We start from the raw sequence: 56,873 nt of genomic DNA on the forward strand, positions 1-56,873 counted from the left end.
TGGCTCCACGGCTTCCGCCGCCTACGGATCCGCTGGGAACGCCGCGACGACATCCACGAAGCCTTCCTCGCCCTCGCCACCTGCCTCATCACGCTCAGGCACGTACAACGCCTTTGTTAGGACCACTAAGGCCTGCTACCGCGCGTCTGCTAGGCGTCCTGCTGCGGCTCGGCGATCATCGCGGTGCCCACCCGCCGGAAGCCGAGTTGCCCGTAGAGCCGGGCCACGTCCTCGTCGCCGGCACTCAGGAACACCAGGTCCACGCCGCTCTCCAGGGCGTCCGCGACCAGGTGCCAGGTCACCGCGGCGCCGAGCCCCTGGCGGCGGGCGTTGGGCAGCGTCCCGACGCCGACCACTTCGGTCACCGCGCCGCGCGGCTGGTGGCTGCCGACCGCCAGCGGGCCCTTCGCGCCGTACGCCGCGAAGGTGACGGTGCGCCCGGTGCGCAGGCGTTCGCCGACGTACCGCAGTTGCTCGGGCCGGTGCCCGGGAGCGGCGGCGTCGCGCAGTTCGGGGCCGCCGAGGCCGACCGCGGTGCCCGGCTCGGAGAACGCCACCGCGGGGACGCTGTGCACCACGGCCAGGTCGAGCGCGTCGTGCGCGACGCGGCGCACCTCGACCTCGGTGGCGGGCTCCGGGCGCTCGGCGGCGCGGAACTCCTCGGTGTCCAGCACCATCAGCGGGTGCGCGTGCACGTGGAGGCCGGACCGGGCGGCGGCGTCGCGCAGCCCGGGGGTGGTCTCGTGCACCCACTCGAAGGCTTCCGGCAGGCCCAGTTCGCGCTGCCGCAGGCGGACCGCCGCGACGTCGCCGAGGGTGGGCTGGGCCGGGTGCCCGGGCGTGGGCCGGGCGTAGAAGGGCCAGCCGTCGCCGTCCTGCAGGAACAGCGTCAGGGAACCGAAGTCCTCGGGCGGGACGGCGCCGCGCGGGGCGGCGTCGTAGTAGGCCTCGAGGCGGTCCAGCAGGTCGCGGGCGGCCGCGCTCGTCTCCGTCATCTCGGTCATCACCTGCCATCCAACCGGAAGCCCGGCGGGCCTTCCACCGGAAAGTCCCGGACGCGCGGTGCGGGCGGGTGCGGCGGCTGTGCCGTACCCGCCCGCGACCGGGTCAGCGGCCGCCGTGGACCGGGACGACCGCGCCGGTGACGAACGCCGAGGCGTCGGAGAGCAGCCACATCACCGCGTCGGCGACCTCCTCGGCGGTGCCGGCGCGGCCCATCGGGATCGACGAGGCCTTCTCGGCAAGCCGGTTCGGGCGGCCGGCGCCGGCGTGCAGGCCGGTCTCGATGAGGCCGGGGGCGACGGCGTTGACGCGGACGCCCTCGGCGGCGACCTCGTGCGCGAGGCCGAGCGTGAGGGTGTCGACGGCGGCCTTGGTCGCGGCGTAGTGCACCCACTCCCCCGCGCTGCCCAACTGCGCGGCGCGCGAGGAGATGTTGACGATCAGCCCGCCCTTGCCGCCGTGCCGGGTGGACATGCGGCGGACCGCCTCGCGGGCGCACAGCATCGCGCCGACGACATTGACGTCGACGGTGCGCTGCACGGTGGCCGCGTCCAGTTCGTCGAAGCGGCCGTGCGCGCCGACCACGCCCGCGTTGTTGACCAGCCCGGCGACGGGGCCGCCGAGTGCGGCCTCGGCGGCGTCGAAGAGCCGCAGTACGTCGGCTTCCACGGAGACGTCGCCGGGCAGGGCCGCGGCCCGGCCGCCGGCCGCCTCGATGTCCGCGACCACCGCGGCGGCGCCGTCCGCGTCGCCCGCGTAGTTCACCGCGACCGCCCAGCCGTCCGCCGCGGCGGCGCGGGCGACCGCCGCACCGATGCCCTTGCTTGCCCCGGTCACGACGAGGGTTCCCCGGTCTGCCATGCGACTGCTCCCGTTGCTCGGTATTTGCGGGTGTTTGTCGTCCCGATCCAATCACCGGGTGCCTGGCAACCGGGGTGGTGGTGCCGGTAACGTCCTTGCACTCCGTACGGCATACCGCTGCGTATGGCCCGGCCCCGGCCGGCCCGTCCGGTCTCTGCCAGTCATCCGAGCGCCCGGAGACCAGCCCCGGACGCGCGACACGAGAAGGGTCCGGTGCACCCATGCCCCCGACTTCGGGGCGGCGCCTGCGGTCCGCGACCGTCGCGGCGACGATGACCCTCAGCCTGGCCAGTGCGCTGACCGGCTGCGGCGGCGGTTCGAAGAAGGCCGAGTGGGCGGAGATCTGCGTCCACCGCCAGAACCAGGTCCGGGCCTCGGACAGCGAGTGCGTCGTCGACCGGTCCGGTGCGCACGCCTGGTACTACATCCCGCGCAAGAACGGGAACTCCGTGCCGTCGATGAGCGGTTCGATCAGCCTGGTCAAGGGCGGCACGTTCGACCGCCCGCGCAAGGGCACGATCACGCGCGGCGGGTTCGGCACCATCAAGCAGGACAGCTCCAGCAGCGGAGGCGGCGGCGTCACGGGCGGCTGAGCACCGCTGCCCGCACCCGCCTCCGGCACCTGCCGACTCCCCCTCGCCCGATCCTCCCTTTCCCCCGTCCGGAGCCACCGCCCATGCAGCGCCTGCCCATCGCCCCCCGCCCCGACTGGCGCGACGTCATCGAGTCGCAGGGGATGCTGTACTCGGCGACCCGCCTGGACGACGGCGGCGAGGTGCCGTACTGGTTCGAAGAGGCTTACTACAGCTTCTCGGTGGACGAAGTGCTGCACCTGGAGGAGGTCACCCGGGAGCTGCACGAGATGTGCGTGGCCGCGGCCCGGCACATCCTGGACCGGGGCAGCCTGGAGGCGTTCGGCCTGCCGGAGGAGGCGCGCGACTACCTGCGGCTCACCTTCGACGAGGAACACCCGAGCCTGTACGGGCGGTTCGACCTGGCGTGGGGCGGCACCGGCGGTGCGCTGCCGCAGGTCAAGATGCTGGAGTACAACGCCGATACGCCGACCACGCTCATCGAGGCGTCGATGATCCAGTGGTTCTGGCTGCAGGACCGGTTCCCGGATCGCGACCAGTGGAACAGCCTGCACGAGCGCCTGGTCCGGGCGTGGGCCGCGATGAAGCCCCGGCTCCGCTCCGACCTGGTCCACTTCGCGCACTTCGGCGGCACCGACTTCGACGAGGAGTGGCTGACCGCGTCCTACATACGCGACACCGCCGACGAGGCCGGGCTGACCACGGTCGGTCTGGAGGTCGCCGATGTGGGCTGGGACGACGGAGCCCTGCGCTTCGTCGACTTGGACGAGCGGGCCATCGACACGATGTTCATGCTCTACCCGTGGGAGGACATGCTCATCGAGCCGTTCGGTGCGCACGTCCTCGACCACCCCCGCACCTGCACCTTCCTGGAACCCGCCTGGAAGGTCGTCCTTTCCAACAAGGCCCTGCTGGCCACGCTGTGGGAGCTCTACCCGGGCCACCCCAACCTGCTCCCCGCGTACCTGGATTCGCCCCGCGACATGACGTCGTACGTCGCCAAACCGCTGCACGGCCGCGAGGGCGACTCGGTGCGCATCGTCACGCCGGACTCCGAATACATCCACCCCACCGTCGAGTACGACGGCTCCGAGGGCTGGTGCTACCAGGAATACGCCCCGCTCCCGAACCTGGACGGCAACCAGGTCGTCCTCGGCTCCTGGATCGTCGACGGCAAACCGGCCGGCCTCGGCGTCCGCGAATCGGACGGCCCCGTCACGGACTTCTACGCCCGCTTCGTCCCGCACCTGGTCGACACCCCGGCCCCCGACGAGGCCGACCGTCAGCGCTGGCTCGAGGAGGACTGACCCCCGTCCCGGCCGCGGGCGCGAAGGGCGGACGGGGTCGTGGACTGCCAGCGGAGCATGGCGCGGCGCAGGGTGCGGGCGTCGGTGTAGCCGAGTTTGGCGGCGACGTCGCGGAGTGGCAGGTCGGTGTCGCGGAGCAGGGCGAGGGCCTGGCGTTCGCGGGCGGCTTCGACTTCGGCGCGCCAGGAGGTGCCGAGGGCGGCGAGCCGGCGTTGCAGAGTGCGGCCGCTGGTGCCGAGGCGCTGCGCGACGCGGTCCAGGGACACCTCGTCGTCGCGGAACGCGGCTTCCAGGGCGGCGGTGAAGCGGTCGTGGCCGGTCGGGACGGTGCGGGTGGCGGCGAGGGTGCGGTCGGCGTGGTCGCGCAGCACGCGGTCGAGGCCGGGCTGGCTGCCGGGGAGGGTGCGGACGACGTCGTCGAGGAGGAGCGTGACGGTGTTGGCCTCGGCGCCGAACTCGATGTTGCGGGTGCCGAAGTGCTCGGCGTGCCGGCGTATTCGGGTCGGGGCGCGGTGGGTGAGGGTGAGTTTGAGCGGGACGAGCGGTGCCCGGGAGGCCTCGCGGGCGCGGCGCAGGAATATGGCCAGGGCCATGAGGTCGAACGCCTCGGCGACATCCGGTGTGTCGACGGTGACGGATTGGCGGATCGTGTAGAGGCTGCCGTTCTCGCTGCCCTGGATGCGGGTGTCGGCGTCGCCGACGAGGTGGAGGTAGTCGACGGCGGTGGCGATCGTGGTGCGCAGGTCGGGGCCGCAGGTGGCGAGGTAGTCCCAGAGCCCGAACGCTCCGACGGGGGCGGCGTCCGCGGCGCGCAGGGCGACGTGGGGCCCGGATGCGTCGACGATGAGCTGCTCGCACAGGGCGACCACCGATGCCATGGGCACGCGGATGAGGTCGTCGCCCAGGTCGCGGGGGGCGAGGCCGGGAAGGGCGTCGAACCGCGGCGAGTCGCTGCCCGATTGGCGTACGAGCGTGCGGAAGTGCCGCGCGCAGTGGGCCGATGCCGTCCATGTGTGCACGGTCGGCGATCTTAAGGGCTGATTCGCGCCACTGCTCGGGTTTTCGGCCGCGCCGGCCGGCGCGGCCGCGGGGCGGTGCGTACGGGCAGCGCCACCGCTGCGCCGGCGGTCAGGCCGACGGTGGCGACCGATGCTGCGGCGAGTCCTGCGGCGATCTCGGGGTCCGTGCGCAGCAGGTACGGCAGGGCCACCATCCAGACCGGGGTGAGCAGAACGTAGATGCCGGCGAGTGCGGCGGTCGTGGTGGCGACGTCGTAGGCCGGGTGCCGGTGCCGGGTCGCGGTGCGGGCCCGGGTGATCCCGGCTGCGGCGGCTCCTGCCAGTGCGCCGAGGGCGGCGCCGAGCGGCACCTGCTCGGCCAGGTGGAAGTCGATGGCGATGGCGCCCGGGCTGCGCCACCAGTACTCCGCCTCGAGGCGGCCGACCACGAGGAAGGCCGCGGTCATGATGGCGCTTGCGGCGACGAAGGCTGCTTCGAGCCGCCGCCGCACTGCGGTGGCCGCGCGCGTCCGTCCGTCGGCGTCCATCGCCCCAGGAAACCGGGTGCGCGGCCTCAGGACAACGGGTTGGGGCGGAGTGGCAGTGCCGCGGGCGCGGTTTTCCGCCACTACGCGGGAAACCGGGCCTGTCTCTCCTCGGGGCGCGGTGCCCCGGGCTCAGGCCTGGTCGTCGACCAGGCCCAACCGGTGGGCCAGGGCGGCCGCTTCGCCGCGGTTGGCGACCTCCATCTTGGCCAGGATGTTCGACACGTGGACGCTTGCCGTCTTGACGCTGATGAACAGTTCCTCGGCGATGCGCCGGTTGCTGTGGCCTTGGGCGAGGCGGGCCAGGACCTCGCGTTCGCGCGGGGTCAGGGATGCCGCAACGCCGTTGCCGGTCCCGGGGCCGACGGGCGAGGCGTCGGCAGCGTGCGGTGCGGACTCGTCGGCTGCGGCTTTCGCGGCGAGGTCGACGCCGAGGCGCCGGGCGAGGAGTTCGGCTGCGTCGCGCAGCGGGACCGCGCCGAGGCCGGCGGCGGTGGCGTGTGCGGCTGCGAGGGCCTCGGCGGCCTCCGGGCGGCGGCCCGCGGACGCGTACGCGGCGGCCAGGTCGAGCTTGGCGCGGGCCTGGTAGTACGGCTTGGTGGTCCGCGACCAGGCGGCGTCGGCCTGCTGCCAGCGGGTGACGGGGTCGGGAATTCCGGTGGCGTCGTCGAGCAGCGCGGCGGTGGTCGCGGCGTAGGCGGCGTCCAGCGGGCAGTCGATGGCCATGCTTGCCGCGAGGTCGCGGATCACCTGGACCGCGGACGCGGAGCCGTCCGGTGCCTCGTCCGGGCCGGCGGCGGTGCCGCCGAGTTCCGCTTCGGTGCGGGCAGCGTCCGCGGCCAGCGGCCAGCCGTAGCGCTGGTGGCCGACCAGGATGCCCTCTTCGGCCTGGGTGCGGGCGAGTTCGCGGGCCAGGGCGAGGTTGCCGGCCTCGCGCGCGGCGGCGATCTCGAGGCCGCGGTGCGGGATGCGGCCTTGCGGTTCGAGGTAGCTCTCGGAGTCCGTGACGTGCCCGCGGGCGCGGTGCTTGGCGGCGGCTTCGGTGTCGCCGCGGTAGGCGGCCAGCTGCGCGAGGATGCGTTCGAGGTGGGACGTGATGCGCATGCCCGGGTTGAGCGCGCTGGCGTCGGAGGCGACCTGGTCGGCCTCCGCCCAGCGGCCCAGCGAGAGAAGGCTCTCGGCGAGGTTCCCCGAGGTGAACCCGGTGAGATGGCGCTGGCCGCGCTTCTTGGCGATCTCCAGGGCGCGGACCGCGACCTCGACGGAGTCCTCGTGCCGGCCCAGGCCTTCGAGGAGCGAGGCGTGGTTGGCCAGGACGTGCACGATCAGGTCGGGGCTGTCGACGTCCTCGGCGAGCCGGATCGAGTCCCGGCCGGTCGCCTCGGCCTCGTCGACGTCGCCGCTGTTGAGCAGGAACCAGGCGAGGGTCTTGGAGACGTCCGCCTCGGCGGCCCGGTCGCCGGATGCGCGGGCGATCTCCAGCGCGTCGCGTGCGTCGCCCACCGCGTCGGCGACGTGGCCGTCGAGCAGCCGGGCGCGGGCGATCTGGATGCGTACCGAGGCGTGCTCGGCGGACACCGGGACGCGGGCCAGGAGCGCTTCGGCCTTGCGGAGTTCGGCGAAGCCGTCGGCCCGTGCGTGGTTGCGCAGCAGCAGGGCGCGGGCGTGCCAGAGCATCGCGGCGCGGCGGGGTTCGGCGTCCGCGTCGACGATGTCGAGGGCTTGGCGCAGCAGGGCGAGGCCGCGGTCGGCACTGCTGTGGTAGCGGGCCGCGGCGGCGGCTTCCTCGAGGATGTCCAGCTGTGTGGTGCCGCTCAGTTCCGCGGGGTCGGGTAGGCGTTCCCACATGTCCAGGGCGCCGTCGAGGAGGCGCAGCTGCTCGCCGAAGGCGTAGCGGTCGCCGGCTTGGCGGGCGGCGGCGAGGAGGGCGGGCAGGGCGCGGGCCGGGTTCTCCGCGGCCCACCAGTGCGCGGCGGCGCGGGCCACGGCCTCTTCGGTGCCGACGAGGTCCGGGAAGTCCTCCAGGATCTGGGCGAACGCGGCGTGTCCGCGCATCCGTTCGCCGGGCAGCAGGTCGTCGGTGGCGGCCTCGCGGACCAGGGCGTGCCGGAAGGTGTAGCCGTCGCCGTCGCGGGCGGGGGCCAGGACGTAGGCGCCGATGGCGGCGCGCAGTGCGGTGTCGAGAGTGTCGGCGTCGATGCGGGCGTGCCGGGCGGCGACCTCGGCGAGGAGCCGGTGCGGGACGGTGGCGCCGCCGATGGCGGCGAGCCGGACGACGCGCTGGGCGCTGTCGGGGAGTTGCTCGATGCGGATCAGGAGCAGGTCGCGCAGCGAGTCGGAGAGCCGGGTCAGTCGCCCGTCGCGGACGCTGCCGGCGAGCTCCTCGACGAAGAACGCGTTGCCTTCGGAGCGGCGGTGGACCTGCTCGGCGAGTTCGGCGGACGGTTCGCTGCCGAGGATGCCGCGCAGCTGGTCGGCGACCTGGCCGCGGGTCAGGCGGGCGAGGTCGGCGCGGCGTACGGTGCGGACCCGTTCGAGTTCGGCGAGCAGCGGCCGCAGGGGGTGGCGGCGGTCGATGGCGTCGGCGCGGTAGGTGGCGACGAGGAGGACGCGGGCGCGGCGCAGGGTCCGGACCCAGTACGCGAGCAGCTCGCGGGTGGCCGAGTCCGCCCAGTGCAGGTCCTCGACCGCGATCACGAGGGTGCGGTCGGCGCTGAGCACCTCCAGGAGGTGCAGGGTGAGGTCGTAGAGCCGGACCCGGTCGGCGCCGTCGCCGTCGCCCGCGGGCCGGCCGCCGGGGACGAGTGCGGGCGCCAGGCGGGCGAGGTCGGCCTCGCGCCCGGCGGCGGCCTGGGCGAGGCGGTCGCCGAGGGCGCTGTCGAGCATCCGCAGCGCCCCGGCGATGGGGGCGAACGGCAGGGAGTCGGCGCCGAGCTCGATGCAGCCGCCGACTGCGGTCACCGCGCCGCGGCGGTCGGCCGCGGCGAGGAACTCCTCGAGGAGCCGGGTCTTGCCCACCCCGGCCTCACCGGCCAGCAGGACCACCGCGGGGGTGCCGCCGTCCGCGGTACGCAGCGCCTCGTCGAGGAGGGCGAGTTCGGGCGCGCGTCCGACGAAGACGGGGCTGACCGGGTTGAGCGACATGTCGGCGAGCATGCCATGCGCTGCATCAAACGGGGCAAGCCACCCCGACACACATCCGCTCCGCGCGGACCGCGGACGCGAGACGAGGCAACCACCGCCATCCCGAGCGCGGGAGACGCAGAACCGCAGCCCGCAGGGGAACGGGAGTTCGCCGGAACGGGGCGGCATGAAGACGGGCCTGTGGGGAGGAGGACTCAAAGCACGGCGGGCAACAGACGCGGGGACGGAGGCTCGACGGGACAGGGGTGGGCGCTTGGCGGGGAGCGGGCGGGGGCCCGGCGAAACGGCGAGGCGCAGGACCACGGGACGGCAAAGCCACGAAACTGCGCAGCCCCGACGCGGCGGGGTCGAGGGCCCGGGCTGGCGGCTGGCGGCTGGCGGCTGGCGGCTGGCGGCTGGCGGCTGGCGGCTGGCGGCTGGCGGCAACGTTCTCCCCAGCACCGCAGGCGCGGCAAGGAACGCGTGGACCAGCGGGCCAACGCAGCACGCGGGGGGCGGGCGACGCAGCGAGGCCACCCGGAAGCGCGGAGCCACGAGGCGGCGAGGCGGCGAAGGGAGCCCTCTCCCCTCCCCCTCCTCAAATAGGACGTTGGATTACCCACTCCCCCGTTGTGTCTTGTGAAGGCAATCCCCCCGCGATAGGAACAGGCATCGTGATCATGCAGGTCTCCGGGGCGAGTTGGGGGCAATCGATGGATGCTGTGGGCGAGGCGTACCGCGAGCTGCTCGATGCAGCAGCCGGGCTGGATGCCGACTGGGCGGCCAAGGTGCCGGACGGGCAGGCACGGCTGGAGGGCTACCACTGGGCGATGTCGCTGCTGTCGATCGCGCAGGACGTGTTCGTGAGCGCGGATGCCGCGCGGCCGCGGTTCGTCGACATCGTCGGGCCGTACCGCAAGTTCTACGGCGACAACCCGGACGCCTTCTACCAGTTCGCTCCGCTGGATCCGGCGCGCGGCTACCGGGTGACCGGGCGGCGCGGGGATGCCGTGTACCTGTCGCTGACCGTGTACGGGACGGCGCTGGACAGCACCGGGGACCGGATCGTCGACACGGACCGGATCGTCGGCCTGGTCAACGACCGCGACCTCGCCTTCGACGCGGACGGCAGGTTCGAGATCGTGCTCGCCCCCGCGCGGCCCGCCGGGTACACGGGTGCGTTCGTGGAGCTCGTCCCGGAGACGGTGTGCGCGATCACCCGCGACTACCTGACCGACGCGGTCGAGGGGCGGCGGGTCGAGTGGCGCATCGAACCGCTGGGCGCGGACGCGGGGTTCGCCGCCGCGCCGACCGGGCACCGGCTGGACGCGGAGGACCAGGCCGAGCGGTTCCGGGCCGCGGCGCGGTGGGTCCGGCGGCACGGGCAGATGTTCCCGTCCACCGCGCACACCCCCAACACCGTGGCCGAGCCGTACCCGGTGCCGACCGTGACGCGCGGCTGGGCGGCGGGCGATGCCTGCTACGCGTCCGGGGCGTTCGCCCTGGACAAGGGCCAGGCACTGGTGGTGCGCGGCCGTTCACCCGAATGCGTGTTCTGGAACGTCTGCTTGTGGAACGGCTTCCTCACCACGTTCAACTACGAATACCGCGACACCGAGCCGGTCTCCCTCAACGGTGCGCAGGTCCGGTATGAGCCGGACGGCTCCTGGACGGTGGTGATCGCCCACGAGAACCCGGGCCGCCCCGAGTGGCCGAACTGGATCTCCACGGCCGGGCACGGCTCCGGGATCCTGTGGTTCCGCTGGTTCCTGGCCGAGGCCCTGCCCGAGCGCCCGACGGTCGAACTCGTCGAACTTGCCGAACTGGCCGACCCGGCCGGGGTGTAGGAGCCGAATCGACCTCGTGCGGCGTGCAACCACGGCTCGGACATAAGCGTCGGAATGGATGCGGGCAGGGTGGCACGGGGTACCGATCGCCTTGGTCCGCCCGGGTGAACGCCGAGATGCGCCATCCCGGGACCGGCCGTGATCCTGGATGCCTGCCCGCGCCCGCGCGGCATGCGTCCTCCGACCGACTCGAGCAGGAGACCCATGGCAGTCCAGCGAATAGCCCGACGCTCCGACCGCTCCTCCGATGTCGGCGACGATGACGGTGCAGGCGGGTACGACGCCTCCTCCGCGTCCGGCCCCGACAGCGCTCCGGGTCCCGGGGCGCGCGGCCTGCGCAGGCCGGTGCGGCGCCTGCTGCTGTCCGCCTCGCTGGCCGGCGCGCTGCTGATGGCGCTGGCTCCGGCGTCCGAGGCGGCCGCGCCGAAGAAGGCGTCGAACCCGTGCCCGCGCGGCTACGTCCGCATCGTGTGCGTGGACCTGAACAACCAGCAGCTGTGGATGCAGGACAAGAACGGCAAGCGCACGTTCGGCCCCGTTCCGATCCGCAGCGGCCGCAAGGGCTACCCGACCCGCACCGGGCTGAAGAAGATCTACGTCAAGCGGGTCAAGGACTGGTCGTACCTCTACAACGTGTCGATGCCGTACTCGCAGTACTTCGACGGCGGCCAGGCGTTCCACGCGTACGCGGGCAACATCTACAGCCAGCCGGGCTCGCACGGCTGCGTGAACATGCGGTACTCCGATGCGAAGCGCCTGTACTCGCTCACCAAGACGGGCGACCGCGCGTACATCTGGGGCAAGCGCCGCTGACCAGGCGTCCCCCGGATGCACCCCGAGGGCGGGGGCGGGCTGCAGTTGCGGCCGGCCTCCGCCCTCGGCGTGTCAGCGGGCGGGGCCGGCGCCGTCCCCCGCGCCGGCGCCGGAGTCGGTGTCGAAGACGACGGAGCTGCTGATGCCGCGCGCGAAGCGGTAGAACGCGCGCACCTCGGGCCGCATCGGTTTGCGCGTGGTGGCCAGTCCGATGCTGCGGTGCAGCGGTGGGTCGAAGGACCGCATGCGGACCACCGCGTCGAATTTGGCGAGGAGTTCGCGGTACCAGAGCATCGAGCCGAGCCCGCCGGCCACCGCGGTGAGCCAGGCGGCGCGCTCGTCGGTCTCCAGGACGACCGCCGGCTGCACGCCTTCGGCCGCGAAGAACTCGTCGTAGTCGGTGCGCCGGGCGCTGCCGCGGCCGGGCACGATCAGCCGCAGGCCGTGCAGGAGGTGCCGGGGCAGCGGGTCGGGCAGGTCGACGTCCGGCGGCGAGACCAGGACGACCTCGTACGGCCGGATCAGGTCGATCTCGAGGTCGGGCGGGACGGGCAGGTCGGTGAGCCCGACGTCGATGTCGCCGTTGCGCAGTGCCTCGTGGACGGGTTCGCGGCCGCCGTAGGTGACCACGTCGACGGTGATGCCGGGCAGGTGCCGGGCGAACCGCGGGGACAGTGCGCTGATCATCTGGATGGCGAGGGCGGGGCTGGTGCCGAGCCGCACCGGGCGCGATGCGGCCGCCGCGGCGGCGGCAGCTGCGCGGCCGCGGCCTTCGCCGATCGCCGCGACGCCGGCCAGCACGCGGTGCGCGAGCAGCACCACGCTCTCGCCTTCGGGGGTGAGCCGGGCGCGCCCCTGCGCGCGGACGAGTAATTGGACCTTGAGTTCGCGCTCCAACGACTGGACTGCACGGGTGATGGCCGGCTGGGCGGTGAACAGTGCCTCTGCGGCTGCCGAGATGCTGCCGTGCTCCACGATCGCGATGAGGTAGCGCAACTGCTGGAGAGTCACGCGCGAGAACTTAGCGAGGCGAAGCGGAGGAAGGGATGCCGGTCCGGGACAAAAGTTGGTAACGGGAGCGGTCGTGCGGGGGCGCCGAGTGGCGCGGCCGGGCGCGGCGGTCCTGCGGGCAGGGCTATGCCGGAGCGGGGCGGGCGGGTACGCTGCCTCGAAAACCGTTCAATGAACGCTTTTCGAGAAAGCGCGAGGGTCCGCCTTGAGCACGTCCGGCAGCACCGCACCCGACACGTCCTGGCTCACGCTGCCCGCGGGGTTCCGCTGGCCTGCCGGGTTCCTGTTCGGCGCCTCCACGGCCCCGCATCAGGTCGAGGGCAACAACACGTCCAGCGACATGTGGGCGTTCGAGCGCGCCGCCGGGCCCGGCCATCCGCTGCTCAAGGAGCGCAGCGGCGACGCGGTGGACAGCTACCACCGCTGGCCGGAGGACATGGACCTGCTGGCCGGACTCGGCTTCTCCGCCTACCGGTTCGGCATCGAGTGGGCGCGCATCGAGCCGGAGCAGGGGCACGTCTCGCGCGCGGCCGTCGCGCACTACCGGGCCATGGTCCGCGGCGCGCTCGACCGGGGCCTGACCCCGGTGGTGACGCTGCACCACTTCACCTCGCCGCTGTGGTTCACCGCCCGCGGGGGCTGGACCGCCCCGGACGCCCCCGAGTTGTTCGCGGCGTACGCGACCACCGCGGCGGAGATCCTCGGCGAGGGCGTGGAGTACGTGGCGACCCTCAACGAGCCGAACATGATCGCGGTGATGCAGGGGTTCCTGCAGGCGGCCGCGTCCGGCGCCGCGGACCCGTCCGGCAGCGGCAGCGGCACCGACCTCGCCGCCGCGGCCGCCGCGGCCGCCGACCCGGAGGTGCCCGACCGGCACATCCCCGGGCAGGAGCACGGCGCCGTCGCGCACGGCCTCCCGGCCCCGGACCCGGCCGTGACCGAGGCCCTCATCCGCGCGCACCGCGCCGCCCGGGCCGCGCTCAAGGCCGCCGACCCGCGCCTGAAGGTCGGCTGGACGGTGGCCAATCAGGTCTACCAGGCGGAGCCTGGTGCCGAGGCCGCCGCTGCCGCGTACTCCGGGCCCCGCGAGGACGTGTTCCTGGCGGCCGCCCGTGAGGACGACTGGGTCGGCGTGCAGGCGTACACCCGGACCCGGATCGGCCCGGACGGCCCGCTGCCGGCCCCGGCCGACGCCGAGCGGACGCTCACCGGCTGGGAGTTCTACCCGCCCTCGGTCGGCCACGCGATCCGGCACACCGCGGGCATCGTGGGCCCGGACGTCCCGATCCTGGTCACCGAGAACGGCATCGCGACCGCGGACGACACCCGCCGCGTCGCGTACACCTCGGGCGCGCTGGCGGCGGTGGCCGAGGCGGTCGCGGACGGCATCGACGTGCGCGGCTACCTGCACTGGTCCGCCCTGGACAACTACGAGTGGGGCTCCTACCGGCCGACGTTCGGGCTGATCGCGGTGGACCGCGAGACGTTCGAGCGCACCCCCAAGGAGTCCGCCCGCCTGCTCGGCGCACTGGCCGCCGCGGCCCGCACCGCCCCGACCGACGCGCCGGACGCCCCGGCAGGCTGATCCGGGCGGGCCGGTTAGGGTGCCTCCCATGGCGAAACGGGGTCCCTACGAAAAGGGCGAGGCGAAGCGCCGCGAGGTGCTGCTCGCGGCGCTGGAGATCTTCGCGACCGAGGGCTACCGGGGCACGTCGCTGCGGAAGGTCGCGGCGCGGTGCGATCTGAGCCTGGCCGGCCTGATGCACTACTTCGCGTCCAAGGAGGACATGCTCACGCAGGTCCTCCGGATGCGCGACGAGGCGGCGAACACGCCCCGGACGGCGGAGCACTCAGTCCAGGACCACCTCGCGACGATCCGCAACAACTCGTCGACGCCGGGCCTGGTCGAGTTGTTCGTCTCGATGGCCGCGGCGGCCGGCGACCCGGAGCACCCGGCCCACGCGTTCTACGCCGAGCGCTACCCGGTCGTGCGCGAGCACGCTGCCCGGCTGCTGCAGACCGCCATGGACGAGGGCCGCATGTCGACCGCGGTGCCCGCGGACCGGGCGGCGGTGATGCTGCTGTCGGTGGCGGACGGCGTGCAGTTGCAGTGGCTCGTCGACCGCTCGATCGACATGGAGCAGCCGATCGTGGACGCCCTGGCCCTGCTCGGCTACCGGGCCGGCGAGGCCAATTAGTCCCGGAACTCGCGGCGGCACCAGAAGGACGGCTCCAGGCCCAGGCTCTTGAGCCAGGTCAGCTCGCCCCGGGTGACGATGTCCGTGCCCTGCGCGGCCAGCAGCGCGAGCACATCGTCGTCCGGGGTGCCGCCCAAGGCACCTAGTACAACCGGCACTTGGGCGGCGGCGACGGTCATGGCGTACTCGTACTCGCCGTCGTTGAGGTCCTGGCCGTCGATGACCAGGTCCCCGGCGTCGGTCAGCCGCGCGTCCACGTAGAGCTTGCGGGCGGCGTACATGCTCACGGTGCGGTTCCGGCTCATCGGCTGCCTCGCTCGTCGCGGTCCGGCCTCGTCAGGCGGTGTCCTGCGCAGGCTACCGCCGGACCGCGGCCCGCGGTCAGCGCACGACGGTCGGTGCCGGGCGGACGAAGGGGCGGTCGTGTGGCGGGAGTTCGACGAGTGGGCCGCCCGCGCGCAGGATCACGTCGAGGATCCGGTCCAGGTCGCAGGCGTAACCGCCGGACGCCCACGCGGCGTTGGCCTCGACGACCGCCCAGCCGAAGCCGTCGAGCCTGCCGACGTCGACGACGACCGCACTCGGCAGCGCCGCCGCCTGCGCGGCCAGCATGTGCGCAGCGAAGGCCAGGACCTCGTCCTGCTCCGCGCAGTCCTCGATCGGGGCGATGGCCAAGTCCCCGTCCACCGCGTAACGGCTCGCCGCCCGCACCTCGCCGTCGAGGACGAACAGCCGGTATTCGCTGCGGAAGGCCACCGCGTCGGAGATCAGCACCGCGGTGTCCGGGTCGGCGGCGTCCGGTCCCGGCAGCTGCGTGCCGTCCCGGTAGACGCGCGCCGCGAAGGACTTGTCGTTGGGCGGCTTCACGAACGCCGGGCGGCGCAGTTCCCAGGCCTCGGCCAGCGTGGCCGCGGTGATCCGCCGCCCGGTGAGGTCCTCGGGCAGCCGTGCGAGCCAGTCCTCGGGCGCCTCCAGCAGTCCCAGCGCCAGGTCCGCGGCGACCGCGTCGGCGAACAGCGGCCCGGCGTACACGTGCGCGCGCAGACCGGGCGTCCCGGCCAGGTCGGCGGGCACCGTCCACCCGGTCAGGCGCTCGGCCCGCAGCCCGCGCCGGTGTGCGGCGCTCACCAGTCGGCGGTCCGTGTCGGTGCTGCGCGGCGCGAGGACGAGTACGCGCGGGTCGGGGGCGGTGGCTTGCGTGGTCATGCACGGAGCATGCCGTACCGGCCCGGGACTGCGGCAACACTTTTGCGGGGCCCGCCCCGGGCGGCCGGGGGCCCGGGCGGCAGCTAGGCTGATCTTCGTGCTCCCCCTGGTCCATGCGATTCGCTACGTCACCCCGCTGCGCGAGGGCGGCTCTTTGCCCGGCATCGTCGAGGCCGACGATCTGGGCACGTACGTCGTCAAGTTCCGCGGCGCCGGGCAAGGTCCCAAGGTGCTCGTGGCCGAGGTCATCGTCGGCGAACTCGCCCGGCGGCTCGGGATGAGCGTGCCCGACCTGGTCCGGGTCGAGCTCGACCCGGTCATCGGCCGCAGCGAGCCCGACGAGGAGGTGCAGGACCTCCTGCGCGCCTCCGGCGGGCTCAACCTGGGCATGGACTTCCTGCCGGGCTCGGTCGGCTTCGACCCGGTGGCGTGGCAGCCCGATCCGGAGACCGCGGCGCGGGTGCTGTGGCTCGACGCGTTCACCAGCAACGTGGACCGGACGTGGCGCAACCCGAACCTGCTGGTGTGGCACGACCGGTTGTGGCTCATCGACCACGGCGCCGCGCTGTGGTTCCACCACGCCTGGTCGGCCGCCAAGGCCGCCGCGTCGCGGCCGTACGACGCCTCCGACCACGTCCTCGCCCCCACTGCGGCCGGCCATCTGCGGGACGCCGACAAGGCGCTCGCCCCGCAGGTCACCCGCGGGCTGCTCACCGAGGTGACCGGTCTGGTGCCGGACGCCTGGCTCGACCCGACCGACGCCGAGCGCACCCTCGGCCTGGACACGCCGGACGCGCTGCGTACCGCGTACGTCGACCTCCTGCTCGACCGCCTCGCCCAGCGCGAGGCCTGGCTTCCGGCGGACGCCGTATGACCACCGCCCCGCGCCCCCGCGAATTCTTCGAGTACGCCCTGATCCGCGTGATCCCGCGGGTGGACCGCGGCGAGTGCATCAATGCCGGAGTCGTGCTCTACAGCCAGGCGTTCGACTTCCTCGGCGCCCGCACCCACCTGGACGTCCCGCGCCTGTGCGCGCTGGACCCGAGCGCGGACTCGGTCCAGACGCGCGCGGCGCTGGCCGCGTGGGAGCTGGTCTGCGCCGGTGCGCCGGCCGCCGGTCCGGCGGGTGTCGAGCCGCTCGGCCGCCGGTTCCGCTGGCTCACCGCGCCGCGCAGCGCGGTCGTCCAGCCCGGCCCGGTGCACGGCGGCCTCACCGCGAATCCGGCCGCTGACCTGGACCGGCTGTTCGATCTGCTGGTGCTGTAGCGGGGATGCCGCGGGCTAGTTGTCCGTGACGAGGAGGACCGCGGTCACGATGGCCAGCACGCTCCAGCCGAACCACATCCACGGGATGCCGTCGTACACGGCGGTGTAGAGCGAGGCGATCGCGAGGTAGACCGCCGTGCAGGCGATGAAGCCGCGGCTGGTCGAGCTCGGGGTGACACCGGACATAGGGCCCTCCCCTGGGCGGCGGCGTCCTGCCAAGGGGTCCGGGACAGGGCCCCTGACTTGCAGGTTAGCGCGCCGCGGCGGGCCGCGGGCCGGTTCCGCGCAGGCGGGGCGCGCGGCTATCCGGGGGTGTGCGCCGGGGACGCGGCCGGGGAGGGCATCCGGACGTAGCCGTGGCCGGTGCAGCCCAGGCGCGGGTTCTCGATCAGCCGCAGGCGGGCGATGTTCTCGACGGTTTCGGCGTCGACGGGGGTGTAGACGCTGATGCGCGTCTCGGGGACGTCCAGGTGCATGTGGGTCACCGAGGTCCGCAGTTCGCCGACTTCGGGGTGGTACATGCGCTTGACGTAGGTGTCGGTGACGAGGATGTCCTGCCGGGCCCACAGCGCGGCGAAGCGCGGGCTGGCGTTGCAAAGGCGTTCGACGAAGGCCGTCCACGCCGGTTCGCCGATGTGCCGGCCGTACGCGGGGCGCAGGGCGGCGACCATCCGCGGCATCTCCAACTCCGGTTCCACGAAAGGCGAGCAGCAGTCGGGGCGGGTGAAGACGTTCCAGAGCACGTTGCATTCGCCGGGGCCGGCGGCCGCGACGCCGGGGAACATCGCGGCGTAGGTGAAGTTCCAGGCCAGCACGTCCCAGCGGGCGTTGTAGACGGCCGCGGGCAGCGGGTCCATGTGGTCGAGGATCGTCTGGACCTCGGGGCGCACCATGTCGCCGCCGTCGGGCAGGGCGACGGACGGGATGCCGGCCAGCCGGTAGAGGTGCTCGCGTTCGGCGACGTCGAGCCGGAGGGTGCGGGCGACGGCGTCCAGGACCTGGGCGCTGGCCTTGATCGGACGGCCCTGTTCGAGCCAGGTGTACCAGGTGACGCCGACCCCGGCGAGCTGCGCGACTTCCTCGCGGCGCAGGCCGGGGGTGCGCCTGCGGGTGCCGGACGGCAGGCCGACGTCGCGGGGCGTGATGCGTTCGCGGCGGCTGCGCAGGAAGGCCGACAGTTCGCCGCGGCGGACGGTCTGCCGGGAGCGCGGGGCGGACGGCTCGCCCGGGACGGGCACGTCGTCCGGGCGCACGACCTGGTCCGGCGGCCGGTACACCTCCGCCCGGTTCCGGGTCCGCTCCGCCAGCACCTCGACCTCGCTCATGCGCTCCATCCTCCCTGGCCGGACCGACGCGCGGCATGCCTGTGCCGGGTGCTGCCACTACCGGGATAACCGGGCTCCTGTTACGGGTACCGGCTGCGGGCGACGGTGGTGCGCATGACCGAAACGACCATCCCCCGCCCTGCCGCGCCCGCTTCCGGGCCGCCCTCCCCCGGCCGCCCCGGGCTGCTGCTCGCCGCGGTGCTCATCGGCCAGTTCATGGCCCTGCTCGACGTCTCCGTGGTGAACGTGGCCGGCCCGACGCTGCGGGCCGACCTCGACGCCTCCGGCGGCGCGCTGCAACTCGTCGTCGCGGGCTACACGATCGTGTACGCGGCGCTCATCGTGACCGGTTCGCGCCTCGGCGGCATGTTCGGCTACCGGCGGCTGTTCATGACCGGGCTGGCGGTGTTCACCGCCGCGTCGCTGGCCTGCGGACTCGCGCCGGACACCGGTTTCCTCATCGCGGCGCGCGGCATTCAGGGCGCGGGGGCGGCGCTGATGGTGCCTCAGGTGCTCTCCGTGATCCAGCGGCAGTTCCAGGGTCCGGCCCGGGCCAAGGCGCTGGGCACCTATGCCGCCACGATCGCGGGCGGTGCGGTCGCCGGGCAGATCCTCGGCGGTGTGCTGGTCGGCGCGGACCTGTTCGGGCTGTCCTGGCGACCGGTGTTCCTGGTGAACGTGCCGGTCGGCATCGCCCTGCTGGCCTGGGTGCCGCGGCTGATGCCGGACGACCGCGCCGATGTGGCGCGCAGCCTGGACCTGCGCGGTCTGCTGGTGGTGTCGCCGGCGATCGTGCTCCTGGTCGTCCCGCTGGTGCTCGGCCATGAGAACGGGTGGCCGGTGTGGGGCTGGGTCAGCATGGCGGCAGCCGTGGTGCTTTTCGCGGTATTCGTGCGGGTCGAACGCGATGTCGCAGGCAAGGGCGGGGCGCCGCTTGTGCCGGGTCGGCTGCTCCGTACGCCGGGGGTGTCCGCGGCGGCCGTGACGATGACGCTGATCATGGCGTCGTACGCGGGTTTCCTGTTCACCGTGGCGCTGTATCTGCAGGGCGGGCTGGGGTATTCGGCGCTGCACGCGGGTGCGGTGTTCGTGCCGGGTGCCGCGGCGTTCGCCGCGGTAAGCCTCAACTGGCAGAAGCTTCCTGCGCGTTACCACGCGGTCCTGCCTGCGGCGGCGCTGGTGCCGGTGGCCTTGGCCTACACCGGCCTGGCCTGGGCGCAGCACGAGCGCGCCGGGCAGGTCGCGCTGATGGCCGGGTTCGCGGCGGTCGGCGGGACGCTGGGGGCCGCGTTCAGCCCGGTGATGGCGCTGGGGCTGCGGCGGGTGGCGCCCGGTGATGCGCCGGACGCGAGCGGGGTGCTGGCCACGGTCACGCAGTTCGGGCAGGTGCTCGGGGTCGCAGTCTTCGGGACGGTGTACCTCGAGCGCTTGGACGCGGGGGCGGGTGCGGCCGCGTGGACGACCGGTCTGGGGCTGGCCGGCACGGCCTTGGCGGCGGCGCTGAGCGCGCTGCTGCTGCGCCGCGCATGAGCGGCCCGGGTGGTGGGCGGAGGCGGACGGCACGGATGAACGGCGTATGTGAACGGCCCCCGTGCGCCGCCGAAATTGCGGCCACCGTGCAGGTCAGGGGTCCGTAACAGTCCGCGGACCGGTGTCGACTCCCCCGCCCCGGTGTGCCGACAATCGGGCAGGCAATCGCGCGTTGAGGGGGCAACGGTGATGCGTGTCCAGGGAGTTCGGCTCGGGGTGGCGGCAGTCGCCGCGGTGCTGGTGCTGGTGTCGGCCGGGTGCACCGGGAGCGGCGGAGGGGGCGGGGGGCCGACCGGGGCCCCGACCAACGACATCGCCCGGGTGCTCGGCGGCGACACCGCGAAGCCCGATCCCGGCGGCGGCACACCCGCGGAGCCGCCGTCCTCTGCGCCGCCCGCCGAGGACATCCCGCGGGGCAGCGAGGCCATCGAGCTCGCGCACGGGCTGCCGCTGGCGCCTGCCGACTGGGGGCCCAAGTACCAGCGGCAGGACGGGTACGAGGACGCCTCGCTCACGCGGAGGACGCTCGGTGCGGACTGCAAGGCCTTCGAGGACGGCGACGAGCCGGGCGCGATCGCGGCGATGACCCGCTACACGCACGTGCCGGACACCGCGGGCGGTACGCAGATCTACGCGGTGTCCGGCGCGACCGCATACGACAGCGTGGCGCGGGCCGAGGCGGCCATGGAGTCCACCCGGGCGGACGCGGAGCGCTGCCCGGCCCGCACGCTCGGCAGTGGCGAACGGCTCACCAGCCTGAGCGCCACCGACCTCGAGGTACCGGATGCCGACGAGCTGATCGTCGTCGAGGCCACTTGGGTGGACGCCCGAGGCGACCGCAGCGCGCCGTACGTCCTGGTCTACGCCCGGCTCGGATCGGTCCTGGTCGCCACGCTTGCGGTCGACCTGGCGGCGAAGAGCGCGGAGACCACGCAGGATCTCGCGTTCCACGGCGCCGCGACGATGCTGGTGAATCTGAAGGCCCGCCTCTAACCGAGCGCGGGGCGGCCGCCGGAGCCCAGTCGGGTGCCGTCGAGCCGCTTGGCGAACAGGGTCGTCGACTGCAGCATGCCGGACGCGTCCTGGGCGAAGTCGGGGATCACGCCGCAGTGCGTCCAGCCTGCCGAGGCGTACATCTTCTCGGCGGGGCTGCCGGTCTCGGTGTCGAGGATGAGCACGGCGAGGCCGCGGCGGCGCGCCTCGGTCTCGGCTGTCTCCAGGAGGCGGCGGCCGAGGCCGCCGCCGCGCGTTCCGGGGTGCACCATGAGCTTCGCGATCTCGCCGCGGTGCCGGCCGTTGGGCATCTGGCCGCCGTGGTGGAGCTGGATGGTGCCGACGATGCGCTCGTCGGCGTCGCGGGCCACCCACATCGAGGCGGTGGTGGCCAGCACGATGTGGCGTCCGCGCCACCACTCCTCGGCGGCCGCGGGGTCCAGGGGTGCCAGGAACCCGACCGAGGCGCCGGCGTCGACGGTGGCCGCGAGGAGTGCGGCGAGTGCGGGGGCGGCGTCCGCGAGTTCCTCGGCGGCGAGGGGGCTGATGCGGCAGTCCTGAAGGGCGGGGCGGGTCACGGACGGTCCTCCTCGGCACGAGCGATGTCCGCCGCCATCCCACCATTGCGCGGGCGGGCGTGATCATCCGGGCCCGGGGAAGGGGCCCGCGCGCTACCCCGTCTCGCGGCCGTCCGGGCACGCTCCGGGTTCCGGTCCGGGCTCCGGGCCCGTGCCGTTCATCGCTCCCGGCAGGGAGACCTCGCGGCCGACCGGCCAGGCCGTGGCGGTGTCGTGCACGTTGGCCGGGGCGACACGCCCGGAATGGTCGGCGCGCGGCCCGCCGCGGTAGTCGTCGGGGGCGGCGGTGGGCGGGCAGCCGTCCGGGAAGTCCGGGGCGAAGTAGCCGGTGATCCGCGGGTCCTTGCGGCGGTAGGTGTGCGTGTACACGCCCCGCCCGGGGCCTGCGTCGGCGCCTTCGCGCACCGCGTTGCCGCCCTTGGTGGTGACCGTCGTGGGGGTGAACGCGACGACGATCTCGGCCTGCCCGCCGTCGCGCCAGTTCATCCACGCACCGAGGCTGGGGTACGCGGACCACTGCCCGCGGACCTTGGCCCAGGCGCTGAAGGCGTCGATGCTGTGGGTGCGCGGCACGATGCCGGCCAGGCCTGCGTCGTCGTACATGCACCAGGCGAAGACGACTGCCCATGGCACTCCGTCGCGTCCGAACTGCCGCCCCCAGCGGGTCCTGTTGGCAGTGCCCGGGGTGGCGGCCGGGGCCTCGTAGTCGCCGTCGGGGACCCACAGGACGTGCGCGACCAGACGCTCCCAGGAGGGCCGGATCGCGCGGGGCAGGGTGCGGCCCTGGCTGAGCAGCGGCACCGGGTGGTGGCCGGGGACCGCGGCGGGCGGCGCGGCGGCCCAGGCCTGCAGGCCGGCCTTGTCGCCGGCGAAGACGTTGGTGTCGAGCGGGTGGTCGGTGTACTGGTGGAAGCGCCAGGCGGCCTGGATGCGGGGCTCCCCCGCGGCGGTCTCGTAGTCGGCGATCCACAGGAAGTCGCCGCACTCGTCGTCGGTGCGGAACCACCAGTCGCGGTTCGCGTAGAGGCCGACCTTGTGGCCCGGGTAGCGCGCCTTGACCGCGGCCAGCCAGGCGTTCTTACGGGCGGTGCACAGCGAGTCCGAGACCCCTTGGCCGTACGGCTCGTAGTCGAGCGCGATGAGCTCGTGCGCCGGGATGTCGCCGACCGTGGCGCAGAAGTGCGCGACCTCGTCGTCCACGTCGTTCTCGGCGTGGAAGAAGTGGTAGTAGCCGAGGACCAGTCCGCGGCGCCGGGCGTCGGCCTGCTTGGCGCGCCAGTTCGCCTGACCGGTCCGGGCGCCCTCGCTGGCCTTGACGAACGCGAAGACCGCGTCGGCCGGGATCCCGGTCTGGTAGTCGGAAACGTCGTAGCCCTTTGCGTAGCCCACCGCTGCCCCCGCCCGGCCGACCCCGTCGGCGCATTCCGGCCAACCCACCCGTACGGCAGTGTGCTTCGGCCCGGCCCGGGAGGCACGCGATCGCGCCCAGGATCCCTCGAATGGAGCAATGGAGGAATGGGAGTCGAGCAATGCCACTGTGCAGGATCCGCGGCGGATCGGGAAGGCGGGCAGGCTCGCGGGCCGCTTGCGGACCGGCGCAGCGGTCTCCTTGCGGGCCTGCCCGCGGACCTACTTGTCGCAGGCGATGCCGTCGCCGTCGCGGTCCAGGCGCCGGCTGTAGCCGGGCTCGCCGCGCTTGATGGGCGCGACACCGGCGGCCTTGGCCTCCTCGCAGTTCCGGAAGTAGAAGCGCGTGGGTATCCAGGTCGGGAGCGTCGGCTTGTCCCCCGGCTTGGTGGTGGGCGGCATCGTGATCTTGGTGGGCGTGCCGGTCGGCTTCACCGGCGGCGGCTGCGTGGTCGGGTGCCCCTGGCAGCTCTCCTTCTTGGGCACCGCGCCGAGGTCCACCTTGTCCTTCGGGTTCGTCGGCCCGGGTGCGGGGGTCTGGTCGCAGACGCGCCACGTGGCGTCGGCCACCGGTGTGCGGTCCTTGCCCGCCGCGTCGTGGAAGGCGACCTCGGTGAAGCCCGCGGCCTTCACCGCGGCGACCGCGGCACCGAGATCCTGCCCGACGAGGTCGGGCATGTTGACCGTGGGCACCGCACCGGCCTGGGACGGGGCTTCCCGGGTCGGCGTGGACGCGCCGCCCTTGTCCTTGCCGGACCCGCTGCTGCACCCCGCCACGGCGAACGAGGCGGCGACGAGCAGGGCCAGAGTCGTGCGTGCTGCGTGGTCGCGCATGGTCGGCTTCTCCAGGAGGAACAATTCGGTTCCCGGAACCCTAGCGACGCGCTACCCGCAAAGACATTCGAACCTGGGATTCCTGCGCGGACGGGACCGTGAAACCGCCCACATTGCGCTGCGTTGCCGGTAATTGGCATCGATCCCATATCGATTGCGGCGGCAGGTGGCGCCCGAGGACCAAGGCGACGGCGGTGAATAGTCCGGTGCTCTGCCAATTGAGCTACGGGCGACCCAAGCCGCCTGAGGGGACTTGAACCCCCAACCCCCGGATCCGAAGTAACCGCTGTCTGCGCACCGGGCGCCCCCGTTGCCGCACGCTCACGGTAACGGGAAGCCGACCCGGACTCCGAGCCATTTTCCGGCCGGTGCGCACCTGGCCCGCCCCCGCGTCTCCCGGGGCGTCTCCCGGCGACTCCCCGCGGACATGCAGAAGCCCCTCTGCTGCTCCCGTAGGCAGAGGGGCTTCTGACTTCCGGCCTGGTCAGGCCGGGGTGTGCGGGGCCGCAGGCGGGCGGCCGGACCGGCCTCAGCCGGTGTAGTTCACCTGGAGCTCCTTGATGCCGTTGATCCACGCGTGGCGCAGGCGGCGGGGCTCGGCGGCCTTGGTGATGTTCGGCATCGCGTTGGCGATGGCCTCGAACATCAGGTTGATCTCCATGCGGGCCAGGCTCGCGCCGAGGCAGAAGTGCGGGCCGCCGCCGCCGAAGCCCAGGTGCGGGTTCGGGTCGCGGAGGATGTCGAACTTGTCGGGGTTCTCGAACACCAGCGGGTCGAAGTTCGCCGAGCTGTAGAAGATGCCGACGCGCTGGCCTTCCTTGATCTCCTGGCCGCCGAGCACGGTGTCGGCGGTGGCGGTGCGCTGGAAGGACATGACCGGCGAGGAGTAGCGGACGATCTCGTCCGCGGTGGTCTCCGGGCGCGACGTCTTGTACAGGTCCCACTGGTCGGGGTTGTCGAAGAACGCCAGCATGCCGTGCGTGATCGCGTTGCGGGTGGTCTCGTTGCCGGCCACCGCGAGCAGCAGCACGAAGAAGCCGAACTCGTCGGAGGAGAGCGAGCCTTCGGACTCCGCGGCGACGAGCTTGGAGACGATGTCGTGCGCCGGGCAGGCCTTGCGGTTCTCGGCCATGCCCATCGAGTAGAGCATGACCTCGGCCGCGGCCTGCTGGCCGACCGAGGAGTCCTCGGCGTACTCCGGGTCGTCGTAGCCGAGCATCTTGTTCGACCACTCGAAGATCTTGCCGCGGTCCTCCTGCGGCACGCCGATGAGCTCGGCGATGGCCTGGAGCGGGAGTTCGCAGGCGACCTGGGTGACGAAGTCGCCGCTGCCCGCCTTGATCGCGTCGTGCACGATGCGCTCGGCGCGGTCGGTCAGGGCGTCCTTGAGCGAGTTGATGGCGCGCGGGGTGAAGCCGCGCTGCACGATAGACCGCAGCCGGGTGTGCTCCGGCGGGTCGATGTTGATCATGATCAGCTTCTGCGCGTCGATGGAGTTGACGTCCATGCCCTCGGCGAAGCGGATGATCGCGGTGTTGCGGTTGGTCGAGTAGATGTCCGGCTTGGTGGACACCTCCTTGACGTCCGCGTGCCGGGTGACCAGCCAGTAGCCGTCGTCCCGGAAGTTGGAGACCTCGGGGGTCTGCGGGACCCACTTGACCGGCGCGGTCTGGCGGAGCTCGGCGAACTCCTCCAGCGGGAGGCGCTCGGTGTACAGGTCCGGGTCGGTCGGGTCGAAACCTTCCGGGAGAACCGGACACGTCATGGGAGCCTCCTCGGGGCGGGGTGCACAGGTGAATCCGGTGGTTCGGTCGCTCTGCGGTGCGGTGGTACGGCGGTGCGGCAGTGCAGTGGTGCGGTACTGCGGCAGTGCTCTACGGCGTGCGGTGGTGCTGGGCGGGGCGGTGCGCGTCCCGGCCCGCCGGGACGGGGCGTGCAGAGACGTTTTTGTTGCCGTGCCGGGCAGGTCCGCGGGGGTGTTACTCGGGGTCCGCCGCGGCCGGTCTGGCACGGCGCGGCGCGAGCAGCCGCCGGACGATGTCCAGCAGCACGCGGCGCAGTTCGTCGTCGGGCAGGTGGGTGAAGACCGCCACGGCGGAGTAGATGCCGCCCATCGCGACGGTCGAGGCGACCCGCTGCTCGATGGGGCGTTCGGTGTCGTCCAGGACGCTGCGGACGCGCTCGGTGATCGATTCGAGCCGCGGCCGTATCGCCCGGTGCGTGCCGACCGAGACGTCGCGGTCGAGGATGACCGCGAGTGTCCGGTAGCGCAGCAGGAAGTCGACGTACCCCTCGAACAGCACGCGTTGCCGGACCGCCTGGCCCTTGCGCCGCTCGGCCGTGTCCAGGACGCGGTCGAGGTCGTTGAGGGCGGGGCGCAGCAGGGCGTCGAGGAGCTCGTCCTTCGTGCGGAAGTGGTAGTACAGCGCGGCCTTGGTGACGCCGACGCGGTCCGCGATGGCCTGCAGGGAGGTGCCGGCGAAGCCGTGCTCGCCGAAGAGCTCGACGGCGGCGGACAGCACCTTGTCGTAGGTGTCCTCCATTGCCGGTGCGGCCATCGTCCCTCCCCTCGGGCTGTGCGGTTTTGCATGGCGTGCGGTCCGGCGTGCGGTCCGCGGCATGAACGTATGTCGAAGGCTGCCGAATGACAAGCCTGATTGGTCGTCAATTTTCGTCGCGGCCCTGATTCTCCGGGGTTTCCTGCTTGCCGCACGGCAAGTTGGACGACAGCGTGTCCGTGTCCTCGCGGTCGGTGATCATCGGTCGCATAGCGCGACCCTTGTATGCGCCGGGCCTGCGTGGCACCCTGCGCCCGCCGGCGTGCAGACGCCCAGGCAGGCCATGGCAGGCCCCGGCAGGGAGGCGCAAGATGACCGCGACCCAGGACCACCACGCGATCGCCGATGTGCGGCTGCACCAGGGGGTGGACGACGGCACGGCGACGGGTCCGGTGGATGCGTCCGCGGGGCTGGTGCGGGTGCCCGCGCACCGGTACACCTCCTCGGAGTTCGCGGAGCTGGAGATGCAGCGGCTGTGGCCGCGGACCTGGCAGCTGGCGTGCTGTGTGGACCATGTCGCGGCGCCGGGCGACTGGTTCGAGTACCGGGTCGGGCCGTATGCGGTGGTGATCGTGCGGGATGCCGGCGGGGAGCTGCGGGCTTTCCAGAACGCGTGCCGACACCGGGGCAACAGCCTGTGCAGCGGCTCGGGTTCGGGGCTGACCGAGCTCAAGTGCGGCTACCACGGCTGGACGTGGGACCTGGCCGGGCAGCTGCGGCGGGTGCCGGGCCGCAAGGGCTTCGGCAATCTGAAGATGTCGGAATTCCCGCTGCTGGCCGCCCGGGTGGACACATGGGGCCCGTTCGTCTTCGTCAATCTCGATCTGCAGGCGCCGGACCTGGACACCTACCTGGAGGCGCTGCCGGCGGACGCGTCGTGGGCGCGCCTCGAGGAGTTCCGCTGCACGGCGTCGGTGGTCGGCGACGTCGCGGCGAACTGGAAGACGGTCGCGGACGGCTTCAGCGAGACGTACCACATCCAGACGCTGCACCCGGAGCTGCTGCGCAACATCGACGACGTCAACGCGCCGCAGCGGCTGTGGGGCCACACCGGCAAGTCCGAGCAGGTGTACGGGCTGGCCAGCCCGCGCTTCAAGGACGGCCTGCCGGACCAGGAGGTCTGGGACTCGTTCATCGTCACGCAGGGCCAGCGGATGGGGATCGCCGAGCCGGGCCCGATGCCGGAGATCCCGGAGGGGCAGACCCTCATGGACGTGATCGCCGAGCGGATCCGGGCGCATGTCGCGAAGTCCGGCACCGATCTGTCGGGCTTCGACACGGACCGGATCATGCGGCTGCACCAGTACCAGCTGTTCCCGAACTGCTCGGTGCTGCTCACCGCGGACACGCTCAGCGCGCTGGTGGCCCGCCCGGGGCCGACGCCGGGCACCGCCGAGATGGGCATCTTCGCGTTCCGGCGCGCGGCGTCGGCGGATGCGCCGTACGCCAAGCCGATGGACCTGCGGGTGGCCTTCGAGGAGCTGGACCTGGGCTACGTGCTCAACCAGGACGCGGCGGTGCTGGCCGGCATCCAGCGGGGTCTCACGCAGCCGGGGCTGACCGAGATCGTGCTGTCCCAGGAGGAGAAGCGCGTCATCAACACGCACCGCAACCTGGAGCTGTACCTGGGCATCGGTCCGCAGGACTGACCGGCGGGCACGCGCGGACTGCCTCCCGGGCCTGGCCTTGCCACCTCATCTTTCGAATAATCGTCTCAACGATTCGAATAGTCGAGGAGATGGCGTATGAGCGGTCAGGCCAGGGCGGCAGTCTTCCTCGGTGACGGCACCTACGAGGTACGGGAATTCCCGATACCCGCGGCGCCGCCCGGGGGTGCCGTGCTCAAGGTCGAGGCGGTCGGCATGTGCGGCAGCGACGTGATGCAGTTCCACGGCCAGAAGCACGTGCCGGGCGAGTGCAGTCCCGTCGTCCCCGGCCACGAGATCGTCGGCCGCCTGCACGAGGTGACCCCGGAGGCCGCGGCCGGCTGGGGCGTCGCGGAGGGCGACCGGGTGTGCGTGGACGAGATCGTCAAGTGCGGGCGGTGCCGTGCGTGCCTGGCCTGCGGCGGCGGTCTGTGCAGCAATCTGCACCTGTACGGCTACACCATGGGCCCGGACCACGAGGGCGGCCTGTGGGGCGGCTACGGCGAGTACATGAGGCTGCTGCCCAACACGCATGTGATGAAGGCGCCGGACGGCCTCACCGCCGCCGAGCTGACCGTCTTCGAACCGCTGGCCAACGCCCTCAACTGGGTCTCCTCGGTCCGCGTCGGCCCCGGCGACACGGTCGTCGTGCAGGGTCCCGGCCACCAGGGCCTCCTGTGCGCGGCCGCGGCCCTCGCGCGCGGCGCGAGCCAGGTCGTGGTGACCGGCACCGGTGCGGACGGGCTGCGCCTGAAGACGGCGCTGGAGCTCGGCGTGCACCACGTGGTCGACGTGGACGCCGAGGACGCCGTCGCCCGGGTCGGCGAACTGACCGGCGGGCGCATGGCCGACGTGGTCATGGACCTCACCCCGGTGCCCGCGACCGTGCGCACCGCGCTCGATCTGACCTCGATGTCCGGTGCCCGGGTAGCGCTGGCCGGGCTCAAGCACTTCACGCCCGTGGACGGCTTGCTGACCGACCTGATCACGCTCAAGAACATGTCGGTCCAGGGCTGCGCGGGGTCCACCCCGGCGGCCATGGAACAGGCCGTACGCCTGCTCGCCGACCGTCCGTCCATTGCGCGCACGATGGCCGGCACGCACGTCACGCTCGACACCGTCGAGCACGGCATCGCGCTCCTGGAGCGCCGCGCGGCGGGCGAGGACGCGGTCCACGTGAGCCTCGTGCACGGGGACTGAACGGCGTACCGGGGCCTACCGCGATGACACGGCGGGCCCCGGCACGGCATGATGCGCTGCACGAACAGGCCGGTGGCAGCGGTATCCAGTCCCGTCCCGGCCGCATCCGAAATCCTGCGGGGAGACGCCCTTTCATGCCGTGCGCCAACTGCGGTGCCCCACTGACCTCGGCCGGACTGTGCCCCGCGTGCGGCGCGGCGCCGACCCAGGCCGCCCATGACCCCTACGCGGCCGGCCCCGGCGGAGCCGTACCGCCGCCGCCCGGGCCCGGCGCGGGCGCGCCCGGCTCTGCACCCGGCCATCCCGGTGCCGCGCCCGGATTCCCGGGCCAGGCCCCCGGGTTCGCGCAGCCCGGCGCGCCCGGCATGATGCCGCCCGCCCCCGCGATGCCCGGCGGCACCGGCTGGGGCGGCGGCTACGGGATGGCGCCGCAGTGGTCGCCGTTCCAGTCGATCCAGGGCCTGGGCACCGCGCTCATGATCCTGTTCGGTGTCGCGGCCGGCACCGGTGTGCTGTCCACGGTCGCGTACTTCCGCCGCGCCTCGGTGCTGGACGACATCTCCGAGGGCCGGCTGTGGGACAGCGACCCGGAGGGCGCCGACGACCTGGTCCAGGCGGCCTTGGGCTTCACCGGCGTCGCGATGCTCGCGGTCGCCGTGCTGATGATCATCTGGCTGTACCGGGCGCGCGCGAACACCGACGGGTGGGCCGCCCCGCCGGCCACGATGAGCTCGAAGGGCTGGGCGATCGGCGGCTGGTTCATCCCGGTGGCGAACTGGGTGATCCCGGCGATCGTGGTCAACGACACCTGGAAGCGCAGCGACGTCCGCGCCTCGGTGCCGGGCGGCCGTCCCGGGGGCCGCGGCCTGCTGTGGGCCTGGTGGGTCTGCTACGTACTGGCCACGCTGCTGTATTCGGTGTCCGCGATCACCCGCAAGAGCGAGGACGACGTCAACGACGGCGACGTGACCTTCAGCGAGTACGTGGACGCCGGCAAGGCCGCCGACAACACCGCCGGCGTGTCCAGCCTCCTGCTGATCGCCGCCGCGATCCTGGGCATCTTCGTGGTCCGCAAGATCGTCGCGCTGCAGAACGAGCGCGTCGGCCTCGGCGGCGGTGCGCCCGGCTACGGCGGCCCCGGCTTCGGCGGCCCGGTCCCGGCCGGGTACGGCGCCCCGCAGGGCGGCGCCCCGTACCCGGGCGCCCCGTACCCGCCGGCGCCCGGCGCCTACCCGGGCGGCACGGCCGCACCGGCGAACCCGTGGGGCAGCGGCCCGCAGCCGCCGCAGGCGCCTCCGTCCGGCGGCATCGACTTCGGCAAGCACTGAACCAAGCGCTGAACCAAGCACTGAAGCGAGTAGTGAAGCAAGCACCGAAGCGGTACTTCGCGAAGCCCGCCCGGCCCGCCCCAAGCGGCGCCGTGCGGGCTTCGCGCTTTCCGCGTACTTACTGCCGTCGAGCCGGCCGGGGTCAGAACGCCCCGCGGCCCGATCCCCCGGAGCCCCCGGATCCCCGGCCGCCGAACCGGCGCCGGACCTGCCGGTTCACCTCGGCCTGCACCTGCGTCTGCACGTGGCGCCGGGCCGCCCGCCGCGGATTCAAGATCCACGAGAATCGCGGCGCAATGAGCCTGAGCAACGTCCGCATAGCTCCCCCTCGTCGTCCCCGTCCACCCGCAAGGACGACGCCCGCCGCCCCGCGGTTGCCGCGGCCCGGTCGGGCGTTGCCGGCGGTCCGTCAGGCGGCGCCCGGGGACGGGAAGTCGAAGGCGACCGTGACCGGCGCGTGGTCGGACCAGCGTTCGGCGTAGGTGGCGGCGCGGCCGGTGGTCGCCGTGACGGCGGTCTTGGCCAGGCCGGTGGTCACGGCGTGGTAGTCGATGCGCCAGCCGGAGTCGTTGTCGAAGGCCTTGCCGCGCATGGACCACCAGCTGTAGGGGCCGGCCTGGCCGGGGTGGAGATTGCGGACGACGTCGTGGTAGCCGAGTTCGCCGAAGACGCGGTCGAGCCAGGCGCGCTCGCTGGGGAGGAACCCGGACTTCTTGACGTTGCCCTTCCAATTCTTGATGTCGGCTTCGGTGTGGCCGATGTTCCAGTCGCCGCAGACCAGGACCTCGCGGCCGTCGGCGGCGGCCTTCTCGCGCATGCGCACGAGGTGCTCGGCGAGCTCGGCGAGGAAGCGGTCCTTCTCATCCTGCTTGGGGGTCTCGGCCTCGCCGGTGGGCAGGTAGAGGCTGGCCACCGTGACGCCGGGGAGGTCGACCTCGAGCCAGCGGCCGGCCTGGTCGAATTCGGCGGAGCCGAAGCCGATGCGGTGCGCGGCCGCCTCGGTGCGGCTGTAGACCGCGACGCCGGCCCGGCCCTTGAGGACCGAGGGGGCGTAGTAGGTGTGCCAGCCTTCGGGCTCGCGGACCGCGTCGGCGAGCTGGTGCGCCTCGGCGCGGACCTCCTGCAGACACACCACGTCGGCGGTGCTGGCGGCGAGCCACTCGGTGAAGCCCTTGGCGGTGGCTGCGCGCAGGCCGTTGACGTTGATCGTGGTCACGGTGAACATCCCGGCAGGGTACCCAAACGGGGCAAACCTCTGGGGCGCGGCTCACCGGTCGGGCGGTCCGGACGGGCCCGTGTCCCGCGGTGTCCGGCGCGGCGGTCAGCGGTACTCGGGGTTGGCGAAGTCGAACCGGGCGCCCGCGTCCCAGGCCGCGCGCTGGTTGCCGTAGGCGGGGACGCCGCCCGCGTCCTTGAGCATGCGGGCCAGGTGCAGGAGGTTCCAGGTCATGAAGGTGGTGTTGCGGTTGGTGAACTCGTTCTGCGGGCCGCCGGAGTCCTCGTCGAGGTACGAGGGGCCGGGGCCGGCCTCGCCGATCCAGCCGGCGTCGGCCTGCGGCGGGATCGCGTAGCCGAGGTGCTGCAGGCTGTAGAGGACGTTCATCGCGCAGTGCTTGATGCCGTCCTCGTTGCCGGTGATGAGGCAGCCGCCGACGCGGCCGTAGAACGCGTATTGGCCGGCGTCGTTGAGGATGCCGGAGCAGGCGTAGAGGCGTTCGATGACGCGCTTCATGACCGAGCTGTTGTCGCCCAGCCAGATGGGGCCGGCCAGGACGAGGATGTCGGCGGCCATGACGCGCTCGTAGAGGGCGGGCCAGTCGTCGGTGTCCCAGCCGTGCCCGGTCATGTCCGGCCAGACGCCGACCGCGATGTCGTGGTCGACGGCGCGGAACTCGTCGACGGTGACGCCCTGCCGCCGCAGGATGCCCTGGCTGATGTCGATGACGCCCTGGGTGTTGCTGACCTCGGGCGAGCGCTTGAGCGTGGTGTTGATGAACAGCGCGCGCAGGTCGTCGTAGCGGGCGGGCGGCTCGGTGCGGCCGGGGTGCGGGTGGGCCATCGGGACTCCTGGGCGTGCGGAAGGTGCCGTCCCGACAGCCTCTCCCGCACGGGCCGTGATTTGCTGCATATTCGGATGATTCGCGCGGTATGTCCGCCGAATGACCGATACCGCGGCCCGGCCCCTGCGGTCAGCCGCGGGCGCGCCGGACCCGGGCCTCGTCCCAGACCGGTCCGTCCGTCTCCCGCACGTGGCCGTCGGCGCCGAAGACGAGGAAGCGGTCGAAGGCCTTCGCGAACCAGCGGTCGTGGGTGACCGCGAGGACGGTTCCGTCGAAGGCCTCCAGGGCCTGCTGCAGGGCCTCGGCGGAGACCAGGTCCAGGTTGTCGGTCGGCTCGTCGAGGAGCAGCAGGTTGGCGCCGGACAGTTCGAGGAGCAGGATCTGGAAGCGGGCCTGCTGGCCGCCGGAGAGCGTGTCGAAGGACTGCTCGGCGGCGTAGGCCAGTTCGTAGCGGTCCAGGACGCGCGAGGCTTGTTCCAGGCCCATGCCGGAGCGGTGCGCGTCGCCGCGGTGCAGGATCTCCACGAGGGTCTTCCCGGCGAATTCGGGGTGCTCGTGGGTCTGCGCGAACCAGCCGGGCCGCACCCGGGCGCCGAGCCGGGCCTTGCCGGCGTGGGCGACGGGGGCGATGGCGACCTCGCCGACCGGCTGGTGCTCGATGTCGGGGTCGGAGCCGCCGGCCGCGAGCAGCCGCAGGAAGTGCGACTTGCCGGACCCGTTGGAGCCGAGGACCGCGACCCGGTCGCCGTACCAGACCTCCAGGTCGAAGGCCTTCATGAGGCCGGTGAGCTCGACGGCTTCGGCGATGACCGCGCGCTTGCCGGTCCGGCTGCCGCGCAGCCGGAGCTTGACGTTCTGCTCGCGCGGGATGTTCTGCGGCGGCCCGGCCTCCTCGAACTTGCGCAGCCGGGTCTGGGCGGCCTGGTAGCGGGACGCGAGGCCGTCGTTGTAGGCGGCCTTGTTCTTGTACATCTGGACGAGCGCCTTGAGCTTGGCGTGCTCTTCGTCCCAGCGCCGCCCGAGTTCCTCGAAGCGTGCGAAGCGGGCTTCCCGGGCGGCGTGGTAGGTGGCGAACGAACCGCCGTGCAGCCAGGCGGTGTTGCCGGCCGCGCCGAGTTCGACGGTGACGATGCGGTCGGCGGCGTTGGCGAGGAGTTCGCGGTCGTGCGAGACCAGCAGGACGGCCTTCTGGGTGTCCCGCAGGGCGGCTTCGAGCCACTGCTTGCCGGGGACGTCGAGGTAGTTGTCCGGCTCGTCGAGGAGGAGGACCTGGTCGGGGCCGCGCAGGAGCGCCTCGAGGGCGAGGCGCTTCTGCTCGCCGCCGGAGAGCGTGGTGACGGCCCGCCACTTGGCGACGTCGTAGCCGATGCCGAGGGCGGCGGTGCAGCACTGGTCCCAGACGGGCTCGAGCTCGTACCCGCCCGCGTCGGCGAAGTCGGCGAGGGCTTCGGCGTACCGCATCTGGGTGGGTTCGTCGTCGGTCTCCATGAGCGCGAGTTCGGCGGTGTCCACGGCGCGCACGGCGTCGCGCACGCGCGGCGGGGCGAGCGAGACGAGCAGGTCGCGGACCGTCGACTCGTCCCGGATCCGGCCGATGAACTGCGGCATGACGCCCAGTCCCCCGGTGCGCGTGACGGCCCCGGAGTCGGCTTTGATCTCGCCGGTGACGATGCGCAGCAGGGTGGTCTTGCCGGCGCCGTTGGCGCCCACGAGTGCGGTGGTGGCGCCGTCGCCGACCCGGAAGGAGACCTCGTCGAGGAGCACGCGCCCGTCGGGCAGGGAGTAGCTCACCGTGTTGATGTCGATGTGTCCCACGGCGTCCGCGCTCCCGGCTCAGGTCTGGTGTCCGGATGTCGGACCCCAGGCAACCTACGCGAGACCCGGCCCGGGTGCGACCCGGTTTGCCCAGGCCTGTTTGACCGCGGTCCAGCGGGCCGCCTCGGGGCCGGTGAGCAGGCCGCGGAGTTCGGCGAGCTTGAGGAGGTTGGCCTCGGTGTCGGCGCCGAGAGTCTGGGCTTCGGCGGTGTAGTGCCCGGTGACGAGGGCGTCGAGTTCGGCGGGGTCCATGGCGGGGGTGATGCGTTCCGCGATGCGGTTCATGTTGCGGTAGGAGCCCTGGAGCCGGAACGCGGGTTCGGTGCGGGAGGCGTCGGTGCGGGCGGCGGATTCCATGTAGGCGCGGTTGACGGTCAGGACGGTGGCGCGGGCGGCCAGGAGGTGGCGGAGCACGGCGGTGATGCGGTCGAGTTCGGCCGGGGCGTACGCGTGTTCCAGCCGGTCGGGCCGGACAGGGGCGGTGCCGGCCGGGGCGGCGGCCTGCTGCAGGAGCAGGTCGAGGTCGGCGGTGCCGCGTTCGGCGAGCGGCGCCAGGACGGTGTTGGCGGTGAGGGCGTTCTCCACGAAGCTGAGCGCGAAGGCGTCCTGGCGGCCGCCGACGACGTCGCCCAGGTTCCACACGTCGGCGCGGTTGGCGAGCATGTCGGGGACCCGGAAGCGGCGGCCCTGCTCGGTGTAGGGGTTCCCGGCCATGACGACGGCGAAGCGTTTCCCGCGCAGGTCGTAGGTGTGTGCCTCGCCGTCCCGGACTCCGGCGATGCGGCGCTGGGCGTCGCAGAGCGGCAGGAACTTCTGGAGGAGTTCGGGCGAGCAGTGCTGGATGTCGTCGAGGTAGAGCAGGACGTTGTCGGCCGCGGCGAGCGCGAAGTTGGCCTTCTCGATCTCGCGGCGGGAGGTGGCGTCGGGTGCTTCGGCGGGGTCCAGGGAGGTGGCGCCGCGGCCGAGTGCGGGGCCGTCGATGCGGACGAGGAGCATGCCGAGGCGTTCGGCGACGTACTCGACCAGGGTGGTCTTGCCGTAGCCGGGCGGCGAGACGAGCAGGAGCAGTCCGTGGTTGTCGGTGCGTTTGGTGCGTCCGGCCGCGCCGATCTGCTTGGCGAGGTTGTCGCCGACGAGCGGGAGGTAGACCTGGTCGACGAGGCGGTTGCGGACGAAGGTGGTGACGACGGACGGCCGGTGGTCGTCGAGGCGCAGCCGGGTGTGTTCGGCGGCGATGACGCGGCGGCGCAGGCCTTGGTAGGCGCGGAAGGCGGGCGCCTGGCGGGTGCGGAATTCGGCGAGCCGGGGCAGGAATTCGTCGAGGCGCAGGGGCAGGGTGCCGCGTTCGATGCGCGGGTGGTCGCCGAGCAGGCCGGGGACGGCGGCGCGGGTGTCCGCGGTGCCGGGGTAGCGGGGCAGGTCGGGGCAGAGTTCGAGGGCGACGGCTTCGGCGAGGTCGCCGGGGTCGGCGGCCTCCCCCGCGGTTGCGCGGTAGGACCCGAGCCAGGCGCGGACCAGCTGCTGCCGGGCGGGGAGGCCGGTGACGCGGCGCAGGTCCTCGTCGTACGCGTCGGTGCCGACGGCGTGGCGGAACTTGTCGACGAGTGTCCGCGCCGCGGCGGCGGCCACGAATCCGCCGGGGTCACGGGTGCTGCGGGCGAGTTCCTCGAGGAGGTATTCGGCGGCGCGCTCGGGGTCGGGCGCGGCATCGCCGGCCGGAGTGTTCTCCGCGGCGAACGCGCCGATAAGCAGCGCCAGTTCCTGACCCAGCGCGGCCATTTCCGGGCCGGCTCCGAAGGCGGCGCGGGCGCGGCCGAGGGACCGGGCGCGCCAGGTCCACTGGCGGCGGGCTTCGTCGTCGGTGCCGTGCACCCAGAACAGCTGGGCGGCGGCCCGGTCGGCGGCCGGGTAGCGCAGCAGTCCGGCGTCGGCGTGCAGGCGCAGCAGGGTGCGGAGGATGGCGTGGGCGTCGTGGTCGTGGACGCCGCGTTCGTAGCCTTCGTCGGGTGCGTCCTCGACGGCCTGGTGCAGCAGTGCGGGCAGGTCGGCGGCGGCGAGGGTGTCAAGGGTGTGGGCGGCCATGAGCCGGGCGGCGAGGTATTCGGCGCGGTAGACGGCGGGTGATTCGGACGGGAGGGTGCGGTCCCACAGCGGTGCGGTGGCGGTGAAGGCGGGGTCGGTGACGGGGCGCCGGTAGTCGGTGCCGGTGAGGGCGAAGGCCATGTGCCCGGCGTGCGGGACGAGGGTGAGGGTGGGGGTCCGGGTGGTGACGGCGAAGTGGTGGCGGCCCAGGCGGACCGTGGCGCCTCCGTCGCCGGACAGGTCGGCGCGGTCGCGCAGGGTGCGGGCGGCTTCCTGCCGGGCGGCTTTGAGCCGTCCGTCGAGTTCCTCGGCGGCGACGTAGTCGCCGAGGGTGCGGAGTTCGGCTGCGGTGCGGTGGATCTTGGCGACGGTCGGGTCGGCGGCGAAGTAGGCGGTGATCTCGGTGCTGCTGCGCAGGGCGGCGGCGCGGCGGCGGATGCTGGCGAGGATGCGGTGGGCGGAGTCGGCGAGCCGGGCGGTGTGCCGCGCTCGTTCGTCGACGAGGGCTTGGCGCCGGGCCGCGAAGGCGTTCTCGGTCTCGTCGCGTTTGGCGGCGAGGTCGCGGCGCAGGTCGTCGAAATCGGGGAAGCGTATGCCGAGGTCTTCGATGCGCAGCAGGATGCGGGCCAGCTGTTCGTCGCAGGACTCGGGGGTGTCGGCGGCGGCCAGGCCTGCGGTGATGTTCTGGGCCAGCAGGGCGTATTGGGCGGCGGATTCGGCGCGTCCTTCTTCTTCGGCGAGGCTGCGCAAGCGGGCGGCGAGCAGGGCGCGGGCCCGGGCGAGGGCGCTGTGCACGTCGGTGATGCGGGCGAGGACGCCGGTGCGCACGGTGGCGTCGGCGTCGTCGAGGTCGGTGACCACGGAGGCGACGAGGTGCAGCCCGTCGGCGAGTTCGTCGAGCCGTGCGGTGATCGGGGTGCCGTCCGCGACGGAGGTTGCCGCTGCGGCCTGCCGGGCGAGGTCGTCGGCTTCGGCGCGGGGTGCGGTGAAGGCGTCGGGGCCGCCGAGGAAGGCGGTCGCGCGCCGGCCGGCGGCGGCGAGGTCGTCGCCGAGTGCGGTGTGGAGGGCGGTGATGCGGTCGTGGTCGGCGGGGCGCAGTTCGCGCAGGCTGCGGAGCGGGGCGAGGCTGCCCTGGGCGTCGCGGAGTGCGGCGAGCTGCCGGATCCAGCCGTCGGCGCTGTGCGGCACGTCGTTGCGGGTACGGCGGACCAGGGCGGCGATGCGCGCGGCGGCGTCGTCGACGGACCGGGCTGCGGCGTCGGCGAGTTCTTGGCCGGCGCGGAATTCGGCGAGGATCTGCGCGGCGGTGGCGCGCAGTGCGTCGAGGGGTTCGTGGAGGCCGCCGAGTCCGTCGTCGGCGAGCCAGTGGCAGCGGTCGGCGACCCGGGCGGCGGCGTCCAGGAGAGCCTGGTACCCGGCCGCCGTCGCGGTGGTGCCTTCGGCGAGGCGGACGACGGCCAGGGTGTCGGCGATGCCGTGCACGAGGTCGGCGTTGCCGATGCGGCCGAGCGGTCCGCCGGGTGCGGGCCGGGCCGCGTCGTACGTGTCGGAGGTGTAGGGGCTTGCCCAGACCTGGACCGGATGGCTGCGGACGGGTTCGGGGTCGCCGCGCAGGATGACGAGGCGGCCGTCGTCGAGGGTGGTGAAGCCGCGGCCGGTGAGCGGGGCGGCGGTCGTCTTGGCGATGGAGTTGTAGGACTGCAGGAGGGTGCGGCCGTCTTCGGGCCGGTGGAACACGTAGAGGGTGTCCTCGCCGTTGGGCGAGCGGAGGACGCGCTGCAGGCCCATGCCGCGGGTGTCGGTGTCGAAGGTCTTGTGCAGGCCGGTGCCCAGGTGGAATCCGCCGGGGAAGACGATGCCTTCGTCGCCGGGGAGCCGGCAGGCGGCTTGGCCGATCGCGTCGAGGCGGACGGCGGTCGCGGTGGTGGTGGCGTGGACGAGGTGGCGCCAGGTGTCCTCTTTGTAGGGGCGGATGCGGAGCAGCACGAGGGTGCCGACCCGGGCGTAGTGGATGTCGGCGTCGGCGAGGGACTGCAGGGGTTCGTCGACGGGCTCGCGGTGGACGGTCCCGGCGGGTGTCTCGGTGTCGTCGGCGGTCTTGACGGTGAGTTCGCCGCCGCAGGTGGAGACGAAGACCGCGCCGTCGGCGACGGACACGTGCGGGTGCCTGCCGGGGCGGTGGTCCTCGCGGGTGGTCTCGGTCCAGGCGAAGTCGTAGGGCGGCGGGTAGGTGTGGTCGCGGTCGCCGCGTGCGTCGAGGTAGGCGGGGGTGCCGTCGGCGCCGAGCCGCCAGCGGAGCACGCGGACGTCGTCGGCGCGCGGGCCGGCCTGGAAGACGGCGAGGAGCAGGCCGTCGACGTGCCGCAGGTGCAGGAGGCGGGCGCCGCGGTAGTAGCGGAAAAGGGCGTCCAGGTCCCGGGCGGCGTCGGGGTGGCCGAACAGCTCCGGGACGGTGTCGAGCCCGGTGGCGGTGAAGCCCGGGCCGCCGCCCGCTGCGGCGGGGTCCGGCCGGTGGACGCTGAAGGTGCGGCCCGCTGCGGGCCCGTCCGCGGCGCCACCGGCAGGCGCAGGGGCGCCGAGGTCGACGGCGTTGCCGGGGCTGCCGGGGTTGCCGCCGGCCAGCAGATGCCCGCCGACCCGGACCAGGTCGCGCAGTTCGGTGTCCTCGGCGGTGCGCAGCCGGGCGGTGCCCAGGAGCCGCAGCCCGGTGGCGCCGAACGCCTCGATGCGGAGCCGGTTGAGCCGGTCCGCGCGGCGCGCGAGCTCGGCGGCCTGGCCGGCCAGCCGGGCCCGCAGCACCTCGTGGTCGCCGGTCCCCTGCGGTTCTCCCTCGGCAGGATCCTCCGCGCTCTCGGCCGGCGACCCCTCGGTCGGCGGCCCGGACCGGGCTGCCGCCACGAGCGCGGCGGGCGCCCCCGGCACCTCCCTCGCTGCCCGGCCCGGTCGTCCTGCGGCCGGTCCGGCCGCCTGCTCCCACCGCTGCCCGTCGCGGCCTTCCGTCCCGTCCGCCACCGTGCGCTCCGTCACCAATTGCCTCGCTATCCCTGGCTCTTCACGGTGCTGATGCCGTTGATGCCCGCGTTCCGGCCCGGCAGGTCTGCTCCCCCGCTCTCGCTCATGAGCTTCATGAGGAGTGCGGAGACGGTCATGTTCTGCACGTCCGCGGTGCCGAGCGAGCCGATCATGCGGGTGAGGTCGTCGGTGAAGGACGCGCTGCCGTCTGTCCAGGGGCGGGCCAGGGCCTGCACGGTGTCGGAGTTCTGCACGAACCCGTCGACGCCCTTGCCCAGGGCGACGGCTCCGACGAGCCGGTCGAGGAAGACGCTTTCGCCGCCCACGATGCTGATGTCGGCGCTCTCCAGCCCGGTGGCGAGCACGGCGGCCTGTGCTTCGGCAACCTGCCGCTGCACGTCGAGCCCGGCGAGCCGGATCTCCTTCTCGGCTTCGAGGCGCAGCCGGTATTCCTCGTGCAGGCGGGACGCGTCGTCCAGGGCGGCCATCGCGGCGGCCTTCTCGGTGAGGCCTTCGGCCTCCGACTTGAGCCGCAGCGCGATCGCTTCGGCGGCGACCGCGGCCTTGCGCTCCTGTACGGCCGCCTCGGCGCGGCCGACCTTCTCCAGGGCGGTCGCGCTGCGCTCCTGCACCTGGACGTCGGCGAGTCCGGCGGCTGCGGCTTCGGCCTGCAGGCCTTCGGCGAGCCGGATCTTGGCGCGGGCGTCGAGCTCGGCGGCGTCCTGGCGGGCCTGGGCGAGCACGGTGAGTTCGCGGGCTTTGTGCGCGGCAGCCTGTTCGGCGGCCTCCGCGGCCTTGATGTCCTTGACGAGGTTCTGCTGCGCCTCGGCCTCGGCCTTGATGACGATCGCGGCGCGGGTGCGTTCGGCGTCCTCGACCGCGCGCAGCCGCTTGATGCTCTCTTCCTGCTCGGCGACGGTCCGGTCGACCGCGACGCGCTCGCGGACCACTTCGGCGATGTCGCGCCGATTGGTCTCGATCTCGCGGTCGGCGGAGATGCGGGTGAGCTCGGTCTCGCGTTCGCGGCCGATGACCTCGAGCTGGCGGTCCTTCTCGATGCGCTCGTTCTCGACCGCGATGACGCGCTCGCGGTTCTTCTCGGCGACCGCGACCTCGCGGGCGACGTTCTCGCGGTGCACGCCGAGCTGCTCCTCGGTGCGCAGGAACGCGGTCTGGGCGCGGAGCCGCTCTTCTTCCTGGACGCGGGCCACTTCGGCTTCTTCGCGGGCCCGCACGGTGGCGATCTCGCGCTGCTGCTTGAGCTCGGCGTCGGCCTGGCGGCGTTCGAGTTCGAGGATGGCCTCGCGGGCGTCGACGTTCTGCCGGGTGATCTCCTTCTCCTCGGTGCGCCGGAACTCGTTGGTGCGGACGTGCTCGATCGCGGTGAGCTCGGTGATCTTCTTGATGCCCTGGGCGTCGAGGATGTTGGCGTCGTCGAGCTGGGCCATGGGGGTCTGCTCGAGGTAGTCGATGGCCGCGTCCTCGAGGCTGTAGCCGTTCAGGTCGGTGCCGATGACCGCGATGATGCGGTCCCGGAACTCCTCGCGGTGGGTGTACAGGTCGGTGAAGTCGAGCTGCTTGCCGACGGTCTTGAGGGCCTCGGAGAACTTGGCGCTGAAGAACTCCTGCAGGGTCTCCTGGTGGCTGGCCCGGGCGCTGCCGATGGCCTGGGCGACCTTGATGACGTCCTCGACGGTCTTGTTGACCCGGACGAAGAACGAGATGCGGATGTCGGCGCGGATGTTGTCGCGGCAGATGAGGCCGTCGCGGCCGGAGCGGTGGATGTCGATGACCTTGACCGAGATGTCCATGACCTCGGCCTTGTGCAGGATGGGCAGGACGACCTGGCCGGTGAAGGTGACGTCGACCTTGCGCATCTTGGAGACGATGAGCGCCTTGCCCTGCTCGACCTTGCGGTAGAGCCGGCTGACGGTGAGCAGCACCGTGACGGCGATGAGGAGGAGCACGGCGACGAGCACGCCGAGGCCCACGGAGATGGCGTTCATGGGGTTCCTTCGGTGACATCAGTGACATCGGTGATGTCGGTGGCTTCGGTGGCTTCACCGGTGCGGGGCCGGGGTCAGGCGGACGGGTGCCCCGGGTCGAGCGCCGCGTCGAAGGGCGCCACCCAGAAGAACTCGCCGTCCTCGTCGTAGGCGTAGAGCAGTCCGGTACCGCCGGCCTCGAATACGTCGGTGCCGTCCTGCCGGACCTGGACGATGGCGGTGGCGCCGTCCCGTGCGGTCACCTCGGCTTGGCCGAAGTGCGCGTCGACACGGCCCGTGCGGATGATGCACGTGGTGCCGACGAAGTCGCGGCGGGACGGCCCGGGTTCGTCGGGGAACAGGTGGCCGAGGGGCCGGACGAGAATCCGGGTGGCGGTCCACGCGGCGGCGACCGCGGCGAGGAGGACGCCGGTGCCGGCCGCGGCCGCGGCGGGGTCCGGGAGGCCGGCGTCGTCGAGCACGACGCCGCCGGCCAGGCTCAGCGCCCAGGCAAAGGCGACCAGCAGCGAGACGGTCACGGTGACGGGCACGCCGCCCAGGCCGAGGGCGTCGCCGCCGGCGTCGCCTTCGAAGGCGTCGTGCTCGACCGCGCCGGCCAGCACGCACAGCCAGAACATGACGACGACGACCAGGGCGAAGGTGAAGACGAGGGCCGGAAAGGAAAGCACGGCCGTCATGAAGTCGCCCACCGGAGTTCCCCCTCCTGCGTCCGTACCCGCACTGCGGCGGGCCGAAGTGCGCTGCTGCTGCCGGGATATGCGCCTGCTGCCGGGAAGGCGGCGGGTTCGTCCCCGCCCCCACTGTCCCGACCGGATGCCGTTCTGCGCATTGCCGGGTTCCGGCAATCTTTACGGGTTCTTTATGCTGGCCTCCGCTGCCCTGCCGATGCGGGGCGGTTTCGACGCGCACGCTCTGTCGAGCAGCAAACGGGGGCCGCACATGACCGCGACCGGCACGACCGGCATGACCGGGGCGACGGGTTCGACCGGCACGGTTGCCGCGACCGGCGGCACCGGCATATCCGAGGACTACCTGGCGGGGTTCACGGTGCTGCTTGCCGAGGTGTCGGCGACCGGCCGCCGCCTGACCCGCGAGGAGTTGGACGAGCGGCGTGCGGTCGGCGAGCGCACCGCCGAGCAGGGCCACAAACTGGGGCAGGTGGTGACCGCGCATCTGGCCGCGGCCCGGGAGTCCTGGCCGGCGCTGCCCGGCACGGCCGAGGCGCCGACCGCGCGGGCGGTGACCGCGGTCGCCTCGGGGGTCCTGGACGCGATCGGCCAGGCGGTGTCCGCGGTGTGCGAGGGCTACGAGCGGGCCCAGCGCCTGGCGGTGCGTCAGGAGGAGGCGATCCGGCGCGAGTTCATCGACGACCTGCTGTACGGGCGGAGCGATCTGAACCGTTTGGCGGAGCGCGCCGAGCGGTTCGGGCTGCGGCTCGCGCACGAGCATGCGGTCGCCGTGGCGTCAGGTCCGGAGACGTACGACGACACGCACCCGGTGACGCGGCGGGTGGAGACGGCGCTGGTCGCGCGGTTCGAGGCGCGGCGGGTCCTGATGGCCACCAAGGAGGGCAAGCTGGTGTGCGTGGCGCCGGGTTCGCAGAGCGACACTCTGGCGTATTTCGCCGAGCAGGCCCGGATCGCGATGGGCGGCGGCCGGGTCGCGGTCGGCCGGGCGCACCCGGGCGCGGGCGGCGTCGTGCACTCGTACGAGGAGTCCCTCAACGCGCTGGACCTGGCCGAGCGCATGCCGCTGCACGGCGAGGTGCTGCATGCCGCCGATCTGCTGGTCTTCCCGGTGCTGACCCGGGACCGGCAGGCGATGGCGGACCTGGTCCGGACCGCGCTCGGTCCGCTGCGCACGGCCCGCGGCGGGCCGAAGCCGCTGCTGGACACGCTGTGGGAGTACTTCGACTCGGGGTGCGTGGCCGCGGAGGCCGCGCGGCGGCTGCGGCTGAGCGTGCGGGCGCTCACGTACCGCCTGGACCGCATCAAGCAGCTCACCGGCTCGGACCCGGCCGATCCGCTGCACCGGTACATGCTGCACACCGCGGTGATCGGCGCGAAGCTGCTGGACTGGCCCGCTCAGGAGCTGTGACGGAATCGGGTCCAGCCCTCGCGAAGCCCTTGATTGCCCTCCGATCGCCCCTCCGATCGCCCCCGGTTCCCCTTCCGAAGGCCGCACGGAGCCTTCCCGGCGCCTTGTCGGGTGTCCTGCCGGGTGTGTGAGCCGGCGCGCGCCGGGTTGGTGTGACACCCGTGGCGTGCGCCGGGGTGTGTGCCCCCGTGCGCTCCCACCTGCGGCAAGTTCGGCGGTGTGGGCCTTGCCGAACGCGGCGGACACCAGCGATTCTCAAGAGGAGGTGCCGTTTTGGCAGGTGTCGTTCGTCCACCACACTTGTGCGGCCTCGCTGGCTGCGTCGTAGCCAAGTGCTCGGCACCGAACGGACATGTCAGGATCGAACGACGCGGGGGTCGGCGATGCCGCAGGGACAGGACCCGATGGTCGCGCGCAGGCGTCTCAAGGACGCCTTGCGCCGGCAGCGCGAGGCGGCCGGGTTCACGCAGCGCCAGGTCGCGGACGAGATGGACTGGTCGCCGTCCAAGCTCATCCGCATCGAGGCCGGGCAGGTCGCGGTGTCCACCACCGACCTGCGGGCGCTGCTGCAGCATTACGGGGTGGTCGATCCGGTGCGGGTGGCCGCGCTGGAGGCGCTCTCGCGTACCGCGCGCGAGCGGGCCTGGTGGAGCAACTACCGCAATGTCGCCAACGCGGACCTGCGGGCGTTCCTCGGTTTCGAGACGTCCGCGTCGATCATCCGCAACTTCGAACCGCTCAATGTGCCGGGCCTGTTGCAGACGCGCGAGTACGCCCGCGAGATCCTCGCCGCGGTCGACCAGCAGAGCATCGACGAGCTGGTCGACCTGCGCATGGAGCGGCAGGAGCTGCTCACCCGGGACGAGGCTCCCGAGGTCCACTTCATCATGAGCCAGGCGGTGATCGAACGCGTCGCGGGCGGCCCGCGCGTGATGCGGCGTCAGCTGCGGCACATCGCGCGGGTGGCGGCCTACCCGAACGTGACGGTGCGCATCGTGCCGTGGACCGTGGGGTTCTTCCCGCGCTACCGCGTCGCCTACACCGTCTTCGAGTTCCCGGACGCCGAGGACCCCGCGATCCTGTGCCGAGAGGGCCCCACGGGCGACATCATCACCCGCGAGGGCCCTCTCGAGGACACCCCGAACGACTACCTGGCCTCGTTCTGGGAGATCGAGCGCGAGGCGCCGGCGACCGATACGCCGGCGCTGCTCCAGGCCGCGATCGACACCATGACCCGGCTGATCGGCGAAGCGGCGCCCGGTTCACTCACTCCGGTGGACGCGCCGGACGACGAGGACGAGGAGGATCCGGACGGTCAGGAGGAGCCGTTGGCCGGGAGCAGCTCATGATCATGGACGAAGACCTGCCAGCCGGGGAGCGAGAAGGTGAGCACAGGACCGTGGGGGTCCTTGGAATCGCGCACCATGATTCCGCCGGAAAAGGCGGTCTCCACACAATTCGTGGTCGCGCTGGCGGAACTCTTGCGCCAGCGAGGCTCCGACCGGACAGGTTGATCCACCGTTGCGCCTGCCTACTCCCTTGACGATGACCGTGGCGATACCGCGCCGGGACGATTCGCCGCTGCGATACCAAGCGCAGATTCAACCACAGCATAAGGCTTTCCGAGGCTCCTAACCCCGTGCCGCGGCCGCCTGTTCGCCCATTGGTGCGACGGGCGGGCACCGGTACGAGCGCATGTTCGAGCATGGCCCCGGGCAGCCGTCCGGATGGCCGCTCGCGCGGGGGCTTCGGGCCGGGCTTCGGGGGCCCGGGAGCGGCCGCACGCGCGGTCGTGCGGGGCCGGCGCGGGGGTGGCCGGGCGCGCGGCGGCGCGCCGTGCAGGCGCGCGGTGTGATGCCGCGCGCTGCGAGTATGCGGGACGCGATCTCGTGAGCTGCGTGTGCGCTGCCCGGGTGGTGCCGCCCTGGTTGATGCCGGACTGGATGCTGCCTGCCTGGGTGCTGCCGGGTTGCCACACGACCGGATGACAATGTCGTGAAGCTACTTGGCTGCCTGCCACATGGCTGGCACACTGAGGAGGAGAGAAATCACGTGACGATCGGCTACCGCCACGTGGCTTCCGAATTGCCCCGAGGTCGCCATGGCGACGAATCGGGGCAATTCGTTTCCTCTTGGAACATAAGGGATTTCCCCGTTCTCAGCCTCCCGTGCATACTTGAGACACGCGTATATCGCGTGCCAGCAAACCAGTTCGGGGAGCTGCCTATGGCCGGCTGATCCAGACCGACTCGCCGTTTCCGGCGATTGTCGCTTCTTGCACGGAGTACGCCTTGCCGGGCTTTGCCCGGATCCGCCGCGAAGTTCGCGCGTAGCCGACGCTGGACTTCACGGCCGGGGCCCTCCGCCCTGTCGTCCGTGCACCGTTGCCGGGCGGCCGATTTCCTGCCCGCGGTCCCCCGCGGGTCCCTTTCGCGCCGGACCGGGCACTGCCGTTGCCGCGAGCCGCCGCAGCGCCGCCGGGTGCTGCCGGCTCCGCCGCGCTGTGCCGTACCGCGCTGCGGCCTGCCCGCAACCGGCGCATGAGGCAGGGGAGTTCCCATGCCCCAGAAATGGCAGACGACCGAGCACTTCCGCACCGACGAACCCGTGGTCGCCGTGTACCGCCCCCGGCGGGGCGCATCCGGCGGCGCATGGGTATGCCTGGCGGCCCTGGTGCTGGCCCTCGTGGTCGGCGGCAACGGCTCGTCCGGCGACGGCGGCAGCCCCGGCCCCGGGGCGGCGACCGCCGAGCAGCCCACCGGACCGGTCACCGCGACGGTCCGCACCGCCGGTGCGCTTCCCGCGCGTGCACAGGCGGACAGCAAGGCAGCGCACACCGGTTCGCTTCCGTCCGGCGCCAAGGTCCGCGTCGCATGCCACACGGCAGGCGACGCGGTCCGCGGCCCGAGCGGCCGCAGCACGGTGTGGGTCCAGGTCTCGTACGACGGCGTCGTCGGCTTCGCGCCGAGCGCCTGGCTGGAGACCCGGGGCGACGTCACGGCGTTGGTCCCGACCTGCTGACAACCGCCGTCCGGGGAGCGTGCTTTGCTCCCCGGACGGCCAGGTCTCAGAGGTCGTCCGCGTCCGGGACCCGGCCGTGCAGCGCGGCGGTCACATCCGCCGCGGCCGCGCGTACGCGTTCGCCCAAGGCCGCGACCTCCCGGCCGGTCAGCGGTGCTGCGTGGTCGATCAGGCACAGCACCACCGCGACGGTCCCGTCCGCGTCGAACACCGGCGCGTTCACCGACGACGCCCGGTACAGCGCGTCGGGTTCGATGCTCGCGGGCAGCGCGTCGGCCAAGTCGAAGGCCTGCCCCACTTCGGCCATCGCCCGCCGGAGCGCGGCCGCGTGCCCGGCCGCATCCCAGTCCCCGGTGCCGAGTTCGATCTCCAGGTCGCGGACGAGTGCGCCCAGCCGGTCCCGCAGCCGGTCCTCGGTCTCCAACGCCCAGCCCCGCTCCCGCACTCCGGCCAGCGCAGGCGCAAGTTGCCTGCGCGCGGCAGAAACCGCGGCCGATTCGGGCGCGGGGGTCCGGACGTACGGGCGCCCGCCCGGCACCCCCGAACCGGCACGGACAGCCGGCGCCGGGGCGGCCGCCCCACTCTGCCCATCAGGGTCGAGCCGCCCCAGCCACGCGTCCACCGCAGCAGCCCCCGCCCACGCGACCGTCACCGATCCGAGCGGCGGCCGGGGCCGTACGCGGTCGCCCAACCGGACCCCGAGCGCACCCGTCAGCGTGCCGTTCCCGGTCCCCCCGAGCCGGACCAGTTCGCCGACCCGCAGGTCGTCCTCGTCCGCCGCGTCGCCGCACGGCACGAGTGCAAGCACCCCCAGCCCGGTCTCCGCGGCCAACGTGCGCATCACCGGGCGGACCAGGTCCAGCGGGGTCTCGCCGGTGGCCGCCGCGCGGCCGGCCGCGACGATGGCGGGGCCGAGCCGGTAGGTGCGGCGCACCGGGTGGCGGAGCAGCCAGCCGGCCCGGGTCAGCGTGGTGAGCATCGGGTGCACGGTGGCTTTCCCGACGCCGAGCCCGCGCGCGATCTCGGCGAGGGTGAAGTCGGTGTCGGGGCGGGCGGCGAGCAGGTCGACCAGGGCGATGAGGCGGTCGGTCTGCGGGGACGGTCGGCTCATGGTGGATGGAGCGTAGCGCAGATTCCTCATACGTTCGCATAGTGCGACTCTTGATTCGCGTATCGCGTCCTGTCAGGGTGACGCTCCGTCAGGGCAGCACGCCCTGGCTCGGCATGACGGAACATCAGGAGGCCTGGGTGTCGGCGGATACAGCGCACTCGGCGCACGCGGCGCACGAAATAGCCACGCAGGTCACCGCAGGTGAGCGGTGGCCGCTGAAGTTCGGGGTCTTCATGGCCCCGTTCCACAAGGCGGGCCGCAACCCGACCCTGATGCTGGAGCAGGACCTGTCGCTGCTCGAGCATCTGGACCGGCTCGGGTACGACGAGGCCTGGATCGGCGAGCACCACTCGGGCGGCTGGGAGATCGTCGCGTCCCCCGAGCTGTTCATCGCGTCGGCGGCGGCCCGCACCCGGCACCTGCGCTTCGGGACCGGCGTCATCTCGCTGCCCTACCACCACCCGCTGCACGTCGCGGACCGCATGGTGCTGCTCGACCACCTGACGCGCGGCCGCGTGATGCTGGGCGTGGGCCCGGGCCAGCTGGCCTCCGACGCGCACATGCTGGGCATCGACACGGCCCGCCAGCGGGAGATGATGGAGGAATCTCTCGAGGCCGTCACGGCGCTTCTCGCCGGGCGCGAGCCCGTGACCCGGAAGACCGACTGGTTCACCCTCCAGGACGCGCAGTTGCAGCTGCGGCCGTTCCAGGACCCGTCGTTCGAGATCGCCGTGGCGGCCACGTTCTCGCCGGCCGGGCCGCGTACCGCGGGCCGTTTCGGGGCCGGCATGCTGTCCATCGCGGCCAGTCAGGAGGGCGGTTTCGACGCCCTGGGCTACCACTGGAACGTCGCCAACGAGGTCGCCGCGCAGCACGGCCGGACCGTGGACCGGCGCAAGTGGCGGCTGATGGGCATGATGCACATCGCCGAGACGGAGGAGCAGGCCCGCCGCGAGGTGGCGTACGGGCTGCGCGACATCCAGGACTACCAGGCGAAGGTCCTGCCGATCCCGTACGACGCGGATGCGTCGCTGGACGCGCGCCTGGACCACGGCAATGCGACGGGTTCGTTCATCTGCGGCACGCCGGAGATGGCGGTGCGCCAGATCGAGCGGCTGTGGCAGAAGTCCGGCGGCTTCGGGACGTACCTGTTCATGGGTGCGGACTTCGCCGACCCGGAGGCCACGCGCCGGTCGTACGAGTTGATCGCCCGCGAGGTGATCCCGCACTTCACCGGGCAGTCGGCGGGCCCGGTGGCCTCGCACGACTGGCAGGTGGCGCTGTCCGAACGCTGGCGCGACCAGACCGCGCAGGCGCTCGGCAAGGCGATGAAGGACTACGAGGCGGACAAGGCCGCCGGTGCGTCCGAGGGAGCGGGAGCATGACCGCCGACGCCGCCGGCCGGATCGCCGGGAAGGTCGCGCTGGTCACCGGTGCCGGTGCGGGCATCGGGCGGGCGGTCGCGGAGCGCTTCGTCGCGGAGGGCGCGTACGTGGTGGCCGGCGACATCGACGCCGATGCGCTGAAGTCGCTGGTCGACGCGTTGGGCGAGGAGCGCGTGGCGGTCGCGTCCTGCGACGTCACCGTCGAGGCGGATGTCGAGGCGCTGGTCGCGCTGGCCGTGGAGCGGTTCGGCGGGCTGGACGTGGCGGTCGCCAATGCGGGCGGCGGCACGGCGTCCGAGCTGGTCGACCACGACTACGCGGCCTGGCAGCGGGTGGTGAACCTGTGCCTGAACGGCACGTTCCTGACCGTGAAGCACGCGGGTGCGGCCATGAAGCAGTCCGGGCGGGGCGGTTCGATCGTGAACCTGGCCAGCCTGAACGCGGTGCAGGCCGGGCGCGGCATGGGTGCGTACTGCTCGGCGAAGGCCGGTGTGGTGGCGCTCACCGAGGTGGCCGCACTGGAGCTGGGCCGGCACGGTGTGCGCGTGAACGCGGTGCTGCCCGGGCTGGTGCGCACCAAGGCGACGGGCGGCATGTGGCATGTGCCGGGCGTGGTCGAGGAGTACGTGGAGAACGCGCCGCTGGGGCGTTTCGCGGAGCCGGAGGAGGTGGCCAATGTGGTGCTGTTCCTGGCGTCCGACGAGGCCGGCTTCGTGTCCGGGAGCCAGTACGGCGTGGACGGCGGTGCGCGTACCGGCCGCTATCCGGACCTGATCGGCGCCATGCAGCGGCTGTCCGGCAGCTGACACTTCCATCCGCCGGTGCGGCGGGTGCGCGGGCCCGGCGAGGCTGCGCACCCGCCGCGCGGGCAGCCACCGAGGAGGGACGAACCCGATGCGAGCAGCGGTCCTGTACGCCGCGCGCGACCTGCGGATCGAGGAGGTGCCGGACCCGGTCCCGGGGCCCGGCGAGGTGCTGGTGCGGCCGCGCTTCACCGGCCTGTGCGGCTCCGACCTGCACTTCTGGGAGGGCGGGCTGCGGCATGTCGTGAAGGACCCGATCATCCTGGGCCACGAGTTCTCGGCGGAGGTCGTGGAGGTCGGGCCGGGTGTCGGCAATCCGGCGATCCGGCCGGGCGCGCTGGCCGCGGTCGAGCCGATGTGGACGTGCGGGCAGTGCGCGCCGTGCCGCCGCGGCACGTACAACCTGTGCCGCAACCTGACCTGGCACGGGCTGTCCGTGAAGGGCGGCGGGATGTCCGGGCTGACCGTGGTCCGGGCGGACATGGTGCACATCCTCCCCGAGTCGCTCACCGCGGAGCAGGGTGCGCTGGTGGAGCCGGTGTCCGTCGCGCACCACTGTGTGACGAAGGCTCAGGTCGAGCCGGGCGGCAGTGCGTTGGTGCTGGGTGCCGGGCCGATCGGGATCGCGTCGTACCTGGACCTGCGGGCCCGCGGGGTGGAGCGGATCTTCGTGTCGGAGCCGTCCGCGGACCGGCGCGCGGCGATCGCGCATCTGGCCGGGCTCACCGGCGGCGGGGCGGATCTGATCCTCGACCCGGGTGCCGTGGACGTGGTCGCGGCGGTGCGGGAGCTGACGGACGGGGACGGCGTGGACGCGGCGATCGATGCCGCGGGCGTGGAGCCGGCGTTCCATGCGGGCCTGTCCGCGACGCGGCCCGGGGGCCGGATGGTGACCGTCGCGGTGTACATGAAGCCGGTGACGTTCCACCCTCTGGCGGCGTTCCTCGGCGGCGTGGACATCGTGGCAAGTTGTGCGTACTGCAACGACTTTCCCGCGGTCATCGACGGTTTCGTGAACGGTTCGTACCCACTCGACGGCTGGGTCCGACCGATCCCGATGGACGGCGCCGCCGCTGGTTTCACCGCGCTGGAGGCGGGCACAGAACTCAAGCTGCTGGTCGACGTCCAGGGATCCTGACGCCCGGACGTCGCGGCCCCGAGCGGCGACGTGCGCCGACGGCCGGGATACTCCCCCGTGCCCGGTCGTCGGCCCCGCCGTACATCCCCCGTACCCCGGCGATCTTTCCCGACGTTTCTGATACAACGTCAGAATCGGTCCCGACCCCGGCGGACGGAGAGCTCCGGCATGCCCACGACTGACGCTCCCGAGCCCGCGGAGCCGCTCGTCCACCCGGCGGCCGCGCGCTTCCGGATCGTCGACTGCCACCACCATGTGGGCAATGTGCAGGGCACGTTGGGGCTGGGCGGCAGCGCGGACGGGACCGGTCCGGATACCGAGACGGCGGTAAGGCTGCGGACGATGCGCCGGCATGGCGTCGACGCGTCCGTGGTCACCCCCGGGCACGGCTACCTGCGTCCCGAAGGCCTCGCCGACACGCGGCGCGTCAACGACGGGATCGCCGCATACCGGGACGCCGCACCACGGGATTTCGCCGCCGCGGTCGGCATCGTCGAACCGCTGTACGGCCCGGCCGGGCTCCCCGAACTGGTCCGGATCCGCGACGAACTGGGCCTGGTCGGCGTCAGCTTCCACGCCCGCTTCCAGGGCGTCTCGACGGACAGCCCGCTGGTCCGGGCGCTGCTCGGGCCCATGGGCGAACTGGGGCTCGTGCCGTTCGTGCACGCCATGGGCGAGGCGCACGGCGAGCCGCTGTGGCAGGTCCAGGCGCTGGCCCGGGACTTCCCCGACCTGACCTTCCTGGTGCTGGACTGCTTCTCCGACTTCGAGCAGTGCCGCCAGGCGCTGATCGTCGCGGAGCAGACCCCGAACCTGGTGTTCGACACCTCGCTCGTCTACACGTTCGACCTCGTCGAGCCGTTCCTGCGGCGCTTCGGCCCGGACCGGCTGGTGTTCGGCACCGACCTGTACTCGGCGCCGCTGGGCTACCGGCGCAACCACGTCCTCGGACAACTGCTCGACTGCGACGTGCCGGACGACGTCAAGCAGGCGGTCCTGGCCGGCACGCTCGAACGCCTGCTCGGCCTCCCTGCCGCCACCGCAAGCGTCGACCCCGTCGCCGACACCACCGCTGCCGTCATCTCTGCATCGGAGCCGCGCCCATGACCACGCCGGTGCCCGCGTCGGACCGCCCCGCGCTGCGCTTCGCGACCGGCACCACGGTCAAGGACTTCGCGGCGTACACCGAATGGCTGCGGGTCGCGGAGGACTGCGGGTACGCGATGCTGACCACCGGGGATTCGCAGTCCCTGTGGGCCGATCCGTACGTCGCGCTCACCTTCGCCGCCCAGCACACCACCGTCCCGCGCCTCGGCGTCACGGTGTCCAATCCGATGACCCGGCACCCGGCCGTGGCCGCGTCGGCTTCCTCGGCGCTGCAGCACATCTCGGGCGACCGTTTCGTGCTCGGCATCTCGTCCGGCGACTCGGCGCTGCGCAACATCGGGCTGCGCCCGGCGCGGGTCGCCGAGACGGAGGAGTACGTCACCGCGGTCCGCGACCTGACCGCCGGGCGGGCCGCGCGCTGGCAGGGCGCCGATCTGGAGCTGCGCTGGCCGCCGCGGCGCACGCCGGTGTGGGTGGCCGCCGAGGGTCCGCGCACGCTGCGCATGGCCGGGCGGGTCGCGGACGGCGTGGTGCTGTCGAACAGCCTCACCCGCGAGGCGTACGCCCGGAACCTCGGGCACATCGCGGAAGGCGCCGCGGAGGCCGGCCGGGATGTTGCCGACCTGGAGGTCTGGTGCATGGCCAACGTCGTGCCCGCGGCGACCGAGCAGGACGGCATCGACCAGGTCCGGTCGGTGCTGGCGGGCACCGCGAACCACGTCTTCCGGTTCGGCACCGAGGGCAAGGGCCTGCCGGACGCGCTGCGGCCGGCCGTCGAGGAGCTCAAGCGCCGCTACGACTCGGCGCACCACGCCTCGCCGGAGACCGCCGCGCACAATGCCGCGCTGGTCGATGAGCTGGGGCTGACCGGTTTCCTGGCCGCCCACTCCACGGTCGCGGGTCCGCTCGGGCACTGCGTCGAACGCCTGCACGAGATCGCCGAGGCCGGGGTGCGGAACCTGGTCGTGGCGCAGTTCGTCCCCGAGCCCCTGGCCTTCATGAGGACGTTCGCGGACCGCATCGCGCCGCATTTCCGCTGAGCCGCGCGGCGTCCCCGGGGCCGCCCGGGGCGGCTCGCCGGGCTCCCGCGATGCGCCTGCGATCTTGGACGATGATCCGTATATCGTGACGGCATGTCCGCTCAACCGGCCGCCACGGCCCGCATCGCCCTCGTCACCTGCGCCGAGCTGCCGCAGCTCGACGAGGACGAGATCGCCCCTATCGCCCCGCTCGCCGAACGCGGCATCACCGCGGAGCCCGCGGTCTGGAACGACCCGGCCGTGGACTGGGCCGCGTACGACCTGGCGGTCATCCGCTCGACGTGGGACTACATCGACCACCACGACGACTTCGTGGCCTGGGCGGACCGCGTCCCGAACCTGGCGAACCCCGCGGACGTGGTGCGCTGGAACACCGACAAGACCTACCTGCGCGACCTGGCCGAGGCGGGCGTGCCCGTGGTGCCGACCACGTGGCTCGACCCGGACAGCACGGTGACGCTGCCGACCAGCGGTGAGTTCGTCGTGAAGCCGGCCATAAGCTGCGGCTCGAAGGACACCGGCCGGTACGACCTGGCCGACGCCGCGCAGCGCGCGCTCGCCGCCGGGCTCGCCACGCGCCTGCTGTCGGAGGGCCGGACCGTCATGGTCCAGCCGTATCTGCACGCGGTCGACACCGCGGGCGAGACTGCGGTGCTGTTCTTCGGCGGGCATTACAGCCACGCGATCCGCAAGGGCGCGCTGCTGGACGGCCCGGCCGGCGACGTGGGCCTGTACAAGCAGGAGGACATCCGGGCGCGTGAGGCGACGGACAGCGAGCTGCACGTCGCGCAGCAGGCCCTCGCGGCCGTCCCCGGCGGCGCGGACCGGCTGCTGTACGCCCGGGTCGACGTGATCCCGGACGCGGACGGCCACCCGGTGCTCCTGGAGCTGGAGCTGACCGAGCCGTCGCTGTTCCTGCGCTACGACGAGGGCGCGCCGGAGCGTTTCGCGGACGCGGTGGCGGCGTACCTCAAGCGCTGACCCACCTCTGCCCGTATGCCCGAGGGGCGCTGCCTGTCATGGCAGCGCCCCTCGGGCGTTCGCGTCTGCCGGCCCTCGCCGGGCCGGCCCGCCGGTCAGGCCGCCGGGACCTCGTCGCCCGGCGCCGCGGCCGCCTTCGTCGCCGCCATCGCCCGCCGGACCTCGGCCGCGATCTCGGCCATGGCTGCCGCGCAGTGGCGTTCCACGCAGGCGAAGCTGGCGAAGCCATGGAAGAGCAGGTCGTACCGCTTGGCCGAGACGTCCACACCGGCCTCGCGCAGCCGGGCCGCGTACGCCTCGCCCTCGTCGCGCAGCGGGTCGAAGCCGCCCGTGACGACGTGGGTGGGCGGGAGGCCGGCGACGTCCGGGTCGTGCAGGACGGACAGGCGCGGGTCGTCGGCGTGCGGCATGAAGCCGGAGATCAGGCCGTCGGGGCCGGTCCAGGTCTCGGTGTCGATCACGAAGCCCTTGCCGTAGGCGTCGCGCGACGGGTACGAGCCGCCTATGTCGGTGGCCGGGTAGATGAGCAGCGTCCAGGCCGGGAGTGCGGTGCCGCTGCGCAGGGCGGCGTGCCCGACGGCGGCGGCGAGGTTACCGCCCGCGCTGTCGCCGCCGACGCCGATGCGTCCGGGTTCGGCGCCGAAGGCCTCGGGGGTGTCGACGACGTGCCGGAAGACCGCGAGGGCGTCGTCGTACTGGGCGGGGAACCCGTGCTCGGGGGCCAGCCGGTACTCGGCGGAGAGGACGCGTACCCCGGAGCGCGCGGCGAGGAAGCGGCAGACCGGTTCGTGGCTGTCCACGCCGCCGAGGATCCAGCCGCCGCCGTGGAAGAAGACCAGCAGCGGGCCGGGTCCGGTCGCGTCCGCGGGCTCGTAGAGGCGGGCCTTGAGGGGCCCGGCGGCGCCCGGCACGGTCGTGTCGGTGGTGCGCAGGCCGCGGCCTTCGCGGCCGGCGAGGATCGGGCCGCCGCGTTCGCTGTCCGCACGCAGCCGGCCGAGCTGGTGGAGGCCGCTGGGCATCTGCTTCTGTATCAACCGCATGACCGCGCGGCTGGACGCGGGCAGTTCGCGGCCGTCGTCGCCGTGCACCCGGGGGCCGGCCATCGGCCGCAGCAGCGGGCCGGGCAGCGCGAAGACGCCGCGGAGCATTGCCGAGGCGGCTCGCGCGCCGCGCGGGCCGAGACGGGGGGCGGCCAAGACGGGCCTCCAAGTGCCGGGCCTGACACCCCGCCAGACCGAGTGCAGGCACGCTACCCGACCGCGGTCCCACCTGGGCATACTCTGCCCCGCCCGAGTGTCGGCGCCGCCCTGTGGGCCTGGACGCAGGACGTCCGGGATCCGGACACGGACGGCCCACTCCTCCCCCATAGGATCATCGGGTGGCTGACGTGATGACGAAGGACGGGACCTGGACCTTCGACGGGGAGACGATCCGCATCGTGCCCGGGCAGGACCGCGGCGTGCACAGACTGCGCCGCGTCCTCGGCGAGATCGCGGTGCCGCTGGCGGCGGTGGCGCGGGCGTCGTACGCGCCGGGGCGCAAGGCCGGGCGGCTGCAACTGCGGCTGCGTACCGGGGCGGACCCGTTCCTGCAGGTCTGCGGCGGCCGGCTCCAGGAGGACGCCGACCCGTACCAGCTGACCGTCGAGAACGACCGGGCCGCGGCAGCCGAGTACTTCGCCGAGGAGATCCGCAACGCGCTGCTCCTCGAAGGCGTTCCGGACACCCCGACCGACCGCTATCTGCTGCCCGCCGCGCCGGTGCCGCTCGGCGCGAACGGGCAGGACGGCAGCGCCGCGTTCGACGGCGAAACCGTGCGCCTCGAATGGAACTGGATCGCCGACGAGCGCAAGCGCGCGACCGGTACGCAGCGCATCCCGCTGGCGAAGATCGTCGGCGTGGAATGGCACCCCGCGGTCGGCCTCGACTCCGGCCACCTGCGGTTCCGCGTCGACCCGCCGGCCACGGGCAGCCAGCAGCCGCAGCACGACCCGTACTGCCTGCAACTGTGGGGCCTGAGGAAGGAGACCGGTACCAGCGCGCTGCTGGCGGCCGCGGTCGTCGCCCGCCTGCCGCACCCGAACGCCCCGCGCCCCGAGGCACTCCCCGCAGCTGCGGCCTCGGACTCCCCCTCCCCCAGCGCGATTTCCGCCCCCGGTGCCCCCGCTGCAGCCGAATCCACCGACGACCACGACGTCGTCCTGCGCCGCCTGCGCGAGCTCGGCGACCTGCACCGCGACGGCATCCTGGATGCCGACGAGTTCGCCGCCGCAAAGGCCGCGCTGCTCCGCCGCCTCTGAGCTGTTTCCCGTTGCCGTACGCCCGTCCCGCTCTTGAGGCGGGGCGGGCGTTTCTGCTTCGGTTCAGCCTGTGCACCCTTCCGCGCAGCTCCTCGACGCCGCCCCGGCCGCCGTCCTGCAGGACGTCCTCGCCCGCTCCGACGCGGCGACGCTGACCTCGCTGCTGAGCGGCCGGTACGCGCCCGGAGACGCACTGATCTCCCACGTCCTGGAGCGCGGCGCCACCGCGCACCGGGTCGACCTGGCCTCCAACACCGGCCTCGCCCATGCCGCGTACGACGCACTCGCCGACGACGCCGCCCGGGTACCGCGTCCCGAAGTGGCGGCCCGCCTCCTCGGCAATCTGAGCGTGACCGGCGAGGTGGCCGCCAAGCTGGTACCGCTGGTCACCGACCCCGCGGCGCTCGGCATCGGTGACGACGGCGCCCACAACTTCCAAGCCGCGCTTGCTTCCCTGTCCGCCTCCGAGGACCCGCGAGTCCTCATGCGCGTGGCCGCGCTGCTCGACCGCGACGTCAACGCGCTGGGCGGGTACGCCGTCCTCATCCGCTGCTGCCTCGGCCTCCTGGACACCGCGAGCGCCGAGGCCGTACGCAAGGCGATCGCCTCCGTCCCCGCTTCCACGAAGAACCTCGAGGAGCCGTCCCCCGCCGTCGTCGCCGCCCTCATGGCGCCCGACAACCGCGGCCTGCTCCAAAGCGCCCTGGAGCACGAGAGCAGCACGCCGGTCATCCTGTCGGCACTCCG

At 73.0% G+C, this 56,873-nt stretch carries 48 protein-coding genes and 1 pseudogene (1 of these 49 running past the window's edge); 25 read left to right on the forward strand and 24 right to left on the reverse strand.

The window, feature by feature from the left end:
- Window positions 1–120: pseudogene (locus tag LZ495_RS30715) on the forward strand (IS5/IS1182 family transposase); the annotation flags it as partial.
- Window positions 121–149: 29 nt separating this feature from the next.
- Here LZ495_RS30715 and LZ495_RS30720 read toward each other — a convergent pair.
- On the reverse strand, window positions 150–1,004 hold the full coding sequence (locus LZ495_RS30720; protein WP_235056216.1) for a GNAT family N-acetyltransferase: 855 nt from the start codon (window positions 1,002–1,004) through the stop codon (window positions 150–152).
- Between the two features lie 103 nt (window positions 1,005–1,107).
- Window positions 1,108–1,863, reverse strand: a complete 756-nt coding sequence (locus tag LZ495_RS30725; protein ID WP_235056217.1) for an SDR family oxidoreductase — start codon at window positions 1,861–1,863, stop codon at window positions 1,108–1,110.
- A gap of 221 nt (window positions 1,864–2,084) precedes the next feature.
- Between LZ495_RS30725 and LZ495_RS30730 the strand changes: the two genes are divergently transcribed.
- Together LZ495_RS30730 and LZ495_RS30735 are read left to right on the forward strand one after the other, a co-directional pair.
- The gene (locus tag LZ495_RS30730; protein WP_235056218.1) at window positions 2,085–2,456 is read left to right on the forward strand and encodes a hypothetical protein; all 372 of its coding nucleotides are present in this window, start codon (window positions 2,085–2,087) and stop codon (window positions 2,454–2,456) included.
- An 83-nt stretch (window positions 2,457–2,539) separates the two neighbouring features.
- The gene (locus tag LZ495_RS30735) at window positions 2,540–3,763 is read left to right on the forward strand and encodes a glutathionylspermidine synthase family protein (protein WP_235056219.1); all 1,224 of its coding nucleotides are present in this window, start codon (window positions 2,540–2,542) and stop codon (window positions 3,761–3,763) included.
- Here the strand turns inward: LZ495_RS30735 and LZ495_RS45040 are convergent.
- From LZ495_RS45040 to LZ495_RS30750, 3 genes are all read right to left on the reverse strand, one after another.
- Window positions 3,739–4,782: an AraC family transcriptional regulator gene (locus tag LZ495_RS45040; protein WP_235056220.1), complete on the reverse strand. Its 1,044-nt coding sequence runs from the start codon at window positions 4,780–4,782 to the stop codon at window positions 3,739–3,741. The genes LZ495_RS30735 and LZ495_RS45040 overlap by 25 nt on opposite strands.
- A gap of 11 nt (window positions 4,783–4,793) precedes the next feature.
- On the reverse strand, window positions 4,794–5,309 hold the full coding sequence (locus LZ495_RS30745) for a hypothetical protein (protein ID WP_235056221.1): 516 nt from the start codon (window positions 5,307–5,309) through the stop codon (window positions 4,794–4,796).
- A gap of 129 nt (window positions 5,310–5,438) precedes the next feature.
- The gene (locus LZ495_RS30750; protein ID WP_235056222.1) at window positions 5,439–8,450 is read right to left on the reverse strand and encodes a helix-turn-helix transcriptional regulator; all 3,012 of its coding nucleotides are present in this window, start codon (window positions 8,448–8,450) and stop codon (window positions 5,439–5,441) included.
- A 692-nt stretch (window positions 8,451–9,142) separates the two neighbouring features.
- Between LZ495_RS30750 and LZ495_RS30755 the strand changes: the two genes are divergently transcribed.
- Entirely contained in the window at window positions 9,143–10,276 is a 1,134-nt protein-coding gene (locus LZ495_RS30755; RefSeq protein WP_235056223.1) for a DUF1214 domain-containing protein, read from the forward strand.
- A 204-nt stretch (window positions 10,277–10,480) separates the two neighbouring features.
- On the forward strand, window positions 10,481–11,089 hold the full coding sequence (locus LZ495_RS30760; protein WP_235056224.1) for a L,D-transpeptidase: 609 nt from the start codon (window positions 10,481–10,483) through the stop codon (window positions 11,087–11,089).
- A gap of 72 nt (window positions 11,090–11,161) precedes the next feature.
- Here LZ495_RS30760 and LZ495_RS30765 read toward each other — a convergent pair whose 3' ends face one another.
- A complete protein-coding gene (locus LZ495_RS30765; protein ID WP_235056225.1) occupies window positions 11,162–12,100 on the reverse strand; it encodes a LysR family transcriptional regulator in 939 nt (312 codons plus the stop codon).
- 205 nt (window positions 12,101–12,305) lie between these two features.
- Here LZ495_RS30765 and LZ495_RS30770 point away from each other — a divergent pair, with 205 nt between their 5' ends.
- Window positions 12,306–13,685: a family 1 glycosylhydrolase gene (locus LZ495_RS30770; RefSeq protein ID WP_372498669.1), complete on the forward strand. Its 1,380-nt coding sequence runs from the start codon at window positions 12,306–12,308 to the stop codon at window positions 13,683–13,685.
- A gap of 28 nt (window positions 13,686–13,713) precedes the next feature.
- Window positions 13,714–14,298, forward strand: coding sequence for a TetR/AcrR family transcriptional regulator (locus LZ495_RS30775; protein WP_235056226.1), 585 nt, complete (start codon window positions 13,714–13,716; stop codon window positions 14,296–14,298).
- On the opposite strand, the gene LZ495_RS30780 is transcribed toward LZ495_RS30775, so the two are convergent.
- Entirely contained in the window at window positions 14,295–14,585 is a 291-nt protein-coding gene (locus tag LZ495_RS30780) for a hypothetical protein (RefSeq protein ID WP_235056227.1), read from the reverse strand. The genes LZ495_RS30775 and LZ495_RS30780 overlap by 4 nt on opposite strands.
- A 94-nt stretch (window positions 14,586–14,679) precedes the next feature.
- Window positions 14,680–15,504 carry an ATP-grasp domain-containing protein gene (locus LZ495_RS30785; RefSeq protein WP_235056228.1) on the reverse strand — a complete coding sequence of 275 codons (825 nt, stop codon included), beginning with the start codon at window positions 15,502–15,504 and terminating at the stop codon, window positions 14,680–14,682.
- Window positions 15,505–15,601: 97 nt separating this feature from the next.
- On the opposite strand from LZ495_RS30785, the gene LZ495_RS30790 reads away from it, so the two are divergent.
- Both LZ495_RS30790 and LZ495_RS30795 read left to right on the forward strand, forming a co-directional pair.
- A complete protein-coding gene (locus tag LZ495_RS30790; protein ID WP_235056229.1) occupies window positions 15,602–16,378 on the forward strand; it encodes a HipA family kinase in 777 nt (258 codons plus the stop codon).
- On the forward strand, window positions 16,375–16,770 hold the full coding sequence (locus tag LZ495_RS30795; protein ID WP_235056230.1) for a DUF3037 domain-containing protein: 396 nt from the start codon (window positions 16,375–16,377) through the stop codon (window positions 16,768–16,770). Before LZ495_RS30790 ends, LZ495_RS30795 begins: the two co-directional genes overlap by 4 nt.
- Window positions 16,771–16,785: 15 nt before the next feature.
- On the opposite strand, the gene LZ495_RS30800 is transcribed toward LZ495_RS30795, so the two are convergent.
- Entirely contained in the window at window positions 16,786–16,956 is a 171-nt protein-coding gene (locus LZ495_RS30800) for a hypothetical protein (protein WP_235056231.1), read from the reverse strand.
- Window positions 16,957–17,072: 116 nt separating this feature from the next.
- Window positions 17,073–18,095 (reverse strand): helix-turn-helix transcriptional regulator, encoded by a 1,023-nt coding sequence (locus tag LZ495_RS30805; RefSeq protein WP_235056232.1) that lies wholly within the window; start codon window positions 18,093–18,095, stop codon window positions 17,073–17,075.
- Window positions 18,096–18,209: 114 nt separating this feature from the next.
- Between LZ495_RS30805 and LZ495_RS30810 the strand changes: the two genes are divergently transcribed.
- Window positions 18,210–19,625 (forward strand): MFS transporter, encoded by a 1,416-nt coding sequence (locus LZ495_RS30810; protein WP_235056233.1) that lies wholly within the window; start codon window positions 18,210–18,212, stop codon window positions 19,623–19,625.
- 186 nt (window positions 19,626–19,811) lie between these two features.
- Window positions 19,812–20,618 (forward strand): hypothetical protein, encoded by an 807-nt coding sequence (locus tag LZ495_RS30815; protein WP_235056234.1) that lies wholly within the window; start codon window positions 19,812–19,814, stop codon window positions 20,616–20,618.
- Here LZ495_RS30815 and LZ495_RS30820 read toward each other — a convergent pair.
- The 5 genes from LZ495_RS30820 to LZ495_RS30840 all read right to left on the reverse strand — a co-directional run bounded on the left by LZ495_RS30820 (window position 20,615) and on the right by LZ495_RS30840 (window position 25,995).
- Window positions 20,615–21,196 carry a GNAT family N-acetyltransferase gene (locus tag LZ495_RS30820; protein WP_308268668.1) on the reverse strand — a complete coding sequence of 194 codons (582 nt, stop codon included), beginning with the start codon at window positions 21,194–21,196 and terminating at the stop codon, window positions 20,615–20,617. The two genes, LZ495_RS30815 and LZ495_RS30820, sit on opposite strands and share 4 nt — an antisense overlap.
- Window positions 21,197–21,289: 93 nt before the next feature.
- Window positions 21,290–22,585: a glycoside hydrolase family 25 protein gene (locus LZ495_RS30825; RefSeq protein ID WP_235056235.1), complete on the reverse strand. Its 1,296-nt coding sequence runs from the start codon at window positions 22,583–22,585 to the stop codon at window positions 21,290–21,292.
- 240 nt (window positions 22,586–22,825) lie between these two features.
- A complete protein-coding gene (locus LZ495_RS30830) occupies window positions 22,826–23,437 on the reverse strand; it encodes an excalibur calcium-binding domain-containing protein (RefSeq protein WP_235056236.1) in 612 nt (203 codons plus the stop codon).
- A gap of 529 nt (window positions 23,438–23,966) precedes the next feature.
- Complete coding sequence (locus tag LZ495_RS30835; RefSeq protein ID WP_235056237.1) at window positions 23,967–25,202, reverse strand: cytochrome P450; 1,236 nt, start codon at window positions 25,200–25,202, stop codon at window positions 23,967–23,969.
- Between the two features lie 214 nt (window positions 25,203–25,416).
- Window positions 25,417–25,995, reverse strand: a complete 579-nt coding sequence (locus tag LZ495_RS30840; protein WP_235056238.1) for a TetR/AcrR family transcriptional regulator — start codon at window positions 25,993–25,995, stop codon at window positions 25,417–25,419.
- Window positions 25,996–26,306: 311 nt separating this feature from the next.
- Between LZ495_RS30840 and LZ495_RS30845 the strand changes: the two genes are divergently transcribed.
- From LZ495_RS30845 to LZ495_RS30855, 3 genes are all read left to right on the forward strand, one after another.
- Window positions 26,307–27,644, forward strand: coding sequence for an aromatic ring-hydroxylating oxygenase subunit alpha (locus tag LZ495_RS30845; RefSeq protein WP_235056239.1), 1,338 nt, complete (start codon window positions 26,307–26,309; stop codon window positions 27,642–27,644).
- 96 nt (window positions 27,645–27,740) lie between these two features.
- On the forward strand, window positions 27,741–28,841 hold the full coding sequence (locus LZ495_RS30850; protein WP_235056240.1) for a zinc-dependent alcohol dehydrogenase: 1,101 nt from the start codon (window positions 27,741–27,743) through the stop codon (window positions 28,839–28,841).
- Window positions 28,842–28,975: 134 nt separating this feature from the next.
- The gene (locus LZ495_RS30855; RefSeq protein ID WP_235056241.1) at window positions 28,976–30,169 is read left to right on the forward strand and encodes a DUF4328 domain-containing protein; all 1,194 of its coding nucleotides are present in this window, start codon (window positions 28,976–28,978) and stop codon (window positions 30,167–30,169) included.
- 409 nt (window positions 30,170–30,578) lie between these two features.
- Here the strand turns inward: LZ495_RS30855 and LZ495_RS30860 are convergent, their stop codons facing one another.
- From LZ495_RS30860 to LZ495_RS30885, 6 genes are all read right to left on the reverse strand, one after another.
- The gene (locus tag LZ495_RS30860; RefSeq protein ID WP_235056242.1) at window positions 30,579–31,394 is read right to left on the reverse strand and encodes an exodeoxyribonuclease III; all 816 of its coding nucleotides are present in this window, start codon (window positions 31,392–31,394) and stop codon (window positions 30,579–30,581) included.
- A 96-nt stretch (window positions 31,395–31,490) separates the two neighbouring features.
- Window positions 31,491–32,228 carry a flavodoxin family protein gene (locus LZ495_RS30865; protein WP_235056243.1) on the reverse strand — a complete coding sequence of 246 codons (738 nt, stop codon included), beginning with the start codon at window positions 32,226–32,228 and terminating at the stop codon, window positions 31,491–31,493.
- A 130-nt stretch (window positions 32,229–32,358) separates the two neighbouring features.
- Window positions 32,359–34,044 (reverse strand): ABC-F family ATP-binding cassette domain-containing protein, encoded by a 1,686-nt coding sequence (locus LZ495_RS30870; RefSeq protein ID WP_235056244.1) that lies wholly within the window; start codon window positions 34,042–34,044, stop codon window positions 32,359–32,361.
- 54 nt (window positions 34,045–34,098) lie between these two features.
- Window positions 34,099–39,153, reverse strand: coding sequence for a DNA repair ATPase (locus LZ495_RS30875; RefSeq protein WP_235056245.1), 5,055 nt, complete (start codon window positions 39,151–39,153; stop codon window positions 34,099–34,101).
- A gap of 11 nt (window positions 39,154–39,164) precedes the next feature.
- The gene (locus tag LZ495_RS30880) at window positions 39,165–41,144 is read right to left on the reverse strand and encodes a flotillin family protein (RefSeq protein ID WP_235056246.1); all 1,980 of its coding nucleotides are present in this window, start codon (window positions 41,142–41,144) and stop codon (window positions 39,165–39,167) included.
- Window positions 41,145–41,218: 74 nt separating this feature from the next.
- Window positions 41,219–41,833: a hypothetical protein gene (locus LZ495_RS30885; protein ID WP_235056247.1), complete on the reverse strand. Its 615-nt coding sequence runs from the start codon at window positions 41,831–41,833 to the stop codon at window positions 41,219–41,221.
- A gap of 274 nt (window positions 41,834–42,107) precedes the next feature.
- Between LZ495_RS30885 and LZ495_RS30890 the strand changes: the two genes are divergently transcribed.
- Window positions 42,108–43,241: a PucR family transcriptional regulator gene (locus LZ495_RS30890; RefSeq protein WP_235056324.1), complete on the forward strand. Its 1,134-nt coding sequence runs from the start codon at window positions 42,108–42,110 to the stop codon at window positions 43,239–43,241.
- A 383-nt stretch (window positions 43,242–43,624) separates the two neighbouring features.
- Window positions 43,625–44,590: a helix-turn-helix domain-containing protein gene (locus tag LZ495_RS30895; protein ID WP_235056248.1), complete on the forward strand. Its 966-nt coding sequence runs from the start codon at window positions 43,625–43,627 to the stop codon at window positions 44,588–44,590.
- On the opposite strand, the gene LZ495_RS30900 is transcribed toward LZ495_RS30895, so the two are convergent.
- A complete protein-coding gene (locus tag LZ495_RS30900; protein WP_235056249.1) occupies window positions 44,557–44,760 on the reverse strand; it encodes a DUF397 domain-containing protein in 204 nt (67 codons plus the stop codon). The genes LZ495_RS30895 and LZ495_RS30900 overlap by 34 nt on opposite strands.
- A gap of 1,040 nt (window positions 44,761–45,800) precedes the next feature.
- Between LZ495_RS30900 and LZ495_RS30905 the strand changes: the two genes are divergently transcribed.
- Window positions 45,801–46,262: an SH3 domain-containing protein gene (locus LZ495_RS30905; protein WP_235056250.1), complete on the forward strand. Its 462-nt coding sequence runs from the start codon at window positions 45,801–45,803 to the stop codon at window positions 46,260–46,262.
- Window positions 46,263–46,308: 46 nt separating this feature from the next.
- Here the strand turns inward: LZ495_RS30905 and LZ495_RS30910 are convergent, their stop codons facing one another.
- Window positions 46,309–47,373: a helix-turn-helix domain-containing protein gene (locus LZ495_RS30910; RefSeq protein ID WP_235056251.1), complete on the reverse strand. Its 1,065-nt coding sequence runs from the start codon at window positions 47,371–47,373 to the stop codon at window positions 46,309–46,311.
- A 113-nt stretch (window positions 47,374–47,486) separates the two neighbouring features.
- Between LZ495_RS30910 and LZ495_RS30915 the strand changes: the two genes are divergently transcribed.
- The 6 genes from LZ495_RS30915 to LZ495_RS30940 all read left to right on the forward strand — a co-directional run bounded on the left by LZ495_RS30915 (window position 47,487) and on the right by LZ495_RS30940 (window position 53,827).
- Window positions 47,487–48,758 (forward strand): LLM class flavin-dependent oxidoreductase, encoded by a 1,272-nt coding sequence (locus tag LZ495_RS30915; RefSeq protein WP_235056252.1) that lies wholly within the window; start codon window positions 47,487–47,489, stop codon window positions 48,756–48,758.
- Entirely contained in the window at window positions 48,755–49,564 is an 810-nt protein-coding gene (locus LZ495_RS30920; RefSeq protein ID WP_235056253.1) for an SDR family NAD(P)-dependent oxidoreductase, read from the forward strand. Before LZ495_RS30915 ends, LZ495_RS30920 begins: the two co-directional genes overlap by 4 nt.
- Window positions 49,565–49,652: 88 nt before the next feature.
- Window positions 49,653–50,699: an alcohol dehydrogenase catalytic domain-containing protein gene (locus LZ495_RS30925; protein ID WP_235056254.1), complete on the forward strand. Its 1,047-nt coding sequence runs from the start codon at window positions 49,653–49,655 to the stop codon at window positions 50,697–50,699.
- A gap of 168 nt (window positions 50,700–50,867) precedes the next feature.
- Complete coding sequence (locus LZ495_RS30930) at window positions 50,868–51,806, forward strand: amidohydrolase family protein (RefSeq protein WP_235056255.1); 939 nt, start codon at window positions 50,868–50,870, stop codon at window positions 51,804–51,806.
- The gene (locus tag LZ495_RS30935; protein ID WP_235056256.1) at window positions 51,803–52,846 is read left to right on the forward strand and encodes an LLM class flavin-dependent oxidoreductase; all 1,044 of its coding nucleotides are present in this window, start codon (window positions 51,803–51,805) and stop codon (window positions 52,844–52,846) included. Before LZ495_RS30930 ends, LZ495_RS30935 begins: the two co-directional genes overlap by 4 nt.
- A 93-nt stretch (window positions 52,847–52,939) precedes the next feature.
- Complete coding sequence (locus tag LZ495_RS30940; RefSeq protein ID WP_235056257.1) at window positions 52,940–53,827, forward strand: ATP-grasp domain-containing protein; 888 nt, start codon at window positions 52,940–52,942, stop codon at window positions 53,825–53,827.
- Window positions 53,828–53,922: 95 nt separating this feature from the next.
- Here LZ495_RS30940 and LZ495_RS30945 read toward each other — a convergent pair whose 3' ends face one another.
- Complete coding sequence (locus LZ495_RS30945) at window positions 53,923–55,023, reverse strand: alpha/beta hydrolase (protein WP_235056258.1); 1,101 nt, start codon at window positions 55,021–55,023, stop codon at window positions 53,923–53,925.
- A 182-nt stretch (window positions 55,024–55,205) separates the two neighbouring features.
- Between LZ495_RS30945 and LZ495_RS30950 the strand changes: the two genes are divergently transcribed.
- Together LZ495_RS30950 and LZ495_RS30955 are read left to right on the forward strand one after the other, a co-directional pair.
- Window positions 55,206–56,126, forward strand: coding sequence for a DUF4429 domain-containing protein (locus LZ495_RS30950; protein ID WP_235056259.1), 921 nt, complete (start codon window positions 55,206–55,208; stop codon window positions 56,124–56,126).
- Window positions 56,127–56,196: 70 nt separating this feature from the next.
- On the forward strand, window positions 56,197–56,873 hold the 5' portion of the coding sequence (locus tag LZ495_RS30955) for a hypothetical protein (RefSeq protein ID WP_235056260.1). The gene runs 589 nt beyond the window's last position; 677 of the gene's 1,266 nt are visible here — the first part of the coding sequence; its start codon is at window positions 56,197–56,199; the stop codon falls past the right edge of the window.

This window comes from Yinghuangia soli, assembly GCF_021502675.1.
Taxonomy (GTDB): domain Bacteria; phylum Actinomycetota; class Actinomycetes; order Streptomycetales; family Streptomycetaceae; genus Yinghuangia; species Yinghuangia soli.

Coding starts and splice junctions, on each gene's coding strand:
- LZ495_RS30755 (WP_235056223.1), top strand. CDS start 9,143: ATGGATGCTGTGGGCGAGGCGTACCGCGAGCTGCTCGATGCAGCAGCC.
- LZ495_RS30830 (WP_235056236.1), bottom strand. CDS start 23,437: ATGCGCGACCACGCAGCACGCACGACTCTGGCCCTGCTCGTCGCCGCC.
- LZ495_RS30925 (WP_235056254.1), top strand. CDS start 49,653: ATGCGAGCAGCGGTCCTGTACGCCGCGCGCGACCTGCGGATCGAGGAG.
- LZ495_RS30915 (WP_235056252.1), top strand. CDS start 47,487: ATGACGGAACATCAGGAGGCCTGGGTGTCGGCGGATACAGCGCACTCG.
- LZ495_RS30730 (WP_235056218.1), top strand. CDS start 2,085: ATGCCCCCGACTTCGGGGCGGCGCCTGCGGTCCGCGACCGTCGCGGCG.
- LZ495_RS30855 (WP_235056241.1), top strand. CDS start 28,976: ATGCCGTGCGCCAACTGCGGTGCCCCACTGACCTCGGCCGGACTGTGC.
- LZ495_RS30760 (WP_235056224.1), top strand. CDS start 10,481: ATGGCAGTCCAGCGAATAGCCCGACGCTCCGACCGCTCCTCCGATGTC.
- LZ495_RS30800 (WP_235056231.1), bottom strand. CDS start 16,956: ATGTCCGGTGTCACCCCGAGCTCGACCAGCCGCGGCTTCATCGCCTGC.
- LZ495_RS30835 (WP_235056237.1), bottom strand. CDS start 25,202: ATGACGTGTCCGGTTCTCCCGGAAGGTTTCGACCCGACCGACCCGGAC.
- LZ495_RS30850 (WP_235056240.1), top strand. CDS start 27,741: ATGAGCGGTCAGGCCAGGGCGGCAGTCTTCCTCGGTGACGGCACCTAC.
- LZ495_RS30895 (WP_235056248.1), top strand. CDS start 43,625: ATGCCGCAGGGACAGGACCCGATGGTCGCGCGCAGGCGTCTCAAGGAC.
- LZ495_RS30840 (WP_235056238.1), bottom strand. CDS start 25,995: ATGGCCGCACCGGCAATGGAGGACACCTACGACAAGGTGCTGTCCGCC.
- LZ495_RS30735 (WP_235056219.1), top strand. CDS start 2,540: ATGCAGCGCCTGCCCATCGCCCCCCGCCCCGACTGGCGCGACGTCATC.
- LZ495_RS30720 (WP_235056216.1), bottom strand. CDS start 1,004: ATGACCGAGATGACGGAGACGAGCGCGGCCGCCCGCGACCTGCTGGAC.
- LZ495_RS30785 (WP_235056228.1), bottom strand. CDS start 15,504: ATGACCACGCAAGCCACCGCCCCCGACCCGCGCGTACTCGTCCTCGCG.
- LZ495_RS30750 (WP_235056222.1), bottom strand. CDS start 8,450: ATGTCGCTCAACCCGGTCAGCCCCGTCTTCGTCGGACGCGCGCCCGAA.
- LZ495_RS30725 (WP_235056217.1), bottom strand. CDS start 1,863: ATGGCAGACCGGGGAACCCTCGTCGTGACCGGGGCAAGCAAGGGCATC.
- LZ495_RS30860 (WP_235056242.1), bottom strand. CDS start 31,394: ATGTTCACCGTGACCACGATCAACGTCAACGGCCTGCGCGCAGCCACC.
- LZ495_RS30890 (WP_235056324.1), top strand. CDS start 42,108: ATGACCGGGGCGACGGGTTCGACCGGCACGGTTGCCGCGACCGGCGGC.
- LZ495_RS30940 (WP_235056257.1), top strand. CDS start 52,940: ATGTCCGCTCAACCGGCCGCCACGGCCCGCATCGCCCTCGTCACCTGC.
- LZ495_RS30810 (WP_235056233.1), top strand. CDS start 18,210: ATGACCGAAACGACCATCCCCCGCCCTGCCGCGCCCGCTTCCGGGCCG.
- LZ495_RS30910 (WP_235056251.1), bottom strand. CDS start 47,373: ATGAGCCGACCGTCCCCGCAGACCGACCGCCTCATCGCCCTGGTCGAC.
- LZ495_RS30795 (WP_235056230.1), top strand. CDS start 16,375: ATGACCACCGCCCCGCGCCCCCGCGAATTCTTCGAGTACGCCCTGATC.
- LZ495_RS30880 (WP_235056246.1), bottom strand. CDS start 41,144: ATGAACGCCATCTCCGTGGGCCTCGGCGTGCTCGTCGCCGTGCTCCTC.
- LZ495_RS30845 (WP_235056239.1), top strand. CDS start 26,307: ATGACCGCGACCCAGGACCACCACGCGATCGCCGATGTGCGGCTGCAC.
- LZ495_RS30775 (WP_235056226.1), top strand. CDS start 13,714: ATGGCGAAACGGGGTCCCTACGAAAAGGGCGAGGCGAAGCGCCGCGAG.
- LZ495_RS30865 (WP_235056243.1), bottom strand. CDS start 32,228: ATGGCCCACCCGCACCCCGGCCGCACCGAGCCGCCCGCCCGCTACGAC.
- LZ495_RS30935 (WP_235056256.1), top strand. CDS start 51,803: ATGACCACGCCGGTGCCCGCGTCGGACCGCCCCGCGCTGCGCTTCGCG.
- LZ495_RS30745 (WP_235056221.1), bottom strand. CDS start 5,309: ATGGACGCCGACGGACGGACGCGCGCGGCCACCGCAGTGCGGCGGCGG.
- LZ495_RS30805 (WP_235056232.1), bottom strand. CDS start 18,095: ATGAGCGAGGTCGAGGTGCTGGCGGAGCGGACCCGGAACCGGGCGGAG.
- LZ495_RS30930 (WP_235056255.1), top strand. CDS start 50,868: ATGCCCACGACTGACGCTCCCGAGCCCGCGGAGCCGCTCGTCCACCCG.
- LZ495_RS30920 (WP_235056253.1), top strand. CDS start 48,755: ATGACCGCCGACGCCGCCGGCCGGATCGCCGGGAAGGTCGCGCTGGTC.
- LZ495_RS30905 (WP_235056250.1), top strand. CDS start 45,801: ATGCCCCAGAAATGGCAGACGACCGAGCACTTCCGCACCGACGAACCC.